At 41.8% G+C, this 57671-nt stretch carries 52 protein-coding genes (2 of these 52 running past the window's edge); 35 read left to right on the top strand and 17 right to left on the bottom strand.

What is annotated here, in order from left to right; genetic code table 11:
• A protein-coding gene (locus tag IYN84_RS10065) for a hypothetical protein (RefSeq protein WP_196139068.1) crosses the window boundary here: on the bottom strand, nt 1–794 show its 5' portion. It extends 139 nt beyond the left edge of the window; 794 of the gene's 933 nt are visible here — the first part of the coding sequence; it begins with the start codon at nt 792–794; its stop codon lies off the left edge, out of view.
• A 185-nt stretch (nt 795–979) separates the two neighbouring features.
• Between IYN84_RS10065 and IYN84_RS10060 the strand changes: the two genes are divergently transcribed.
• Complete coding sequence (locus IYN84_RS10060; protein WP_196139067.1) at nt 980–1546, top strand: DNA-3-methyladenine glycosylase I; 567 nt, start codon at nt 980–982, stop codon at nt 1544–1546.
• Nucleotides 1547–1605: 59 nt separating this feature from the next.
• Here the strand turns inward: IYN84_RS10060 and IYN84_RS10055 are convergent, their stop codons facing one another.
• A complete protein-coding gene (locus IYN84_RS10055) occupies nt 1606–2142 on the bottom strand; it encodes a thioredoxin family protein (protein WP_196139066.1) in 537 nt (178 codons plus the stop codon).
• Between the two features lie 114 nt (nt 2143–2256).
• Nucleotides 2257–3627: an SPFH domain-containing protein gene (locus IYN84_RS10050; RefSeq protein ID WP_196139065.1), complete on the bottom strand. Its 1371-nt coding sequence runs from the start codon at nt 3625–3627 to the stop codon at nt 2257–2259.
• A gap of 206 nt (nt 3628–3833) precedes the next feature.
• On the opposite strand from IYN84_RS10050, the gene fdhD reads away from it, so the two are divergent.
• The 5 genes from fdhD to IYN84_RS10025 all read left to right on the top strand — a co-directional run bounded on the left by fdhD (nt 3834) and on the right by IYN84_RS10025 (nt 10108).
• The gene (gene fdhD, locus IYN84_RS10045) at nt 3834–4715 is read left to right on the top strand and encodes a formate dehydrogenase accessory sulfurtransferase FdhD (RefSeq protein WP_196139064.1); all 882 of its coding nucleotides are present in this window, start codon (nt 3834–3836) and stop codon (nt 4713–4715) included.
• A 133-nt stretch (nt 4716–4848) separates the two neighbouring features.
• The gene (locus IYN84_RS10040) at nt 4849–6510 is read left to right on the top strand and encodes an NADH-ubiquinone oxidoreductase-F iron-sulfur binding region domain-containing protein (protein WP_196139063.1); all 1662 of its coding nucleotides are present in this window, start codon (nt 4849–4851) and stop codon (nt 6508–6510) included.
• Nucleotides 6511–6532: 22 nt separating this feature from the next.
• On the top strand, nt 6533–9244 hold the full coding sequence (fdhF, locus tag IYN84_RS10035; RefSeq protein ID WP_196139062.1) for a formate dehydrogenase subunit alpha: 2712 nt from the start codon (nt 6533–6535) through the stop codon (nt 9242–9244).
• An 83-nt stretch (nt 9245–9327) separates the two neighbouring features.
• Complete coding sequence (locus IYN84_RS10030) at nt 9328–9669, top strand: hypothetical protein (RefSeq protein ID WP_196139061.1); 342 nt, start codon at nt 9328–9330, stop codon at nt 9667–9669.
• A gap of 4 nt (nt 9670–9673) precedes the next feature.
• Nucleotides 9674–10108, top strand: a complete 435-nt coding sequence (locus tag IYN84_RS10025; RefSeq protein WP_196139060.1) for a DUF4440 domain-containing protein — start codon at nt 9674–9676, stop codon at nt 10106–10108.
• A 1-nt stretch (nt 10109) separates the two neighbouring features.
• Here IYN84_RS10025 and IYN84_RS21680 read toward each other — a convergent pair whose 3' ends face one another.
• Entirely contained in the window at nt 10110–12443 is a 2334-nt protein-coding gene (locus tag IYN84_RS21680) for a LemA family protein (protein ID WP_196139059.1), read from the bottom strand.
• Nucleotides 12444–12592: 149 nt separating this feature from the next.
• Here IYN84_RS21680 and IYN84_RS10015 point away from each other — a divergent pair, with 149 nt between their 5' ends.
• Both IYN84_RS10015 and IYN84_RS10010 read left to right on the top strand, forming a co-directional pair.
• Nucleotides 12593–13144, top strand: a complete 552-nt coding sequence (locus IYN84_RS10015) for a heme-binding beta-barrel domain-containing protein (protein WP_196139058.1) — start codon at nt 12593–12595, stop codon at nt 13142–13144.
• Nucleotides 13141–13653, top strand: coding sequence for a hypothetical protein (locus IYN84_RS10010; RefSeq protein WP_196139057.1), 513 nt, complete (start codon nt 13141–13143; stop codon nt 13651–13653). The genes IYN84_RS10015 and IYN84_RS10010 overlap by 4 nt, the downstream gene beginning before the upstream one ends.
• On the opposite strand, the gene IYN84_RS10005 is transcribed toward IYN84_RS10010, so the two are convergent.
• The gene (locus IYN84_RS10005; protein ID WP_196139056.1) at nt 13650–14426 is read right to left on the bottom strand and encodes a ferredoxin--NADP reductase; all 777 of its coding nucleotides are present in this window, start codon (nt 14424–14426) and stop codon (nt 13650–13652) included. The two genes, IYN84_RS10010 and IYN84_RS10005, sit on opposite strands and share 4 nt — an antisense overlap.
• A 281-nt stretch (nt 14427–14707) precedes the next feature.
• Between IYN84_RS10005 and IYN84_RS10000 the strand changes: the two genes are divergently transcribed.
• The gene (locus IYN84_RS10000) at nt 14708–17440 is read left to right on the top strand and encodes an EAL domain-containing protein (protein WP_196139055.1); all 2733 of its coding nucleotides are present in this window, start codon (nt 14708–14710) and stop codon (nt 17438–17440) included.
• Between the two features lie 110 nt (nt 17441–17550).
• Nucleotides 17551–18339 carry an ROK family protein gene (locus IYN84_RS09995; protein ID WP_196139054.1) on the top strand — a complete coding sequence of 263 codons (789 nt, stop codon included), beginning with the start codon at nt 17551–17553 and terminating at the stop codon, nt 18337–18339.
• A gap of 11 nt (nt 18340–18350) precedes the next feature.
• Here IYN84_RS09995 and IYN84_RS09990 read toward each other — a convergent pair whose 3' ends face one another.
• Nucleotides 18351–19082, bottom strand: a complete 732-nt coding sequence (locus IYN84_RS09990) for a helix-turn-helix transcriptional regulator (protein WP_196139053.1) — start codon at nt 19080–19082, stop codon at nt 18351–18353.
• 151 nt (nt 19083–19233) lie between these two features.
• Here IYN84_RS09990 and IYN84_RS09985 point away from each other — a divergent pair, with 151 nt between their 5' ends.
• The 3 genes from IYN84_RS09985 to pntB all read left to right on the top strand — a co-directional run bounded on the left by IYN84_RS09985 (nt 19234) and on the right by pntB (nt 23465).
• Nucleotides 19234–20148: a diacylglycerol kinase family protein gene (locus tag IYN84_RS09985; protein WP_196139052.1), complete on the top strand. Its 915-nt coding sequence runs from the start codon at nt 19234–19236 to the stop codon at nt 20146–20148.
• Between the two features lie 368 nt (nt 20149–20516).
• Nucleotides 20517–22052 (top strand): Re/Si-specific NAD(P)(+) transhydrogenase subunit alpha, encoded by a 1536-nt coding sequence (locus IYN84_RS09980; RefSeq protein WP_196139051.1) that lies wholly within the window; start codon nt 20517–20519, stop codon nt 22050–22052.
• Between the two features lie 3 nt (nt 22053–22055).
• On the top strand, nt 22056–23465 hold the full coding sequence (pntB, locus tag IYN84_RS09975; protein WP_210330372.1) for a Re/Si-specific NAD(P)(+) transhydrogenase subunit beta: 1410 nt from the start codon (nt 22056–22058) through the stop codon (nt 23463–23465).
• Between the two features lie 88 nt (nt 23466–23553).
• On the opposite strand, the gene IYN84_RS09970 is transcribed toward pntB, so the two are convergent.
• Entirely contained in the window at nt 23554–24972 is a 1419-nt protein-coding gene (locus tag IYN84_RS09970) for a hypothetical protein (RefSeq protein ID WP_196139050.1), read from the bottom strand.
• Nucleotides 24973–25292: 320 nt separating this feature from the next.
• Here IYN84_RS09970 and IYN84_RS09965 point away from each other — a divergent pair, with 320 nt between their 5' ends.
• Together IYN84_RS09965 and IYN84_RS09960 are read left to right on the top strand one after the other, a co-directional pair.
• Nucleotides 25293–27023 carry an OPT family oligopeptide transporter gene (locus IYN84_RS09965; RefSeq protein WP_196139049.1) on the top strand — a complete coding sequence of 577 codons (1731 nt, stop codon included), beginning with the start codon at nt 25293–25295 and terminating at the stop codon, nt 27021–27023.
• Nucleotides 27024–27034: 11 nt separating this feature from the next.
• The gene (locus IYN84_RS09960; protein WP_196139048.1) at nt 27035–27571 is read left to right on the top strand and encodes a hypothetical protein; all 537 of its coding nucleotides are present in this window, start codon (nt 27035–27037) and stop codon (nt 27569–27571) included.
• A gap of 16 nt (nt 27572–27587) precedes the next feature.
• On the opposite strand, the gene IYN84_RS09955 is transcribed toward IYN84_RS09960, so the two are convergent.
• Together IYN84_RS09955 and IYN84_RS09950 are read right to left on the bottom strand one after the other, a co-directional pair.
• On the bottom strand, nt 27588–28349 hold the full coding sequence (locus IYN84_RS09955) for an SDR family NAD(P)-dependent oxidoreductase (RefSeq protein ID WP_210330371.1): 762 nt from the start codon (nt 28347–28349) through the stop codon (nt 27588–27590).
• Nucleotides 28324–29049 carry a YafY family protein gene (locus IYN84_RS09950; protein ID WP_196139047.1) on the bottom strand — a complete coding sequence of 242 codons (726 nt, stop codon included), beginning with the start codon at nt 29047–29049 and terminating at the stop codon, nt 28324–28326. The genes IYN84_RS09955 and IYN84_RS09950 overlap by 26 nt, the downstream gene beginning before the upstream one ends.
• A 149-nt stretch (nt 29050–29198) precedes the next feature.
• On the opposite strand from IYN84_RS09950, the gene IYN84_RS09945 reads away from it, so the two are divergent.
• Both IYN84_RS09945 and IYN84_RS09940 read left to right on the top strand, forming a co-directional pair.
• Nucleotides 29199–29843, top strand: a complete 645-nt coding sequence (locus IYN84_RS09945; RefSeq protein ID WP_196139046.1) for a fused MFS/spermidine synthase — start codon at nt 29199–29201, stop codon at nt 29841–29843.
• Between the two features lie 3 nt (nt 29844–29846).
• Complete coding sequence (locus IYN84_RS09940) at nt 29847–30737, top strand: spermidine synthase (RefSeq protein ID WP_196139045.1); 891 nt, start codon at nt 29847–29849, stop codon at nt 30735–30737.
• A 14-nt stretch (nt 30738–30751) separates the two neighbouring features.
• Here IYN84_RS09940 and IYN84_RS09935 read toward each other — a convergent pair whose 3' ends face one another.
• The 3 genes from IYN84_RS09935 to IYN84_RS09925 form a co-directional block, all read right to left on the bottom strand.
• Entirely contained in the window at nt 30752–31360 is a 609-nt protein-coding gene (locus IYN84_RS09935; protein WP_246722769.1) for a GDSL-type esterase/lipase family protein, read from the bottom strand.
• A gap of 147 nt (nt 31361–31507) precedes the next feature.
• Complete coding sequence (locus IYN84_RS09930; protein ID WP_196139043.1) at nt 31508–31813, bottom strand: antibiotic biosynthesis monooxygenase; 306 nt, start codon at nt 31811–31813, stop codon at nt 31508–31510.
• Nucleotides 31814–31874: 61 nt separating this feature from the next.
• On the bottom strand, nt 31875–32246 hold the full coding sequence (locus IYN84_RS09925; RefSeq protein ID WP_196139042.1) for a VOC family protein: 372 nt from the start codon (nt 32244–32246) through the stop codon (nt 31875–31877).
• A 195-nt stretch (nt 32247–32441) separates the two neighbouring features.
• Between IYN84_RS09925 and IYN84_RS09920 the strand changes: the two genes are divergently transcribed.
• Together IYN84_RS09920 and IYN84_RS09915 are read left to right on the top strand one after the other, a co-directional pair.
• The gene (locus IYN84_RS09920) at nt 32442–32939 is read left to right on the top strand and encodes a hypothetical protein (protein WP_196139041.1); all 498 of its coding nucleotides are present in this window, start codon (nt 32442–32444) and stop codon (nt 32937–32939) included.
• A 158-nt stretch (nt 32940–33097) separates the two neighbouring features.
• Complete coding sequence (locus IYN84_RS09915; RefSeq protein ID WP_210330370.1) at nt 33098–35881, top strand: pitrilysin family protein; 2784 nt, start codon at nt 33098–33100, stop codon at nt 35879–35881.
• 318 nt (nt 35882–36199) lie between these two features.
• Here IYN84_RS09915 and IYN84_RS09910 read toward each other — a convergent pair whose 3' ends face one another.
• Nucleotides 36200–36418 carry a hypothetical protein gene (locus IYN84_RS09910; protein ID WP_196139040.1) on the bottom strand — a complete coding sequence of 73 codons (219 nt, stop codon included), beginning with the start codon at nt 36416–36418 and terminating at the stop codon, nt 36200–36202.
• 257 nt (nt 36419–36675) lie between these two features.
• Here IYN84_RS09910 and IYN84_RS09905 point away from each other — a divergent pair, with 257 nt between their 5' ends.
• Both IYN84_RS09905 and IYN84_RS09900 read left to right on the top strand, forming a co-directional pair.
• Nucleotides 36676–36903, top strand: coding sequence for a TIGR02647 family protein (locus tag IYN84_RS09905; RefSeq protein ID WP_196139039.1), 228 nt, complete (start codon nt 36676–36678; stop codon nt 36901–36903).
• A 76-nt stretch (nt 36904–36979) separates the two neighbouring features.
• The gene (locus IYN84_RS09900) at nt 36980–37717 is read left to right on the top strand and encodes a DUF4197 domain-containing protein (RefSeq protein ID WP_196139038.1); all 738 of its coding nucleotides are present in this window, start codon (nt 36980–36982) and stop codon (nt 37715–37717) included.
• 111 nt (nt 37718–37828) lie between these two features.
• Here the strand turns inward: IYN84_RS09900 and tesB are convergent, their stop codons facing one another.
• Complete coding sequence (gene tesB, locus IYN84_RS09895; protein ID WP_196139037.1) at nt 37829–38689, bottom strand: acyl-CoA thioesterase II; 861 nt, start codon at nt 38687–38689, stop codon at nt 37829–37831.
• Nucleotides 38690–38940: 251 nt separating this feature from the next.
• On the opposite strand from tesB, the gene IYN84_RS09890 reads away from it, so the two are divergent.
• The 6 genes from IYN84_RS09890 (at nt 38941) to IYN84_RS09865 (ending at nt 46757) form a co-directional block, all read left to right on the top strand.
• Nucleotides 38941–39489 (top strand): GNAT family N-acetyltransferase, encoded by a 549-nt coding sequence (locus IYN84_RS09890; RefSeq protein WP_196139036.1) that lies wholly within the window; start codon nt 38941–38943, stop codon nt 39487–39489.
• Between the two features lie 1111 nt (nt 39490–40600).
• Nucleotides 40601–42976 carry a DUF748 domain-containing protein gene (locus IYN84_RS09885; protein WP_196139035.1) on the top strand — a complete coding sequence of 792 codons (2376 nt, stop codon included), beginning with the start codon at nt 40601–40603 and terminating at the stop codon, nt 42974–42976.
• A gap of 70 nt (nt 42977–43046) precedes the next feature.
• Nucleotides 43047–43994, top strand: a complete 948-nt coding sequence (locus IYN84_RS09880) for an aldo/keto reductase (RefSeq protein WP_196139034.1) — start codon at nt 43047–43049, stop codon at nt 43992–43994.
• Nucleotides 43994–44623, top strand: coding sequence for an N-acetyltransferase (locus tag IYN84_RS09875; RefSeq protein WP_196139033.1), 630 nt, complete (start codon nt 43994–43996; stop codon nt 44621–44623). The genes IYN84_RS09880 and IYN84_RS09875 overlap by 1 nt, the downstream gene beginning before the upstream one ends.
• 343 nt (nt 44624–44966) lie before the next feature.
• On the top strand, nt 44967–46235 hold the full coding sequence (locus IYN84_RS09870; RefSeq protein WP_196139032.1) for a hypothetical protein: 1269 nt from the start codon (nt 44967–44969) through the stop codon (nt 46233–46235).
• Between the two features lie 27 nt (nt 46236–46262).
• Nucleotides 46263–46757 carry a hypothetical protein gene (locus IYN84_RS09865; protein ID WP_196139031.1) on the top strand — a complete coding sequence of 165 codons (495 nt, stop codon included), beginning with the start codon at nt 46263–46265 and terminating at the stop codon, nt 46755–46757.
• Between the two features lie 18 nt (nt 46758–46775).
• Here the strand turns inward: IYN84_RS09865 and IYN84_RS09860 are convergent, their stop codons facing one another.
• Together IYN84_RS09860 and fahA are read right to left on the bottom strand one after the other, a co-directional pair.
• Nucleotides 46776–48143, bottom strand: coding sequence for an NTP/NDP exchange transporter (locus IYN84_RS09860; protein WP_196139030.1), 1368 nt, complete (start codon nt 48141–48143; stop codon nt 46776–46778).
• Between the two features lie 162 nt (nt 48144–48305).
• Complete coding sequence (gene fahA, locus IYN84_RS09855; protein ID WP_196139029.1) at nt 48306–49631, bottom strand: fumarylacetoacetase; 1326 nt, start codon at nt 49629–49631, stop codon at nt 48306–48308.
• 305 nt (nt 49632–49936) lie between these two features.
• Between fahA and IYN84_RS09850 the strand changes: the two genes are divergently transcribed.
• The 6 genes from IYN84_RS09850 to IYN84_RS09825 all read left to right on the top strand — a co-directional run bounded on the left by IYN84_RS09850 (nt 49937) and on the right by IYN84_RS09825 (nt 53498).
• Nucleotides 49937–50485: a hypothetical protein gene (locus tag IYN84_RS09850; protein ID WP_210330369.1), complete on the top strand. Its 549-nt coding sequence runs from the start codon at nt 49937–49939 to the stop codon at nt 50483–50485.
• A gap of 80 nt (nt 50486–50565) precedes the next feature.
• Nucleotides 50566–50907, top strand: a complete 342-nt coding sequence (locus tag IYN84_RS09845; protein ID WP_196139027.1) for an antibiotic biosynthesis monooxygenase — start codon at nt 50566–50568, stop codon at nt 50905–50907.
• Between the two features lie 63 nt (nt 50908–50970).
• Nucleotides 50971–51150: a hypothetical protein gene (locus IYN84_RS09840; protein WP_196139026.1), complete on the top strand. Its 180-nt coding sequence runs from the start codon at nt 50971–50973 to the stop codon at nt 51148–51150.
• Nucleotides 51151–51245: 95 nt separating this feature from the next.
• A complete protein-coding gene (locus IYN84_RS09835) occupies nt 51246–52367 on the top strand; it encodes a serine hydrolase (protein ID WP_196139025.1) in 1122 nt (373 codons plus the stop codon).
• A gap of 1 nt (nt 52368) precedes the next feature.
• Complete coding sequence (locus IYN84_RS09830) at nt 52369–52866, top strand: hypothetical protein (protein ID WP_196139024.1); 498 nt, start codon at nt 52369–52371, stop codon at nt 52864–52866.
• Nucleotides 52867–52967: 101 nt separating this feature from the next.
• Nucleotides 52968–53498: a hypothetical protein gene (locus IYN84_RS09825; RefSeq protein ID WP_196139023.1), complete on the top strand. Its 531-nt coding sequence runs from the start codon at nt 52968–52970 to the stop codon at nt 53496–53498.
• Nucleotides 53499–53613: 115 nt separating this feature from the next.
• Here the strand turns inward: IYN84_RS09825 and IYN84_RS09820 are convergent, their stop codons facing one another.
• Entirely contained in the window at nt 53614–54834 is a 1221-nt protein-coding gene (locus IYN84_RS09820; protein WP_196139022.1) for a serine hydrolase, read from the bottom strand.
• Nucleotides 54835–55093: 259 nt separating this feature from the next.
• On the opposite strand from IYN84_RS09820, the gene IYN84_RS09815 reads away from it, so the two are divergent.
• Both IYN84_RS09815 and IYN84_RS09810 read left to right on the top strand, forming a co-directional pair.
• Nucleotides 55094–57256 carry a winged helix-turn-helix domain-containing protein gene (locus IYN84_RS09815; RefSeq protein ID WP_196139021.1) on the top strand — a complete coding sequence of 721 codons (2163 nt, stop codon included), beginning with the start codon at nt 55094–55096 and terminating at the stop codon, nt 57254–57256.
• Between the two features lie 238 nt (nt 57257–57494).
• On the top strand, nt 57495–57671 hold the 5' portion of the coding sequence (locus tag IYN84_RS09810) for a helix-turn-helix domain-containing protein (RefSeq protein WP_196139020.1). 804 nt of this gene lie beyond the right edge of the window; 177 of the gene's 981 nt are visible here — the first part of the coding sequence; the start codon lies at nt 57495–57497; its stop codon lies off the right edge, out of view.

Below are 57671 nucleotides of genomic sequence, written 5' to 3'. Positions count from 1 at the left end.
TGTAAGTCAAGATAGGCATCCTGAAGCTGAGCCTGCCTGCTCAGTTCTGCCTGCTTTGCTTGACTGTCCATTTCTTTTTCTTTGAGCTTTAGTTCAGCCTCGGCAGCTTCCTTTTCCGCCTGTCTTCTTTTCTTTTCCTCAATAATAGCCAGCCGCTTTTCTTTAATTTTCATATTTTCCAGCATGGCTTTTTTAGCAACTGCTTCGGCTTTTTTCGCTTCAAGCTCTGCGACTTTACGCTTTTCTTCCTGATGACTGGCTTCCAGACGTTCCTTTTCAAATTGCTTGAAATCACTAATTGATTGTTCCAGGAATTGATACAATTGGGTCACCTTTTGTCTGATCGGTTCAATTTGATATCTTTGATGAAATTCTTCAGCCTGACTGATGAATTTAAGCTCCTTAACCGAAGCCTTGAGGGATGACATATCCCACTGTTTATTCTCTTTGAGTCTGGACTCAAATTTTTCAAGTTGTTGATGGGCCGTGTTATACCATTCTGCCTGACCAATATCTTCTTCCGGAAGTATAAAACTACTGAAAGTGGTATAGACCTGAAGCAGTTTGAAGTCGGGCTCCTCACTGGCTTTAACCAGTTCAGCGACTGCTTCTTCAAATTCTTCTAATTGACTATGTGATTTAAACCAGAGTTGAACCCCTTCCATTCCAGAGCGAGAGATGGAGTGACCTAGATGATTAAGCTTTTTTTTCCAGGATGAACTGAACGCCGCGGTTTTATCTCTTAATTCCGCAGTTTTAGCTTTTAATTTATCGAGATCGACGGAGTTTGCCACGGTGAAAATCTTTTCTATTGTTGCTAATTATGGGCTACATTTTTTCAGCTTTGAAAGACTATATCCGGTGTCTCATAGCGGGAGGAATATAGTATCAAAGCTCTGCTTGAGTATATACCAACTGGGCCGCATAATACTAGCGATCAGAAACGCTTTAAATTGATAAAATTCAAGGAGATAAAAGATTGTCACAGACGAGTCGATGTCCCTGGGTAGGAAAGGAACCAATCTATATTGATTACCACGATAGAGAGTGGGGTATTCCAGTATATGATGACCTTAAGCTATTCGAGCAATTGTTACTCGAAGGTGCTCAAGCAGGTCTTAGCTGGATCACAGTATTGAAAAAGCGAGAAAATTACCGGCACAAGTTTCATCGTTTTGATCCGGTTAAAATTGCCAATATGACCGATAGCGAGTTAGAAGTCTTACTACAGGATCCTTCAATTATAAGGAATCGATTAAAAGTATACGGGTTTCGTAAAAATGCCCTGGCTTATTTGAGACTTTCTGAAGAAATGAAATTCAGTCAATTTTTATGGCAGTTTGTCGAAGGAGAGCCGATAAATAACCGCTGGACTGATTTATCTCAGCTACCGGCTACTACTGAGCAGTCAGACAATATGTCGAAAGCATTGAAAAAGCGCGGATTCACCTTTGTAGGAAGTACTATATGTTACGCTTTTATGCAGGCTGTCGGAATGGTAAATGATCATACTACTGACTGTTTCTGTTACGACAAGACAACTTAACTATAAAAATCGGTGAAGCCTCTGCTTCACTGAAAAAGTTAATGAGGGGTATACTCAGCCTATCTGAATACTTGCTCTAAAAGGTCTTTCGCTATGGAGACCTTGGGACGCTCTTCCATAGTTGCCACTATTTCACCTTTATTTACAACGAATATGGTCGGCGTTTTTTCAATTGAAAAGCGACTCTGGAATGCTTGGGGAATTTCCTTTTTAGTGTTAACGGCTATCAATCTAAGCTTGTCAAAACTGATACCATTTTTCTCGATAGTTTTTAACAGGCGCGGCACTTCTCGCTGGCTATCGTGGCACCATAAACCGAAAAATACCCAGATTTCCATATTCGAGAGACGTGCAAACTTAACTGAATCAAGAGGATCGACTTGATAGTTTTTGTATTGACGGGCAAATTTTGAATAACGGGTGATAAGTTCTTCTGCACTAATTTCGCCGGTTCTGGTCAGGTTATCTTTCGCCTGACCCTGATTAAGATATCCTGCATTCCCTTGTGCCTGATAAGTCGAATTCGAGCAGGCACTTATCCAGCAGACACTAATAGTGATAGAAACTAGTTTAAAAATGATACTACGCAAATTCATTTTGATTCTCAAATTTGATATCGACTGTTTTGGCCATCTTTAGAAGCAAAAGGTGTGGCCTGAAATAAAAAAGGGAGCATTATAGCTCCCTTTATAGCAAATTTCTGGACAAATTTACTTGCTCTTGTTCACGTCTCGGTCATAGTTTAGACGTTTTGCTGCATCCAGAGTCAGCATCTGCATAAATGCTTTGACTTCAGCATCGCTTCCCACAGGAGCTCCGCCAGCGCCGTTGCTGCCAAATACTGTCGACGGAACCTGTCTTTTGGAAAAAGCTTCAGCCCATAGTTGTTGAATCTTTATCTCAGCTTCCAATTTTTGAGCCAGTGCGTTATCTGCTTCCAAAATGACTTTCTTTTGATAAGCTTCGGCTTCCGCCAGAGTACGCTTGGTTTCCGCTTCGATCTTTGCTTTTTCAAAGTTGATTTCGGCAGTTTCTTTGGCGATAGCAGCTTGAGCTTTAAGCTTTTCAGCAGAAGTGATTGCTAACTGCTTTTCGGTTTCTGCTTCTGTCGTTTTTTGAATTTGTTCGACTTTGGCTTTAGCTTGTCTTTCCGCTACTTCACGCTCACCGCGAGCTATTGCCAATAATCGTTGTTCTTCTTCCTGAACGCGTTGTTCACGAGCGATTGCGCGGTCTGCAGAGGCTTTTTGTTTTAGCTGCATACGCTCTACGAATTTTTGGTTAGGACGCATATCGGTCACCAGCGCGGAAACAACCGTTATTCCATAGTTAATGAATCTCTGAGTTTTACGCTTCGGCAGACCATCCTCGCTAAGAACCTTTTTGACAACAAACATGGTTTTCGAGTCTTCGCCGTACTGCTCCTGCTCTGTTCCCAACGCGGCATTGGCTGAAGCTTTGGCTTGTTTACTGGAACGAATTTCAACTTCTTCACGCTTTACCAGATAGATACCGTTACTCATCTGGTTTTCAAACTCACTGTTAAACTCGGTACGACCACCCGAGTAATATTCTTCAGCACTCATTAATGATGCGTTAGCCTGTAATGTTTCTTTGAATGCCGGCATTAACGCAGTTCTGAGCAAGTTTTCTGGAGAGCGATACTCGTGGGCAAGCTTCAGGAATGACTCATGATCTGAAGGGATGGCAAAGCGGACAGTTGCTTCGGCGTGGGCGTCAACCTGATCGAGGAACATAATGCTCATCGGTGGCAGGCTGGCGGAGGTATTATCCGAATCTTTTTCCGCGCGAATGGCATTACCGCTTGCGCCTCTGGCTGCTTGTACTGTCATCGCACGTTTCCAGGCATTGTAGCGACCAAAAGGATAAAATTTATAACCAACTTCGGTTACAACTTCTTCGTTCCCCATGACTGTTCTGACATGATAGATATAGCCAGGCTCAGCATAGAAGAAGGAATTGGATAGTATTACTCCAGTAACTGCTAAAATTATTGCAAAGGCCGCAATCTTAATGATCGAACCGCGGTTATTTGCTGTTTTCGTCGTCAATTCCGACATAACAAGCTCCTTGTTTTACTTCAAATTATTAACTGGCAAAAGTGTAAGCGCTTTGATTTGGATAAGCCAGCTTACTTTGCACAATCAGTTAGAAACCAGGTTGAATTGTTGAAACTTAACGGTGCACTAGTCTTTCTATTCCACTTTTATCACTTATTTAGCGTATGATAGAAGCTAACTAGTTGAATCAATTGAAGTAACCAATAATGACTTTTGATGGAAAACTTGGCCAGCAAGCGGTGCTTAACCGATTTCGAGTGGATAATTCCGGGATCAATTTAAGCAGGGACAAGGTGGGGGTTGAAGAACCTTTGCAGATTAGCTTGTCTCATCAGGGTAATTCAGAGGTTTTCAGCCTGACCATGCGCACACCGGGACATGATACTGAGCTGGTTTACGGACTACTATTTTCGGAAGGCGTCATCCGGCACGCTGAAGATATCCTGAGATTGTCAACACCAGAACTGAAAGCTGAACTGGAAGTTGAGCAGAAAGGTAATCTGATTGAGGCGGCTATTGACGACAAAGTGACGCTCGATATACCCAAAATATCTCGACGTTTGACCAGTTATTCCGGCTGCGGTCTTTGTGGTAAAACAAGCTTGCAAGCGCTAGAATTAAAGCAATCAAGAGCAATGAAGCCTGTTGCGACATTGCTCAGTGTTGACCTGGTTAGAGAGCTAAAATCCCTGTTGGCCAGGCAACCACTTTTTTCTGATACTGGCGGGGTTCATGCCGCAGGTCTGGTTTATGAAAAGAATGGCTGCTTAGAGATTGATGACTCGCCGTTTTTTGAAGATGTTGGCAGACACAATGCGCTCGACAAGCTGATTGGTTTTGAATTGTTGCAAAACGATCTGCTGCAATCGGGTATCCTGGTATTGTCCGGTAGAATCGGCTTTGAACTGGTACAAAAAGCGGTGATGGCCGGGTTTTCAACCATAGTTGCATTGGGCGCGCCCAGCAATCTGGCAATACAGGCAGCTAATCAGTTTGATATGGTACTGGTTGGGTTTGCAAAGGATAAGCAGTTCAACCTCTATACTTCTCATCGACAAAAAGTAGAGGTCGGTATGAAGTCTGAGTAAAGGGAAGTAAAACAAGATTCGACAGATCTTGATAATCGATACTCGCTATTATCGATAGATTTAAAATTTGAATAACTAAAATAAAAGTTAAACACAGGGCAATGAAAATTTTGCCCAATCAGGACAAAACGAGATGTCAGAAAATCTATCCAAACTTTCTGCCCGTAAAGGGCTGGAAGACAACCTTTTCGAAGCTATTGTGCAGGCAAAAGGCGAGCCGGTGCGACTGAAGGAAATTGCTAAAAACTTTAAAGTCGGCGAGTCCAGCGTTTATGGTCCTTCAACGGCCTATGATTTTATTCAGGGAGAAAATGCCGGTAAAAAAGCTTACGTCTGTAATGGTTCTTCCTGCCTCTGTGCCGGATCTCAGGATAGTGTACGACAAGCTCTGGAAAATGAATTTGGCAGCAGCGAAGTTGGACACGTCACCTGTTTGGGGCGCTGCCATGAAAATGCTGCTTTTCAGCTCGATGGCATCAACTATTCAGGCGATGATATCCAATCTCTTTCAGGTATTCTCTCAGAACGAAAAAATTCGATGGAGAACTATCTTGTTGATTGCCTGTTGGATAAACCTTTGCTGACAGAATCGATAGCTAGTGTTGACGATTACTACCAGCTTCTGGTCAAGTTGAGTCAAGCGCACTCCAAAGAAAACTTGCTTCAACAAATTATCGACTCTGGACTACGAGGTAGAGGTGGCGCTGGATTTCCTACGGGGGTTAAGTGGCAGTCCTGCGCCAATGAAACATCCGCTGAAAAATATATTGTGTGTAATGCCGATGAAGGTGATCCTGGAGCATTCTCAGACCGATATCTGATGGAACAAAGACCCCATGCAGTTCTATTTGGTATGTTGACCGCGGGCTATCTTGCTGGAGCCCATTGGGGCGTCCTTTATATCCGTGATGAGTATCCGCAATCGGTTGAACAAATTCAGCAAGCGATTGAAGACTTCGAAAAGCTGGAATTGGATAAGGCATTAAATTTTGAGTTTCAATTTAAAATTATTCGTGGGGCCGGTGCTTATATTTGTGGTGAGGAAACCGCATTATTGCGCTCGATTGAAGGACAAAGGCCCATGGTTTCGGTGCGGCCGCCTTTTCCGACAGTCAAAGGACTTTTTGGAAAACCGACTATTTTAAATAATGTTGAAACATTCGCTGCCATTCACTGGATTCTGGAAAATTCAGCCGCTGCGTTTAATGCACTCGGCAATGGACGTTCGACCGGTTCCAAATTACTTTCACTGGACAGTAGTTTTAGCAAGCCTGGAATTTACGAAGTGGCCATGGGAGAGTCTCTTAGTGCTGTTATTGAAAAGGCTGGTGGCTTTGTTAAACCGGTAAAAGCGTTACATATTGGCGGGCCTTTAGGTGGACTGGTTCCGGCGAGCCACTTTGAAAAGCTGACACTCGATTTTGAATCTTTCAGTGAAAACGGTTTCCTGCTGGGACACGCCAGTATTATCGGAATTCCACAAACGCAAAACATTGCCGAATATATCTTGCATTTGTTTGATTTTACTGCCGCAGAATCTTGTGGAAAATGTTTCCCGTGCCGCCTGGGGGCTACCCGCGGTAAAGAAATGTTTAGAGATGCATTGAATGGCACTAACAAACTCGATCGAGTTTTACTTGATGATCTTTTGGAAACCATGGAAAAAGGTTCCTTATGCGCATTAGGTGGTGGCGTTCCGCTGCCGGTAAAAAATGCACTGGAATATTTTTTCGATGAAATGACTGAGCTATTTGAACCAGGTTCGATCACTCGTATACCTGTGGTGGAGGCGTAGCAATCGCTACTGAATTAGAACCATGACCAATAATCCGCAATTAAATAAAATCGCATTTATCGACGGCCACCCTTATCAAATAGAAGCGGGTGAAACCATATTACAGTTTGCCAATCGCAACCGGATCAGAATTCCAACATTATGTGATGATTCACGGCTGGACGCCTTCGGTGCTTGCCGAGTTTGTTCGGTCGATGTCGCATTGCAGGCCGATGGTCCAAGTAAAACTATGGCGTCGTGTCACACGCCAATCGCTGAAGGTATGCATATTCAAACCCAGTCGTCTTCGGTGCAAAAACTCAGAAAAAACATCGTCGAGCTGGTATTAACCGATCACCCGCTGGATTGCCTGACGTGCGAGTCGAATGGTAACTGTGAATTACAGGATGTTGCCGCAGAGGTGGGTATTCGTGAAGTACGCTATAAGAATGCGGCTGACCATAGTCACTATGAAAAAGATCTTTCTCACCCTTATATGCGTAGCGATTTGTCAAAGTGTATTAATTGCTATCGCTGCGTCAGAGCCTGCGATGAAATTCAGGGAGAGTTTGTGCTAGGTATTCAGGGGCGAGGGTTTGACAGCAAAATTATAAAAGGTGCAGATTTTTCATTCGATGACTCGGCTTGTGTTTCCTGCGGAGCTTGTGCGCAGACCTGTCCAACAGCCGCGATAAGTGATGTTTTCCAGAGTAAATCGAACCAGACAAGCGAGAAAGTTCGAACCATTTGCTCTTATTGTGGCGTAGGCTGTAATCTTGAAGTTGCCGTAAAGAACAATGAAATTTTGTCAATTACTGCTCCAAATAATGCCGAAGTTAATTCAGGGCACACTTGCCTGAAAGGTCGATACGCCTGGCGATTTTATAATCATCCTGATCGATTAACCCGCCCGCTTATTAAGAAGCAGGGAGAATTTGTTGAAGCTAGCTGGGACGAAGCTTATGATCTCATTGTGACTAAATTAACTCAGATCAAGAATGATTTCGGTCCTGATGCGATTGCCGGTATTTCATCTTCAAGATGTCCAAATGAAGAGAATTATTTGATGCAAAAATTAATGCGCGCGGTAATCGGTACCAATAATATTGATTGCTGTGCCCGTGTTTGTCACTCCCCAACTGCTCATGGAATGCAACAGAGTTTTGGTACTGGTGCAGCAACAAATTCAATCGCCGATCTTGATAAAACTGACTTCATTATGGTTATTGGTGCCAATCCGACATCCGCACACCCCGTTACTGGCGCCAAAATTAAACAAAAATTAATGAAAGGAATGCCATCAATTGTCATCGATCCGGTTAAAACAGAAGTCGCAAGATATGCGACCTATCATTTACAGTTAAGACCGGGAACTAATGTAGCTGTACTCAATATGATGGCCTATTACATTATTGAGGCTGGACTGGTCGATCAAACTTTTGTTGATACTCGCACTGAGAGCTGGAGTGACTATAAAAAATCCATTCTTTCCCTTGATATCGACCATATGGAAAGTATTTCTGGCGTCAAGCGTGAACTAGTTAGAGAAGCTGCTATAGCTTATGCGTCTGCTCGCGGAGCGATGAGCTTTCATGGGCTCGGTGTAACAGAACACTCACAAGGCTCAAGAACTGTCATGTGTATCGCTGATCTCGCAATGATGACTGGTAATATTGGACGAGAAGGGGTTGGGGTTAATCCATTACGCGGGCAAAATAATGTGCAGGGTGCTGCTGATATGGGATGTCAGCCTCATCAGGGAGCAGGTTATATGCCGGTAGATGATCCGAAATGGCAAAAGTATTACTCAGAAAAATATGGTGTGCCGGTTCCATCTGAAGCAGGATTGAAAATTCCCCAAATGTTTAATGCTGCTCAAGCAGGAACACTCAAAGCTATGTGGATTATGGGAGAAGATGTCGCTCAAACTGATCCTAATACAAAACATGTCGTACAAAGTCTTGAAAATCTAGACTTTCTGGTGGTTCAGGAAATATTTATGAGTGAGACTGCTAAGTTGGCCGATGTGGTATTGCCCGGCACTTCATTTTTGGAAAAATCCGGTACTTTCACTAATGGCGAGCGACGCGTCCAGGCAGTGAGAGCTGCTGTTAAACCGATTGCCGGTAGCAAGGTTGATGGTCAAATAATTGTCGATATGATGAATCGTCTGGGCTATTCACAAGCAGATTATGATCCAGAAACCATGCTTGAAGAAATTTCTCAGATCGTGCCATTTTTTGAAGGCATTCGCTGGCTTGAACTTGGAGAGCAGGGCAAGCAGTGGCCAGTACAGGCAGATGGTACCGACACTCAGATATTACATACCGAAACTTTTAAGCGCGGACTTGGGAAATTTTATTACTTTGATTTTGAAGAGTCAAAAGAGCTTGAGAATCATGCCGAAAGTTTTCCATTTATTTTAACGACATCCAGAATTCTTGAGCACTATAACTGTGGAACTATGACTCGGCGAACGGGTAATAAGGATATCGTTGGTGAAGATCTCTTACTAATTAATCCTCAAGATGCAATGAAGAAAAGCATCAGTGACCAATCCGTGGTCAGGTTATTTTCAACTCGAGGTGAAGTTAACTTAAAAGCTATGATCAGTGAAAAAGTTAAGCCCGGAGTATTATTTACTACATTTCATTTTCCAGAGCTCATGGTAAACAAAATTACTAGTGATGAGTGTGATCTTGAAACCCTATGTCCTGAATATAAGGTCGTAGCTGTTGATTTCGAGGCAGCTTAGGTAATTCTAAGTAGCTAATTGCTTCGAATAGCTGCTTTATATGGAAGGTATAGATTAACGAACAAAATATTGGTGTTGTTCATTTGAAAAATGTTAGTGAATTTAAAAATTTCAGGCTGATACCTCAAGATGGGTGGTCACTTTTTTCTTATCATATTAGATTAACCGACCAAATTTTTGACGCGTTAGCACCGTTTGTAAATTCCGGAGAATTTAGATACCTCGACCTGTTTGCTGGTTGTGGTGTTTTTGAGGATGATCAGGATAATTCGCTATTTTTACTGTTCGATGATTCTAAGAAGCGAGAAAAAATAATTGAAGTAAGATTATCCCAATCGGCAGATCCGGAGTCATCCTCACCGCTATTGCTATTAGCTGAAAAAATTATCCAGGAATACAAGTTAAATAAGCTTTCAATAGACTAAAAAAATGAAAATTTCAAAAATCTGTATTATCTTCCTCTTGTTGGTTTTTGTATTACCAAGTTGCTTTGCTGATGAATTGCAAGAATCCAAATTAATCCGTCAAATTATGTTAGATCAGGAAAGGGCATGGAATCATGGTGACCTGGTCGGATTTATGAAGGGATACTGGCAATCTGACAAACTTCAGTTTATTGGGAAGAATGGCATTAAAAAGGGATGGAAAACAACCCTTGAAAATTATCAAAAATCTTATCCGACTAAAGAGTTTATGGGGAAACTAAAGTTTACGATTCTCGATGTTGATGTCGAGAATACGACTGCTTTTGTTCTCGGTAAATGGATGCTGAAAAGAGAAAATGATAGCCCACAAGGTTTCTTTACTCTCTATTGGAAAAAAATCAATGGTCAATGGAAAATAGTCATTGACCATTCAAGTTAGCTTATTTGTCCGATTCTTTGTCAAATTTCAATTCAAATCGCTTAAGTTTTTGGGGCTCAAAACGTAAAAGAGATATCGGTAAAAACCGAAAAATCCTTGCCAGTATCACATCCGGAATCGAAGAAATTCTTGTATTGTAATAGGTTACCGCATCATTAAATGATTCTCGCGTTAAGGATATTTCATTTTCCAAATCGACAAGTTGATTCATTAGTTTTATATTGAGTTTATTCGCCTTAAGCTCTGGAGTATTTTCTGCAAGCGCTAAAATATTGGCAAACACTGGTTGTTCCTGAGAGACTCTCTGATCGATTTCCAATATCGATTCTGGGCGTTTTCTATCTTTTCTGAGCTTAACAATTTTCTCGAGTAAAGCTCTCTCATGACTCAAATATTTCTTAATTATTTTCTCAAGGTTTGGAATAAGGTGAGCACGTTTTTGAAGAGATACATCGATGTTGGAGCGATTACGAGTTACCCTTTGTTTCAAAAATACAAGGTCGTTGTAGTGGAGTGTCAGTATTATAAATGACATATAAATTGGTGCTATGGCGGCAGAGATAAAATAATCCAGTGGAGAAAAACTACCATTAATTCCCAAATAAAACAGACAACTGAACAACAGTGAGCTGAACGCGATCGTCAGGGTTCCCATTCCAAAATGAGCCTTGCGCATCATTATCGCCCTTTCCGTCAGGTTTGTTATCAAAAAAGGTGTGTTTTTATTATTTCCTCGAATCTCTAACTGGTCCCCTTTTTCATGATCAATTCTTGCTTCACCGAGCAGATAAATTTTATCTTCCAGACGAATGACTTTCTCTCTATATCTTAGTCTTCCATTTCTTCTTGAGGAATGATGCTTGCTAATCAGTTCGGCATCTTTCGGATTTACTTTAACTTCGCCCCAGGCGTCTTTACATTTGAAGGGTATAGCTTCCTCTCTATCTTCAATGGTCACCCACTTAGCATTTTTTCCGCTTCCACGTCGCTCTTCGACAATGTAGTGGAACCAGACGCAACGACTGGAGGTTAAGGGGCTGGTTAGGTGATTAGACTCAGAGATAGGTTTTACCCGTCCTTTCAATTCGGAAAGTCCTATCATCAAACCTGAAGATTTAGACGTTGGAATATTTTCGATATGACGTTTTAGTCTTATCAGCCGAAAAGCCAACCAGGTGAGAACAGCGCTTATTATCAAGCCTAAGATTCCTACGATATAAGGCATTATTCCAATGGTAGTCGTGCTTTTCGATGCCAAATATTTCGCTTCCAATAGGCGTCTTTGGTTATCGTTGAGATAAGGTTCGATTGGACTAATTTCGACAGAATAAAACCAGGCAATGATATTGCTAGGAAAGCTTTTCAACTGCTTAATAAAATGTCGTTGCTCATAGCCATGATTAACCAGCAGGTGATTAATCTGCTGCTCGACTTCTGATGAAACATCGAGCGGTGATCTTGATAGAAATGCTTGAATATCAGAGGGTAATAGTGTCGAACTTTGATAACCGAGAAGTTTACTGATGCGTATTATTGTTGCTTCCTGTTTTTTCTCCAGCTGTTGCCCCGCATTGACAATGTCTTCATATAAAGTCGTGACGCCAAAATGTGTGATTGGTATTAGTACTGCAAAGGTCAAGATCACTAAAAATGCAATGATTCGATGATTTGATAATGCTACATTGATAAAAAAAGCAGCTAATGCAATTAAGGTAATGCCGCCACAAATTTGCAAAATTAGTGCGATTCCTATGTCAGATCTTTCTTCTTCTTCAGTAAATTTTGATATCAGTGGAATGTATTGTCCTTGCTCAGGAAAATTTAGATAGTGATTTTCATTGGTTTTATTTAAATAGCCAAGAATAAATAGTGTATCACCAGGCTCAATCCTCCATTCTGAATAGCGCTCATTTCCATAGGTTTGGCGATTACTTAACGGCAGGGAAAATTTGAGCTTTTGATCCGCCTGACTGTTAGCCTTTATCATAATGGAACCGCTAGTATCCTTTGCTAGAAAGTCTATCGACTTTTCATGAATGTACTGGGTATCCCAATATCGTTTTCCTTCTGAGTCGGTTTTTTGAATTTCATATTCAACACGATAATAAACACTCGGCACTCTGAAATGCTCACTGGAAATGGTATTCTGACTTTTTGAAACTTCTACTTCGAGTTTGGCTTCACCCGGTAAAGTTGTGGTAATCAAAGTTTTTGGCAGACGCTCTACTTGTTGCAGGTGTTTTATCTGTGCAAAGCCATTTCCGCTAAGGTACCAGCCTGCGATAGCCATAGCGACAGCAATAATACCGGATGCAAGACGTTTAATAATTTCCACTAGCTAGTCCATTTACCTTTGTAAAATCTTAAGTTAACCTGTGTTATAGTTAAATATTCTAGCTTGAAGTACAAGTTTGAATATAATTTATTGTTTACTTCCTTAGCACTATCATCCACAACACTACAAAATATCGATGGCGGAGTAAAATGACTAGTCTAGAGCAGATTGATTATGGTCCATTAGCCTGTCTTGTTGGCGAGTGGCAAGGTTGCAGCGGGATTGATGTTTCTCCAGAAGAAGATGGTAAGGAGATCAACAACTACCGTGAAATTTTGACTTTTCGCCGTGCAGGAGACCTAGATAATGCTGAGACACAAGAGTTGGTTGTTGTTGAATATAGGCAAACAGTGCATCGAATAGATGATGAAAAATTGATTCACCAGGAAAGTGGTTATTATTCCTGGGACAGTGAAAACAGGCAGTTGATAAAGTCTTTTAGCATTCCTCGCGGAATTGCCATTGTCGCTTCAGGAGAGCTGAATTTTTCATCGGAAAAGATGATTTGCTCTCTCAAAGCGGATCACGAAACAGGTATATCTGAGTCTATGTTTATGCAGGAAAACGCGAAGACGCGTTCTTACCTTTTTGAGATGTCGGTGGAAGGAGATAGCCTAACTTACCGTCAATCAATGACTTTAGATATATACGATAGAGAATTTGAGCATACCGATAAACACACACTAAAGAAAATAATGTGAAGACAATAAATATAGTTTCAGTTCTATTCCTGCTTGTGCATTGTTCTTTAGCAAATGCTAATGAAAAAAGTAATCTAAAACCCTTTACCAGTGATGGCTGTTCTTCGTTTCCTGACGGAACAATCAAACATAGAAAGCTCTGGCTTGAGTGCTGCGTTGCCCATGATAAAGCCTACTGGCTTGGAGGTAGTTATCAGCAGCGAAAAAAAGCGGATGAGGAACTAAAACAATGTGTTGAACAAGTAGGTGAAAAGCAGATTGCAAAACTGATGTTAGCAGGAGTCAGAGTCGGTGGCTCTCCTTTTTGGCCAACGAGTTTTCGTTGGGGATATGGTTGGGATTATCCAAGAGGTTACAAAATTCCAACCGAAGCAGAAAAAACGAGAGCAAAAAATTTACTAGAGGCCTATGAAGTTGCTCAGCATAAACTTGACGCGAATGATTCTGTAGACAAAGATCTGATATTGAAACCGGTTAATTCTAATTCAGGTAAGAAGCCTTCATTTTAGCATTCAGCGAAAGCTCGCTCTATCACATAGTCTCCTTGAACACCCATATGTGGACTAATCTCAAAGCCCATTTGGTTGAGGAGTTTACGAGTATCTTCCAGCATGCCTGGACTACCACAAATCATTACGCGATCTGTTTGTGGATTGAGTTGGGGGAGGCCTATATCGCTAGCTAATTGTCCAGAAGTAATTAAGTCAGTGATTCTTCCCTGATTGATAAATTTTTCTCTGGTGACAGATGGGTAGTAGATTAGCTTGTCCTTGGCTAATTCACCAAGATAAGGGTGAGCTGACAATTGATTTTCCAGGAGATTGCGATAAGCAAGATCATCGATATTGCGTACGCCATGGAAAAGTACAATCTTATCGAAGCGAGAATAGACTTCAGGATCGTAGATAATGCTTAAAAACGGCGCTAGTCCGGTGCCTGTAGCGAGCAAATATAAATGTTTACCGGGTCGCAGGTCATCGGTTACCAGCGTACCTGTGGGTTTGCGGCTTACAAATATTTCATCTCCGGGTTTTATAAACTGAAGCCTTGAAGTTAGTTTTCCATTGGGTACTTTGATACTAAAAAATTCAAGGTATTCTTCGTGATTGGCGCTAGCAATGCTATAGGCTCTTAAAACAGGTTTGCTGTCTCCAGGAAGACCAACCATCACGAACTCTCCATTGCGGAAGCGTAAGCTTTGATCTCGCGTAGTTTTAAAACTAAAAAGCTTTTCATTCCAGTGGTGAACGCTAATTACATTCTCGATCGCGATTTTGGCCATAGTTTTTCATTTGCAACATCAATTGAGAAATATTCTTATTTAAATATTACTAAAAGTCAATTAATATTGCATTAGCATTATTAATTGTAAGGTTATTGACTTAAATCTATAAAGCGCTTTGAGAGCCATGTTGTCATCTCGCCAAACCCTTGTCTATTGGTCTATAGTTACACTTAGCCCAGAGTAATACCGTTATAAGTACTTAATTCTAATATGCTAATTCTGCTTGCGAGCTGCAGGTAATGGTTTTCGACAGTAAAGGTTTAAAGTAGAATCGTAATATGCAGCAAGCAAATACCTCAGAATCCTTCCAAAACATTCAGCACCAAAAGTTTGAGCAAGTGCTGAAAAAGTTATTGGCTGCATTGAGCGGACGCCTTGGAGAAAAATTTTTACATGCTTTGGTTGAGAACTTTTGTGAGATTCTGAAGCTGGATTATTCCAGTATTGGTATCTTTGAAAGTGAAGACAAGCTTAACATTAAAACCCTGGCGGTTTTTGCAGGCAAGAAAGCGCAAAACAACTTTTCCTACTCTCTCGCAGGAACACCGTGTGATGCGTCGATAAAAAGTGGTGTGTGTTGTATTACCAATAGTGTTCAAGAGAACTTTCCAGAGGACAAGGACCTGTCCAAAATGGAGGCTGAATCCTATATAGGAGTCGTGCTTAGAGACTCAAAAGGAAAGCCTATCGGTGTTTTGAACGGAATATCCACCCAGGAAATTAATAATGCCACTTTGTTGACCAGTATCTTTCAAGTATTTGCCTTTAGAGTTGCTGCTGAGTTAGAGCGTCAGTCAATTACCCGACATTTGGAAGATGAAGTACTGATCAATCAGGCGCAGCTGGACTCTGTCCCTGCATTAATGTTTATGATTGACCGGGAAGGTCAATTTCTACGTTGGAATCGTTATTTTAGTTCAAAATTTGGTTATAGCACTGACAAAATGAAGAACAAGGATATATTTGGTGCTGTACATGAAAGTGACAGGAAAAGGTTAAAACTTGAACTTGAAAATGTGTTTAACGATGGAGAAGGAACTGTTTATCTTAATGGAATTACTCACGCGGGAGAAGTTGTACCTTTGCTAGCTACCGTCCAGATTGCTGAATACGAGGGAAAATCTGTTATTGTCGGAGTTGGGCTGGACATGACCGAGCAACAAAGTGTCGAAAGAAACTTGCTGCGCTCGCAAGGACGTCTGGCCAGAAAAAACTCCCAGCTTAGTCTAATTAATACACTGGTTGAGAAGTTACACGAAGGGCACAGCGTGAGGCATATTGCACAGGAAATTGTTTCACTATTACGTGTTATTAACGACGGTGCGCTGGTTTTCTTTTCTGTTGTAAGAGGGCAGGAGTTAGAGATTATTGCATCTTCAGGTGCGGATCAAAGAACGGTTAACGCCAGACGAATTTTTCCTTTAGGACAAGTAGATTCGCCGACATCGACCGCAGTTCGCAATCGAAAACTGGAAGTGTTCAGACAGGCGGAGCACGACACTCGCATTAATGAGGATATACGCAAACTCATTGTTCATGAAGGAGTCAAAAGCGGAATAGTAATTCCGTTAATTTATGCCGATAAGGCCTTGGGCGGAGTAACAATAGGGTTTCGCTACGAGTCCGATTTTAGACAGGATGAATTGGAGTTTTATCAAACTATCGGAACCAGTATTTCGCTTGCGCTGAGTAATGCCAGACAGTTTGAATTAATGGAAACTCTCGCGACCTATGATAACTTAACTCGCTTGCCTAATCGAAATGCACTCAATGATGATTGTGCAACTATGATTTCAGCAAGTCGAAAGTCAGAACATTTCTGGGGGCTGGTTTTAGTAGATCTGGATCGATTTAAGGAAATTAATGATACCCTGGATCATCAGATCGGCGATAAGTTGTTACAGTTAATCGGACCGAGAATTAAAGCTGCGATTAACGATGAGCAAGCAAAAATATACAGATTAGGTGGTGACGAGTTCTGTGTTCTCGCTGGATATAAAGTACATCCAGAAGAAATTGGAGCTATTGGTGAGATGATCGATATTGCAATTGCCGAGCCATTTGTTGTCGATGGATTAAATTTGGAGATTAGTTCCAGTATCGGAGTAGTTACCAGTTTGGGCGATCAAAGAACGCCTGCGGAAATGTTACGCTGCGCAGAGCTGGCAATGTATCATGCCAAAAACTCAGGAGGAGGAATTACAGAGTATACCCATGAGCTTGATGCCGATACTGATCAGCGCTTTGTTATCATGGCAGAAATGGCTGAAGCAATTCGAAATGATGATCTGGTTTTACACTACCAGCCTAAATTTGATTTGGCAACCAGAAGAATTATCGGTTGCGAAGCTTTAGTCAGGTGGCAGCATCAAAAGTATGGTTTAATTCCTCCTGCACGATTTATTCCGCTGGTTGAACTAACACAACTTATCCATCCGTTGACATTCTGGGTTATGAAAAATGCAATGGCTCAGATACAACGCTGGAAGAAAGAAGGAATAGAAATTAATGTAGCGATAAATCTTTCAACTCGTAATCTAGCCGATACCAATTTCATCTTTCAATTAGATTCTCTGCTTGGAGAGTACGATGTATCTCCTGGCGAATTTGAATTTGAGTTTACTGAAACTGCATTGATGAGTAATGCCGATGAAGCTCAGGCGCAACTAAAAGCTTTTAAAGCGAGAGGGATTAAGTGTTCGCTGGATGATTATGGAACAGGTTACTCTTCGCTGACCTATATTAAAAAACTACCTTTAGACATTTTAAAAATCGATCGTTCCTTTATTTCGAGGTTGACTGAAGACAGTGCGGATAGAATTATCGCTCAATCAACAATTAATTTGGCTCACAGTCTTGGAATGCAAGTGGTGGCTGAAGGAGTTGAGAATGAAAATACTATGCACGAGCTTGCACGTCAGGGATGTGATTTTATTCAAGGCTACTATATCAGTGAACCGCTGGATGCAGAGAGCTTTGCCAAGCTTTATTGGGAGCACGAGACAAATTGACAAATTAGCAAGAAAGGATTGTTTTTGTCTGACTATTAAAATTTAAGAACCAGGGAAAGTTCGAATGAAAATTGATAAGCAAAACGAGTGAACTTTATTCTGGTAATGATATGAACAATGACCTTTCAAACCTGATTACCTGTGACCTTGGAGGAACTAAACTTCTGGTACGCGTTTGCATTGACGAGCAGTGTATTGATATGAAGTTTGAAACTGGAATTGATTTTTCTCCCCATAATTTATCGTCCATTTTGAAGCAGGTTGAAAAGGAATATCATCTGCATAACTATCCAATTGCGGTCGCTTTTCCCGGTTTACTTGACGGTAAACGCTGCCTACTGAGTAACGTACTGCCTAAATTTAATGATTTTGATTTGAGTAATTTGTCAGACAATGGTCGTCTTTTATTAGCTCTCAACGATGTTGAGGCGGGCACTCATGGAATTATTCAGCAGGAACGAGGAGTTGAAATTTTGATTATGGCTGGTACAGGGATTGGAATGGGTATAGCGATTGATGGTCAGGTTTTTCGTGGCCAGAACGGATTTAGTGGTGAACTGGGTAGTTGTCAGAGTTATATTGATAACTCCCTGACCAGATTGACTGATGTCGCTAGCGGCAAAGGATTAAGAAGTAATCGCGATCTTGATTTGAAACAGGCGGGGGAAAATCTTGGGATGGCTGTTTCCTGGGTAATTAACTGTTTTAATCCTGGACGAATCGTTTTTGCTGGCGGCTTGTTCAACGAGAGTGAATATCAACAAGCATGTTTTACTGCGGCAAAGAAAATGACGCTTGGTCCATCATATGAAAGTTGCCGTCTCGAGCTGGAGCCGGAAATGCACTCCATTGTTGTCCGAGGGCTCGTTAGCGCTATTTCTGTAGAAGACAAGCGTTAAATATATGACACCTATTTTCTAAATTGAGCAAAAAGGCTGAACTCCCAGGGACGAATTGCACCGACAAGACTAACACCCATTCGTTCATTGTGGGGGAGATTGGAATCTTTTTTGGCGAGCTCATTAAAGTCGGCAATCAATTTCTCGATTTTCTGATGCATCATCAATATACTGGAGCGTGATAGCATACCTGAACCAAATTTCATACACTCATCACTTTTTGAGAAGCGAGATTGGAAAAATTCTTTTCGGATGGTTTTATTAAATAACTTTTCAATAGCGCCATTTTTTCGCCAGCGAAAATTTCTGGAAGTTAACAGTTTGACCCGATTTCCTGGCAATAGATCGATAAACTTAATTCGGTCGAGATGGGCAAGCAGCTGTACACCCTCGTGTTCATCGATATTGTAGTAAGTCTTGATCGTATTAAAGTCAAAATCATTAAGTAGCATATAAGCCATAAAAAGCAACTTGGGTTGCTTGACAAACTCGGCTTCTTGCTCTTCGGTGAGTTCCTGGATCTGGTTTTGTTGTTGTTCTGCAATTTTGGCCAGATCACAAAGTTCCATATTCATCATTTGACAAACTTGATCAAGTCGTTGCAGTGAAATATTTTCTTCAGAAAATATTCGTTTAACGCTAGCCTCACTTAGGTCCAGGTGCTTCGCAACGTCAGCATAGGTAAGCCCTTTATTTTTAAGGCAGGTTTTAAGCGTTTGCAAAAACAGTGTAGTCTGTTCCATTTTGAATTGCTCCGGCAGTATTTGAAAGCGTCCACTTTTGCAGAATACCACTAGCAGAGGGTTGTCGCCACAAACAACTTTGACTTATGAGGCGATGCTGATTAGAGTGACAGGTTGCAAATAAATGAGCGGAATGATTGGCTAACAATTAATGAAAATTTTATTGGTATATAATCCTCAAGCAGGTAATGGCCGGGCTAAAGCATTGCTCCCCGAGGTAGAGTCCTATCTTGCTGGCAGTGGCCTGATAACCGAAATACTGTTAACCGAAAGGGCAGGGCATGCAACAGAGCTGGTAGCCACAACCGATTTATCACAATACGATGCACTTATTGCTTCCGGTGGAGATGGAACCTTGTTCGAAGTCATTAATGGATATTATCGTAATGAAAGAAACCGTAAACCGCCAATTGGGTTGATACCGAACGGTACGGGTAATGCTTTTATGAAAGATTTGGGGCTTCACAAGTCCGACTGGAAAAAAGCAATAGACACAATTGTAAGGGCTAAAACGCGGGCATTGGATGTAGGACGCTTCGAGACGCAAGGAGAAGTTCATTATTTTCTCAATATAGTTGGGATGGGATTTGTGACAGATGTAGCTGAAGCTGCAACACCATTAAAGTGGATGGGAAATGGAGCCTATACCGCTGCAACCTTAAAGAAATTGATCGGATTAAAAAGCCAGCGTTACGAAATTGAAGTGGATGGCAAGACTTTAAAGCGTGATGGTGTTTTTGTTGAGGTGGCTAATTCTCGCTTTACCGGAACGACTTTTCTGATGGCTCCGAAAGCGAAGCTAGATGATGGACTTCTAGATCTGGTCTTACTAAACAATATTTCAAGACTTAAATTACTCAGGTTGTTTACCAGTATTTATGACGGTTCCCACATTAACTACCCGGAAATTGAATACATTCAGGGAAAAAAGATAAGGGTAACTGAAGAGAGGCCTGGTAAATTAATTCCCGATGGCGAAGTAATGGGAAGTACGCCAGTCAGTTTTGAATGTCTCCATCGAGATATCGAGTTTTTATGGCCGGATGATGAGTATCAATCCAATTGAGATTAATTAGTCAATGAACTAAAGTCGATTTGATTTTTAGCATTATAAGTCGTACATTGAAAATAGAACAACCAATCCAGTAGTACGGTCTTTCTAACCGTCTTTGTAGGGAATCCTTAGGTACTCTGTTCTCTACTAGTACGGTTGGCAATTAAAAAAAATAAAGGCCGTTGGTGCCGTCCATTACTTTTGAATCAAGTCGGTAAGTAAGGCGGCGTAAACTTCTGGACCTATTATTTTTTGGGGAATTCATCAGCACTATTTTTATGCCCCGAACTGTGGTTCTTAGGTCCTCAGGATCAATATCTGCTTTCCAGGCTTTCGAGCTTAAACAGAATGTTGACTCATAACCATGTAGGGCTATCAATATGCAAATAGGTGTTGTCAAAGAAAGCGTTGCCAACGAGTCGAGAGTTGCAGCGTCACCATCCAGTATCAGTCAACTGATAAAACTCAATTTTTCTGTCACCGTTGAATCTGGTGCCGGAGACAAGGCAAGTTTTTCCGATTCAATGTATGAAGAAGCCGGGGCGATAGTTTCTAGTGCAGAATCTGCCTGGCAATCAGATATCTTGTTAAAGGTTAATCCGCCAAGTGACGGCGAAGTTGAAAAAATGAAAGAAGGAGCCACTCTGATTGGCTTTTTCTGGCCGGCGCAAAATGAGGAGTTAATGAAGAAGCTGGCGAATAGAAAAATTAATGTGTTGGCGATGGATTCAGTACCACGTATTTCCAGAGCACAATCAATGGATGCTCTCAGCTCTATGGCAAACATTGCAGGATATCGAGCGGTCGTGGAAGCATCCCATTGTTTCGGTAGTTTCTTTACCGGTCAGATTACTGCCGCGGGGAAAGTACCACCAGCCAAAGTACTTATCATAGGGGCTGGAGTCGCAGGGTTAGCCGCCATTGGTACAGCTGGAAGTTTGGGGGCGATTGTGCGCGCGTTTGATACTCGACCCGAAGTTAAAGAGCAGATTGAAAGCATGGGAGCTGAGTTTCTGGAGCTTGACTTTGAAGAGGAAGCTGGCAGTGGTGATGGTTACGCCAAAGTCATGAGCAAAGAATTTATTGAAGCGGAAATGGCACTTTTTGCGGAGCAAGCGAAAGATGTCGATATTATTATTACTACTGCCATGATTCCGGGTAAACCAGCTCCTAAGCTGATCACTGAAGATATGGTTCGTTCAATGAAGCGAGGGAGTGTGATTGTTGATTTGGCAGCGCTCGGCGGAGGTAATTGTGAGCTCACTGAAGAAGGAAAGGCGGTGGAAGTCGATGGCGTCACTATCATCGGCTATTCCGACATGCCGGCGCGCTTGCCGACCCAGTCATCACAACTTTATGCCAATAATTTGCTGAATCTTCTCAAGTTGCTAACACCACAAAAAAATGGGCAAATCGAACTTAATTTTGATGATGAAGTGATTCGTAATGTGACGGTTACCAAACAAGGAGAGATTACCTGGCCACCGCCTCCTGTAAAAGTGAGTGCTGCTCCAGCTCCCAAGAAAGAGGCTCCTACACCGGTAGCAAAAAAAGAAGAGAAATCTGCTTCTGGTATGGGAAAGAGCATAACAATGCTGATAGGAGCAAGTTTCTACGTTTGGCTAGCTTCGGTTGCACCACCAGATTTTATGCAGCACTTTACCGTGTTTATCCTGGCCTGCATTATTGGATACTATGTGGTTTGGAATGTGACTCACGCATTACATACCCCATTGATGAGTGTAACAAATGCCATTAGCGGCATTATTGTCGTCGGTGCCATACTACAAATTTCAAGTACGACACCTCTGGTCATGTGGATCGCAGTGTTCGCGGTATTGATAGCCTTTATCAATGTGGTTGGTGGCTTTGTTGTTACCAAGCGGATGCTAAAGATGTTCCGGAAGGAGGACTAGGCCATGGAAAATTTACTCAATGATGTTTTGGGGCAAGGTAATAACATGGCTCTTTTTAATGCAGCTTATTTTGTTGCTGCGATTCTTTTCATTTTTAGTCTCGCCGGGCTAAGTAAACAGGAGTCAGCCGAACACGGTGTCTGGTACGGAATTATCGGAATGCTGATTGCTCTGACAGCTACCATATTAAGTCCACAAGTGACTAACTTGCAGTACCTGATCATAGCCATGGCAATAGGAGGTGCTATAGGTGTTCGTTTTGCGGTAAAAGTGGAAATGACCCAGATGCCCGAGCTGGTTGCTATGTTGCACAGTTTCGTTGGTCTGGCTGCGGTTGCAGTTGGCTACAACAGCTTTTTGGAACATGGCGAATTAGCTGGCATGATGAAAAGTATTCATCTGGTCGAAGTTTTTCTTGGGGTATTTATCGGTGCGGTTACTTTTACCGGCTCTGTAGTTGCTTTTGGGAAGCTGCGCGGCATGATTTCCAGTTCTCCTCTGATGTTGCCACATCGGCACAAAATGAATTTGCTAGCTGGCATTGTCAGCTTCGCTTTGATGGTTTACTTCGTGCAGCAGGAAGGTCATATGACCTCTCTCATTGTGATGACGGTGATTGCGTTGATATTTGGCTGGCATTTGGTCGCATCTATCGGTGGTGCCGATATGCCGGTGGTGGTTTCCATGCTCAACTCTTATTCGGGATGGGCGGCCGCTGCTGCAGGCTTTATGCTTGGGAATGATCTGTTGATTGTTACCGGCGCTCTGGTTGGCTCATCGGGTGCCATTTTGAGTTATATCATGTGTCGTGCGATGAATCGTTCGTTTATCAGCGTTATTGCAGGCGGCTTTGGCCAGGAAGTAACTATCAGTAGCGATCAGGATTATGGCGACTATGTGGAAACTTCCGCTGAAGAAGTTGCTGAAATGCTGAAAAATGCCAAGTCTGTGATTATCACTCCTGGTTATGGTATGGCGGTAGCTCAAGCTCAGTATCCGGTTTATGACATTACTAAGAAACTCAGAGATAAAGGCGTTAATGTTCGTTTCGGCATTCATCCTGTTGCTGGAAGATTGCCCGGTCATATGAATGTATTATTGGCTGAAGCCAAAGTTCCTTATGATATAGTTCTCGAGATGGATGAAATCAATGATGACTTTGATGATACTGACGTAGTGTTGGTGATTGGCGCGAATGATACGGTCAATCCTTCAGCCGCCGAAGATCCCAACTCTCCGATTGCAGGGATGCCGGTATTGGAAGTATGGAATGCAAGACATGTGGTTTGCTTTAAACGTTCGATGAATCCAGGTTATGCTGGCGTACAGAATCCACTCTTCTTTAAAGATAACTCGAGTATGTTATTTGGAGATGCCAAGGATAGTGTTGAGGCGATTGCTAGAGCAATATAATGCGCTGGCAACTGACTTATTGAGAAATCAGGCTAAAACAAAAACGGTAAAGGACATTCCTTTACCGTTTTTTTTTCGCATGACTGGATTAGAGATCAACTTCCTGGCGAATCATGTCTCTAATTTGAGCTTTGTTGTCAGTACTTTTTTGGTTATTGAGTTGAGTAATCGGTGAATAGTAACTATAGATAGACTTCTCACTAACCCTTCCGAAGGAATTTCCATTGGTATCTACAAATCGTCTTGCGTTGATATAACTGCTGAAGTCAGAGTTTACATCATTAACTAATAAAGCCAGATAGCTTAAACGAAGTTCTCCGTCAGCCATCATTGATTCGATATCAGCGGTATTCGGTGGTATCTGTACACTTGTTCCAACAGACGTGTAGATATAATGCCTGATGGTTTGAGAGCCGCTAACATATATTCGACTAACCAAAGCCATATTAAATGGCGTTGTACTATCCGTTTGCCAAGTTACCAGGCCTGTATCATCAGCTACATTAACGTCGATATAGCTTCCTGTTGCCATGTCTCCCATTGATTCAGCATTGCTGGATTGCTGTCGTGAAGCTCTTTGTCGAGTCGCGTAGATTTCAGCAATTGTACCGTTATTGAAGGTTCCTTGAATTTCGACATATTTCTGAAAGAAGTGGTAGTCGGGCATCAAGTCAGAAAATGGAAAATAAGTATTCTCGCTCGCACTATGGCTACCATATAGATAGCTTTGTTCATTAAAGTACAACGAATGAGTCAAAGTATATGCTGTTCCGATATCTGGCTTGCTTGCAGACAAACTGACTTGATCGAGAAGAATCGAATTCGGACCTGCTGTATCAATCGATGGCTGAGAATCTACGCCATAAATTACTCTGTCGTCATAACCTTCAAGCTCTGCTGTCGCTATAAGTGGCTGGGCAGAAAAGTCATCATTGCAAAGCTGGGAATCGGTGAAATCAATCGTATTTCCAGATGTTGAGTAATAGCCACCGTTGATATTCAGGCCGGCTTCTAGCCCGGCACTCCTTATTTCTGCGATATAGTTATCGCCAGAAACTGTTCCTTCTAACTCGAAAGAATCACAAGTGCAAGAGTCGTTAGTGAAAGCATCTCCCGAAGACAAAACAATCATGTTGTAATCATCAGCTTTAAGCTCAGTAAAGCTATAACTTCGAATATTATTGTTCGCATCGGTAGCATTAAGAGTAAAAGAAACCAGGCTGGACTCTTCGACGTCTAGCTCAATTTTTCCCTCTGCGTCAGATGTTAAACGAGTGTAACCAGTAGAAGGATTACTATTTGGCGATTCGTTATAAATAAGAAATTCAACGCCTTCTAAAGGAGATACCTGACCGCAATTGTTCTCTTGCAAAGCTTTAAAGCTAAATGCCGGCGGAGGCGGTGGTGTTGTATTGTCATCTTCCGGTTCCGGAGAGGATGAGCCTCCTCCGCAAGCAATTGTTAACCCCAGAAAGAGGCTGGAAAGTCCAGTCGCTATATATTTCATTATTTCAATCCCTATAAATAGACTAAATAAATATGTCAGATATTTGCTGTTTTATTAGACGCAAGGATACTAAAACCTTTATTCTCCCTTTGCAATATTTCTTCTTGGTAGTATTTACTTGTTTATATAACGTGTTTAATTAGGTATTTTTCTGGTACTTATCATAAGTCCACAGATATGAATTGCTTTCCTGAATTGGCAAAGATAGAGAGGTTCTGTTTTCTCTGTTATGCTTACCGAATAAGTTTGAAATAAGACCTTCAAACCCAATTTCTCTAGCCTGTATCCATACAATAATTCGAAAAAATCAGGAGTTCCCTTTGTCTGATACTCAATCATCCCATGGCATACTTCGGCACGGCCCTTATCCGGAGCTTTCATATCCAGCTGTATTTGTCGGTTATCTGTTGGGCTCAATTTTGGCGTTAAGTATTGGTTACGCCTCATTAAAACTGGGTTTTTCCATTGAAGGTTCTGAGCTGGCCGCCATTTTGGGTTTTGGAATTTTACGCGGTCTGATGCGTAGAAATTCCATTATTGAAAATAACGTCACGCAAACAATCGCTAGTGCGGTCAATGGCGCATCCAGCGGTATGATGTTTTCCGTGCCAGCTTTGTTTATCCTCGGTCAACCTAACTTTGATCCTTATCTGATGGTATTTGGCTGTATCGCCGGAGCTTTTCTCGGGATTGCATTTATTATTCCTTTGCGTAAACAAATGATTGACTACGAACGACTCACCTATCCAGGTGGCGTTGCGGTTGCGACAATTTTGAAATCTCCCGGTGCCGGAATTCGCAAAGCCCAATTACTGATTGGAGCTGCGGTTTTTAGTGGGTTAATTCATTTTGTTGTTAAAGCCTACATGGGAGATGATAACTATAATTTTGGTGCAGCGCTTAATATGCCAGAGTATATGAATGGGATTATCTACGTATCATTACTCACTATCGGGGTTGGCTATATTGCCGGTAAAGGCGGCGTTGCTTTTATCATTGGCGGTTTTGTTTGTTACTGGTTTTTGGCGCCAATGCTTTCTGGTTTTGATTTGCTACCCACCACTTCTGATGGTTCAGTAGTGACTGATCCCAACGCTCTTAGAGTTAGTCTTTTCCGTCCGACAGGGATAGGTATGCTTATCGGCGGCGCGGTTACCGGGATAATCATGGCGTTGCCACTAATCATCAGTGCGATTCGTTCAATGCAAAGTGCGGCTAAATCAGGAGCATCTCTGTCACGCGATGAAATGCCAATTAAGCTGCTTTATGCAGCGGTTATCGGTGCAGTGATTTTGTTAATCATTATGGCTATTCAATCCACTGAACAAATGGGGTGGATGCGCGGGCTGACTATGGCGATTGTCGGAACTCTCTGGATCTGGATCGCCGGTGTCATTTTATCTGAATGTATTGGGCGAACTAACTGGTCGCCTTTAAGCGGTATGACACTAATCGCTGTGACAATATTGATATTTATCGCAAGTGGACTGGGGAGAGCTGACGCAATTGTAGCTGCTGTAATGGTTGGGGCTGCCTGTTGTGTGGCCATGTCGCAGGCAACGGATCTGATGCTGGATTTAAAAACAGGCTATCTGGTTGGAGCTACCCCTAAGCAGCAACAAATGGGGCAGTTTTTGGGGGCGTGGCTGGGGCCGATTCTAATCATGGTGCTTATTTTTATTCTACATGAAGCCTACGGACTGGGAAGTGATGAGCTTCCTGCACCACAAGGTCAGGCGCTAGCTTCAATGGTTGAAGGTATTCTAGGCGGCGATGTTCCAATTGAGAAGTATCTGGCAGGTGCGGGTCTGGGGGCTTTACTAAGTGCCACTTCCGGTGGTCTGGGAATTACTGTTGGACTGGGTTTTTATTTGCCTTTTAGTATTGTTGTTGCTTACGCCATTGGTACCTTGATTCGGGTGGTAAGTGACTGGAAAATGCCTGAGTCTTTTTCGCATGATATTGGTATTCCTGTTGCGGCGGGATTAATTGTCGGTGAAGCATTAGTCGGTGTCGGTTTTGCCGTGGTAAAAATTATTGAAGGCTTATAGGAGTAAATGGCATGAAACTAGTAGGATACATTCTCATTACTGCAAGCTTTCTGTGTGGTGCATTTTTATCATCACTTGATCCTGTTGAAGTGAATTGGACCTATTTTCTTCCAGGGCTAATTGTTGGTGCTGTTGGACTGGCGATGGTAAAGAGCGAACACAAAAAAGCCGCCAAAGCAGATCATAAGTTAGGCGATGATTTAAAAATTATGGATAAGAGCTTGCACAATATTGTCGCAAATCTGAAAGACCTCTTTGAACAGAAAGAGTCCTTGCCAACTTATGAAGCAAGATTTGAAATCGATATACGGTTTCGCGAAGATCTGGATAATTTTGCTGAGGTGAGAGAGTCAATGCGACACCTGTTCGGTTTACAAAATTATGCAGATATAATGTCCGCATTTGCCGCCGGTGAGCGATATGTTAATCGTGTTTGGTCCGCTTCAACAGATGGTTATGTGGATGAGGTCAAAGCCTACCTGGAGAAAGCTTACGCACAGTTTGTAGAAGCGCAGGAAATATTTGACCAGATAAAAAACAAGGGCTGAAAAACGTTACTTCTTTTCAAATTCGATGATAAATTGATTCTGGAAGAAATTTTAACAACCAGGCGATTAGCCTCCATCGTCTGGTCACATAGCAATTGCTTTTTTTTCTGTCGATAGCTGTTTTAATCTGCTTGGCTGCTTTGCCGACAGGTGCTACCCAAAACAAACCATTCCCTTGCGCCATGTCAGTCTCGACAAAACCTGGTTTAATATCGGTTACATAGATGTTATTGGATGAACGAGAAAATCTTTTCCTCAGGCCTTGCAAATAGCTGGAAATGTAGGCTTTCGAAGCTGCATAAGCTGGTGCGACATTGCTACCCCTTAAAGCATTAATAGAGGAAATACCAACTAAATGACCATGTCCCTGTTTTAAAAAATAGTTTGCAGCAAAGTCGGCCAGAGCGGTAAAACCAGTGACGTTAACCTCGATAGTTTGAGCTTCTATAGCAAAGTCTAATTTTCGATTTATTCGACCGGTACCTGCATTAAGAATAATAATGTCTACACCATTCATTTGTCCGATCAAATGCTCTAACTGGATCATTGCTTGTTGCGGATGGGTGAGATCCATCTGGTTAATAAAAGCTCTACCGAGGTGCAAGTGTTGAAAAGCAGTGAGTCTGTCCAGACGTCGTCCGGTAACACCAACCATATAGCCACTCTTAGCGTAAAGGTGGGCTAAGGCTTCTCCTATTCCTGAAGTGGCGCCGATAATAATGACTTTGCGCCTATCGCCTGATGAACTGTGACTATTGTCCATAATTTTGATTTTCATCCCATTCTTTATGCTGTTGATAGAGCGCTTTCTGGATTGCAATATAATCATCTAGCGAACGGCCATCAATTTCTTGATAGTTGTTTCCGGTTTCCTGCAATGATTCAATGCGATCAACGCGGAATGCTCTAAATGCTTCCCTGAGTTCGCACCAGGCTACCATCGTCCAGACTTTTCCCCAGTAGTACATTCCCAGTGGCCATAGTTTTCTTTGTGAAACTTGATCGTCTAGCTTGCGATAAGTGATAAGTACAATACATTTCTTGTTAATTGCCTGACGCAGTTTTTCAAAGTTATCTTTGTGTGAGTTGGGTATTGCAAAGGTCGGAACAAATAATTTGCTCGATTCTATATTAGACTGGAGCTCCCGAGGGACGACTGCTTCAATTTTTTCCAACGCCGACTTCGCCGCCTTGTCCAGCTTGTTGCCGCTCCAGGCTGTAATCATCTTTACTCCCAAAACAATCGCTTCCAGTTCGTCTGGGTTAAACATTATGGGAGGAATATCCAGTGAGTGTCTGAGCATATAGCCGACACCAGCCTCACTTTCTATGGGGACTCCTGACAAACTTAAGTCCTGGATATCGCGGTAGATGGTTCTTTCAGAGACTTCCAGGCGTTCAGCCAGCTGTGCCGCAGTAACAAGGCGTTTATTTCGCAGAATCTGAGTTATCTGGAATAGTCGGTCAGCGCGTCGCATAGGCTTTTTAATTACAGTAATGAAAGTAGAACATTCTAGCCGGTGTTGTGGATGAACAAAAGCTTGAATATAGGATACTAGTTCGATAGCTATTGCTCTGAATGAATATCATGGGTATCTTTAGAGCTGGTTAAAAGAAAGAGTATTCAATGAGAAAATTAATAATTATCATGCTTGCCTTTTGTGCTGGCTTCTCGATCATGTGTTTCGAGCTATTGGGTGGGCGAATGTTAGCCCCTTTTTTTGGTAGTAGCGTTTATGTTTGGGGCAGTATCATAACGGTATTTATGTTAGCCCTTTCGCTTGGCTATTTGAGTGGCGGAAAGTTTTCTCTATATCGACCCAGTCTTAAGAAATTTGGTGGAATTTTCTTAGTTGCAAGTTTGGCGCTTCTACCTTCGATTTTTTTCTCAGAAAACCTGTTTGAGTTTGTTTTTGAGCGTATTGAAGACCCAAGATATGGTTCTCTTGTTGCGGCGACTTTTGTGTTTTTGGTACCCAGCATTATTTTGGGAATGATTGCTCCTTACTCAGTTAGAATTCTCACCGTTTCAGCAGATTCCTCCGGCCATACCGCTGGCTTTTTGTATTTTGTCTCGACTCTGGGAAGTGCAATAGGAACTATCTTAACTTCTTTCTATCTGGTTTTATGGCTCGAAGTTAATCAGATATTGTGGCTAACATTTTCAATTCTTTTTTTGTGTGGATGTCTGGCACTAGTTGTTTCAGCCCTAGAGGTAAAGCGCGAGCAAGCTATTGAGCCAGCTTTCGAAAACCAACAATCGGAATCTTAAATTATGACAAATCGATGGATAGCAGTTTTAAGTCTTGTTACTGCTTTTTATGCTAATGGCCTTTGTGCTAAACAAATTCATAAAGAAAGATCAATCTATCGAAATGTAGTGATCGTTGAGGAAGAAGGGCTTCGCTGCATGCGTTTTGAAACAAGGCGGAAAAAGATTACAAATCAAGCCTGTATTGATCTGGAAAAACCTGAGCGACTGGTATTTGAGTATGCACATGGTACTCTTGCAGCTCTTGCGCATAATCCTAAACCTGAGCGTGTACTTATTCTAGGTCTTGGTGGCGGTGTTTTATCAAAAGTGATTCATGAACTATCGCCAGAATCAGAAATAGTCTCAGTGGATATCGATCCGGTTGTTGTTAAGTTGGCTAAAAAGTATTTTGATTATCAGGAAAACAACAAAATAAAAACAGAGATTAGGGATGGTCGGGTCTATGTAAAACGATCATTACTGAAGAAAGAGAAGTTTGACTGGATTATCCTTGATGCATTTAATGGCGACTACATTCCCGAACATTTGATGACCAGAGAGTTCTTACAGGAAGTTAAAGGATTATTAAGTGATAATGGAATTGTGAGTGCCAACACCTTCAGTAATAGCAAGCTTTACGATTATGAGTCTGTAACTTATCAAAATGTGTTTGGAAAGTTATTCATCTTCCAGGCTCCTACTAAAGGAAATCGAGTGATATTTGGATGTAATTGTGACGGTTTTTCTCTTCCTCGAGCAGTTCTGGAAAATCCGGTTGAAAAAATCGAGAATTTTAACGTTAATATGAATTCTGTGCTGGAAAGTCTAAACGATACTATCGACTGGAATACCGATAGCGATATATTGACAGATCAGTATTCGCCGGCAAATCTGCTCAAGCAGGCTGATTAAAATTTGTTTATCCGTTATAGCTCGATCGCACCACTAGCTTCCAAAACATCAGCAATTTTTTCTGCCAGTTTCCGATAGCCTTTTGCGTTCAAATGGATGGGATCTGATTTATATTGTCTGGATCTTAACAAACTGGCCAGTATTTCATCGAGAAAGACAATCTGGTGCTCATCAGCGAGCTCGTAATAAAATGAAGCGCTATCGGAGAAAAGATTTTTCTCCGGGACACCAATCATGACCACTTGGCTGTCGAAACTCTTTGCCAGATGAATCATTTCGGATAAATTTTTTTTGGTGGTGGCAAGATTGTGATTTCTCAATATATCATTTCCACCCTCCATCAATATAACCAGTTCAGGTTGATGTTTGTCCAATAATGACTGGAAACGTTTTAAGCCTTGAGTAGTTGTCTCACCAGAAACGCCTGCGTTAACCACCTGTAATCCGGTTATTTGGGACAAAAAGTCAGGATAACTTTTTTGTGCGCCGGCTCCGACTCCAAAGGTTAAGCTATCTCCAAACGCGAGAATAATGCCATCCCGTGTTAAAGGTGAGAGCTTATTGTCCGAACAGGAAAGCATTAGAAAGCAGGCAATAAATAGACTGATTAATTTCTTCTTCATTGAACTCATATCTGAGATTGGAACATTTCTAAATTATACAATGATAAAGTCGAAAGTGATGGTAATTGTGGCGAAACTAATTCGTGAAGCCGTGCTTAGTGAGATACGCGTAACTTCTAGTGTACTATTGAACAGGGAGCCTGCCGACTAAAGGGGTTTAAAGTGATGAAACATTTTAACTTTATCGAAGGCTTCAAGATAGCCCTGATACTCTTTAGATTTTTGTATTTGTTGAATCGAATTTGCGGCAGAAACAGCATGCTCCAGACTCTTCCACTCTACCAGATCAAGGTAAAGGTTATGCTGATTACAATTACCTAATGTGCGAAACGAGATAAAACCGGGAAGATTTTTTACCAGCTCCTGAAACCTTGGGAGATGATGTAAACGATAGCCTTTGGCAAAATCGGGCTTGATCTCGTATATCACAACTTCCAGAATAGGAGTAAGCATATACTGTCCTCTTAATAACTTGTACTAGAAGGCTTCGTCTCCGAAGCCTTCCTTATCGTTGCTACTTAAGTGAATAAAGTCCGACTCGATTTCCTTCACTGTCAATAAATTGTGCGAAATAACCACATTCTCCGTCATTTATTGCAGTTTTCGGTACCAAAACCTGGTTGCCCAGTCGATTAATTATCTCAAGAGGGCCGTTTAAATCATCGCCGCCATTAAGATAAACGACACTGCCTTCTGTTGAAGGTGTGTATCCGTCTCCATGGATCAATGCGCCTGTGATATTTTCCTCACCCGCTTCGAACATAGCGAAATCAAATCCGTCCATTTCGTCGCGTTTGAAATTAACGTTGAGTATTTCTCGATAGAAATTCATCGCTCGTTCCATGTTATTTACTGGAATTTCTGCCCAGGTGACAATGTGTTTCATTTGTTGATTCTCCTTGTTGAGAGCTAATAAAAAGTGGTATTAACCAGGGGCGTGATGAATACTTTAAATCAAGCCTACTGACAACATAGTGTCAGGAGAGTTAAGGTTCTGGATAAATAATTGTCGGTGTGCCTGTAGAGAGCATTATCTGTACAATATCACCAAATATAAAAACACCACCTGTGGAGTCAGATAATGTTAGATAAACCTCGGGAAAGGCATTACCTGTTGGGGCACGAAGCTTTTCGTCAATTTGCCGAGAGTGATCCCCACCAGTTTTTTGAGCTGATGGCATCGGATCGACAGTTCGACTTTGTCAAGGAACTGATCGCGCGGGTAGAAGCAGCCTGTCCCACGGATGAAACTCGAATTCTTGCCAATCAGATAAAAGTTTCACTTTCCAGAATTGAAAACTATCCTTTGATCCTGATTGAAATGCCCGAAGTCCGGGCTTATGTCGAGTGCATCTATATTGGTATTGTGGCATTGATGGATTTAGAAAAACCGGATAAAAACCCTTGTCCTGAAATTGGCTATTTTACTCTCGAGGCTGGAGAGGGGAGTAGTGGCGAGACTCGCTTTTTTTGTCAGTGGGATGGTGATACCCATTATAATCTTGCCGAGCTGGCAGGGGAGGTCTCCCTTAGTGAGTTTGCGTTGTTAATTAAGCAGCGGTTGGATAAGCATTCCTAGTAGAAAACTATACACGGAATTGTAAAATTTTGTGTCCGTGTAACTTTTTACCGCGAAATATAACGCCATTTCCCTTAAATTATCGTTCAACTACCATTCCTGAGTTGATTTAAATTAATAACTCGGGAGCTGGTTTTGATATCAAAAAGGAGAAATGGATGTTAGGTCTAAGCAAAGCGATGCGAGTTGTCGCGATCAGTGCTGCAATTAGTTGTACTGCCGCTTCTATGCCTGCCATGGCAAAAAAAGTAGAGGCAAAACCGGTTACCCAGGTTGAGGGTATTACTGAGTATCAGTTTGATAATGGTTTGAGAGTGTTGTTATTTCCCGACCAAACCAAAGAAACTGTAACGGTTAATATTACTTACCATGTTGGTTCAAAGCATGAAAATTATGGTGAGACAGGAATGGCTCATCTGCTTGAGCATCTGGTGTTCAAAGGGTCACCTAAGCACAAGGATATTCCAAAAGAACTAAGCTCTCACGGAGCTAGACCTAATGGCACAACCTGGACGGATCGTACCAATTATTTCGAGACTTTTACCGCTACCGAAGAAAATATCAATTGGGCATTGGATATGGAAGCTGACCGCATGGTCAACTCATTTATCGCCAAAGAAGACCTGGACAGTGAAATGACGGTAGTGCGCAATGAATTTGAAATGGGTGAAAATAGTCCTTTCATGGTAACTCTGAAAAGAGCAATGGGTGCAGCATTCTCCTGGCATAATTATGGAAAGTCGACAATTGGTGCGCGCGCTGATCTGGAAAATGTGCCAATAGACCGGCTTAAAGCTTTCTATAAAAAATACTACCAGCCTGACAATGCTACCCTGATAGTCGCAGGCAAGTTTGAGCAGGACAAAATGCTTAAAAAGGTGAAGAAATATTTTGGTTCGATCCCTAAGCCTGATCGCAAGCTTCGCCCGCTTTACACGGTGGAACCGGCGCAGGATGGAGAAAAGAGCGTTACAGTTCGACGGGTAGGTGATGTGCAGATGTTTAGCGCGTTGTATCATATCCCTGCGGGGTCTCATCCAGATTACGCTGCAATCGATGTCTTAACCCAGATCCTTGGCGATACTCCTAGTGGTCGTCTACATAAGTCTCTTGTTGAAGGCAAGTTGGCGAGCCGAGCGTTTGGTTTTAACTTCCAATGGCAAGAGCCTGGGGTGGCACTTTATGCTTCTGAGGTCGACAAAAGTTTCGATCTGGATAAAACGGCAAATCAGATGCTAGATGTTCTGGAGGGTTTGAAAACCAACCCCGTGACCAAAGAAGAAGTGGAAAGAGCGAAACGCAATATTCTTAAAAACATTGAGCTTTCTTTCAATTCATCTGAAGGGATTGCCAGAAATCTTAGCGAATGGCTCGGAATGGGGGACTGGAGACTGTACTTCCTGCATCGTGATCGCATTGAGAAAGTAACCGTCGATGACGTTCAACGAGTTGCTGAGACTTACTTGCAGCGTAATAACAGAACTGCGGCTCGCTTTATACCGGCTGAAAAGCCTGAGCGTGTTGAAATTCCACAAGTTGCCAGTGTTGCTGATATGTTGGAGGGTTATAAAGGTCGAGCACAGATTGCACAAGGCGAAAACTTCGATCCATCGCATGACAATATTGACTCCAGAACTCGTCTATCCAAGTTAAGCAACGGTACCAAGATAACTTTACTCCCAAAGAAAACTCGAGGAGAGTCCGTAGTAGTCAATATCTCCCTGGATATGGGTAACGAAAGCAGTCTTACCGGCATGCAAATGGTAGGTTCTGCGGTAGGCAATATGTTGATGCGAGGAAATGACAAGTATAGTCGTCAGGAACTGCAAGATGAATTCGATAAGTTGAAAGCCAATGTTCGTATTGGTGGCAGTGCCAGAGGTGCCTACGCAAGTATTACAACGACCAAGGAAAATTTGGTTGAAGTATTACGTTTAGCCACCAGTGTCTTAAAGAAGCCAGCTTTTGATCAAAAAGAGTTTGAACAGTATCTTTCAACTACCAAAGTCGATATTGAGCAACAACTTCAAAATCCGCAGAGTCTTGCGTTTAATGAATATAGCCGTCAACAAAACCCTTATCCCAAGGGACACCCTCGCTATGTTGCCACTTTTGAAGAGAGTCTGGCGGAGTTAAACAAACTGAAAATAGAAGATCTTAAGAAGTTCCATCAGCGCTTCTATGGTGCAGGTCATGCACAAATTGGTGTGGTTGGTGATTTTGAGCCGGAGCAGATTGAAACTGAACTGGAAAAACTTTATGGACAATGGAACACGGAAGAAAACTACAAGCGTGTTGCTCGAGACTATTTTGCACCTCAAAAGCAAAACAAAACTTTCGATACACCAGACAAGGAAAATGCAACCTTTGTTGCTTTGACCAGATTACCTGTCGGTGACAATGCGGAAGAAGCTGCTGCGCTGGAGTTAGGAAACTACATCTTCGGTGGCGGATTTTTGAATAGTCGTTTGGCCACTCGTTTGCGACAACAAGATGGCTTGAGTTACAGCGCCGGCTCTTTCATGCAACAAAGTGCATATGACGAAAGATCTGATTTGGGAGTCTACGCAATTTGTGCGCCACAGAATCTTGACAAAGTCGAAATCGGGTTCAAAGAAGAACTAATTAGAATGCTAAAAGATGGATTTTCCGAAGAGGAAATTGAATCAGCCAAGTCTGGCCTGTTACAAGGACGACGGGTTAGTCGTTCACAAGACAGGGAGTTAGTTGGAACTCTGGTTTCTAATCTGGATCTAGATCGGAATATGCAGTGGGGTGAAGACTACGAAGAAAAGTTGAAAAACCTGACTGCTAAGGATGTTCATCGTGCGATGAAAAAGTATATCAAGTTTGAAGATTTTTCGATTATTAAAGCAGGTGATTTAACTAAGTTGGCGGCAGCAAATGAGTCTGCCGATGCAAGCAAGGTTAAAGCAAAATAAACCTCCCTGCATATTATGCTACTGAAGAAAAGCTCAACCACCGGTTGAGCTTTTTTTATTGATATTCATCTATATCAGATTTGAAGAAAATTCATTCGATATCTATTTGTACACATATCAAACCGGAAAGAGATAAAAAAGCCCGGACGAGAGCACCGGGCTATAAAAATTACAGTCATCTGAGAATATGATGGGGTCGATAATGACTGCAATATTCACAAATCCTCAACACAGGGGTATCGAGAATATTCACACAACATGAGAGCTATCTCTTAGTCACAACAGAATTAACCATAAAGCCAACGGAGAAGGATACGGCTAACTGTCAAGTTTGGGGGTGAGATTAAACACTCTCACATTGTGTAAATCCTGTTTGCAGGTCAACAAGAGTAATTGCCGAAAAAGCTTGTGAATCTCGCTGTTATTTTCGGCCTCACCCTGATAAACCCACGAAAGACAAAGGGAGTGCTGATTAATATCGTAGATTCTCAAGGCTGGTCTTCCCTGATCCAGAAAAGCTTCGATTTTATAACCCACTGCGACTCTCCTTATATGTCTTCTTCATTTGAAAGTTATTTTAAATGTGAATTGCTTTTATTGCAAATGATAATCGTTATTATTTGGGTGTTTATCTCAAATATCAGAAATGCAAGTCCGGGTAAGCCTGGAACTGGTAGTGACCGGAATCAATTTGTTTTACTTATGGTTGCCGGTTTGATTATCAGAACTACCCTGGAACGATTAAAAGTGCTATTTTGGAGAAAGCCATTGTTAACACAAATAAGAGGAAATTGATGGATAATCAACTGATTACTGAAATTGAGCTGCTGGGGTTATTTAATCTTGATAGTGTGCAAGAAGGTTTAAAAGTTCATCATGATGCAGAGCCGGAAAAGGTTGCAGCCATGTCTCGACTGTTTGAAAAAGGTTTTGTTTCCCAGGTTGATGGCGGCTATCTGACTGACCGCGGAATAGAGGCTGCTGAGCATGTGGGCCGAGTGGTTAGCTTGCTTAAGTCTTAGTTTTTCACATAGTCATGACAGGCAATAAGATAGATTCTAAGTTGGATAGGATGATTCTAGGCTAGGGGATTTTGGAATGAAATTAAAACGATTTAAGGGCTTCTGGATTATTTGTCAGAGCCTTATCGCTTTTTCTCTTACTTTTACTCTGGGGTGTAAGGACGTTGATTTAAGCCAGGTCGCCGATACTCTGGGTCAGTATCAAAGACCACTTGATACCCAGACTGTTGTAGCAGGGCTTAAACAGGCGCTGGAAGTGGGAACTAAAAACAGCGTTAGCGCAACTAGCAAAGTGGGAGGCTTTAGCGATAATCCGCTGATAAGAATTGCTACTCCGCAAAAATTGGAGAAGGTTACCAGTACGTTAAAAAATATTGGCCTTGGGCGCTATGTTGATAAGTTTGAGTTGCAGATGAATCGTTCAGCCGAAGCTGCAACTAAAAGCGCGGGTGAAGTATTAATGGCAAGTATCCGCCAAATGTCGATTAAGGATGCATGGAATATTCTAAACGGACCAGATAATGCTGCTACCGAGTATTTTAAAAAGACCAGTAGTGCAACACTTAGAAAGAAGTTTCGCCCAATTATTAGCCGATCGATGAATCAGGTCGGATTTTACAGTGACTACAAGAAGCTATTATCTTCCTACGAAGCGCTTCCCTTGACTGAGAAACCGAATCTGGATATTGAAGCCCACATTACTAATAAGACTATGAGCGGACTTTTCACGCTAATTCAGGATGAGGAAAAAAAGATCCGTCAAAATCCTTCTGCACGCGTTACCGAGCTTTTACGAAGAGTTTTCGGTAATTAGTCGCCAACCGATTCTTCCTGTTGAGAGTAGGTTCAGCAGAAAAGGAAAAAGGCAGTTTTTTCATTGAGCTGCCTTTTCATTAAACTATCAAAAAAACTAAACAATTCGCTGTTAACGACGCTGTCGCATCACTCCTTCCTGTGCGGTACTGGCTACCAGTCGACCCTGTCTATCAAAGAATTGTCCACGTACAAACCCTCTGTCGCTACTGGCGCTTGGACTTTCAATAACGTGTAATAACCAGTCGTCAAAACGAAAGTCTCTGTGGAACCACATGCTGTGATCGATAGTCGCCATTTGAAATTGCGGTAACATAAAGGAAACTTTATGGGGTTGGCCTGCAACCGGTAAAAACGCAAAGTCAGAAGCGTAAGCCAAAAGGTATTTGTGAACACGCAGGTCATCCGGCAATTCGCCACTGGCTTTCATCCACACATGACGTTTAGGGGGCGCCTCATCTGGTGCCAGCGGATTGAAAAACTCCACCGGTCTTATTTCAATGGGCTTTTCGCAGGTAACAAGATGACGGATTCGTTCTGGAATTTTATCAGCGAACTTGCGCGCGATTTCAAGTTCGGACATCAGCTTTTCAGGTCCTTCTACCTCTGGCATTTTTGTCTGATGATCGAAGCCGCCGCTGGAATCATGAAATGATGCGGTTAAGAAGAAGATGCGTTTGCCGTTTTGGATCGCCTTGACCCTTCGAGTCGATATACTGCCGCCGTCTCTGATATTTTCGACATCATAGACAATGGGTTTGGTTGCGTCACCTGGCCTTAAAAAGTAGCTGTGAAAAGAGTGGCATGCTCTCGCTGGATCGATAGTTTGTTTGGCAGCAGAAAGTGCCTGACCAATAACCTGTCCACCAAAAACATGGCCCAGAGCAATATCCTGGCTATTGCCGCGGAACAGTCCCTGTTCAATTTTTTCCAATCCCAGCAGGTCGAGTAGCTCGGTCAATACTTTGGACATAAATCGCTTCCCAATATTGTGGATACACATTCATTGTAAACGATTTTACATAGCGCGTACAAAATACAGAACAAATAACAACTGGGTGACATAATGCGCCGCCTTTTGGTGCAAGTTTTTCAGATCTTGCCGTATTTTGGTGAATACCTTTTTCAGAAGGGCGACGAAGCATACAAATTTACACAATTGATAGCTGGCATTTGTTTTGCTTTTGCTGAGCTGAGTCAAAATTTTTTACCTGGAATCTATCTATGAAATCAATCAAATTTATTGAAGTTGCGCCTATAGAGTTTGAGCTGCATTTGCACGGTTTGTCTGAGTTGCTCATAGCCTGTGTCGATCAAGGCGCTTCCATTGGCTTCTTGCCACCACTTAGTCAAACTGATGCAAATGAATATTGGACCTCGCTAGAGTCATCGTTAGTCAATAGAACTCGTCGGCTGATGATTGTCTTAATTGAAGAAGAAATTATTGGCAGTATTCAGCTGAATCTGTGTCAAAAAGAGAATGGACTGCATCGTGCAGATTTAGAAAAATTGATTGTATTGCCGAGTCATAGAGGCGCGGGCGTGGGCAAAATGTTGCTTAAAGAAGCAGAGTCGCTAGCGCTTTCTTTGGGACGACACATGCTTATCCTGGACACGCGTAAAGGGGATGTTGCCTCAAATATGTATGAGAAGTATGGCTATATCAAAGTTGGAGAGATCCCTGATTTTGTGGTTGAAACCAACGGGCAATGGAGTGCGACGGTTTATTACTATAAATCACTTAAGGAGGAACTGCTTAAGGAGGCTTGTTAGTAATTTATAAATTTATAAGCTGTTGTAACATGTTGATTTTAAGATAAACTCAATCTTGAGAGACGTTGGACCTCGTTTTTGGTGTGTTTTTTTGCAATCAATGTACTGTGCTAACCTGTAAATGGAGTTGGTCTTATAATGAGAATTGCATTGATTCTTTGTTAGTCTTGCTATGTTACTCCCCTCATTGAGTTATAGTACAATTCTTCTTTCCAGAGTAATTGAAGCCGGAAGCACCAGACTAGCTAGTGATACAATTTTTCTGGTATACCTAACATCTAGTTTGGCTATTATTTCGGAATTGCTATTATTTAGGATGTTTAGAGAAAGTGACAATGTTCTCTTAAGGTACGGTGTTTTATGTCTCGGAATAACTTCAGTAGCTTTTTTGTATGAATTACATTTGTCAGGATTTTTTTTCTCAAGCTAGTGCACTTGATTATTAATAGGTGAATATTATTGGATAATAGAGAGGCCTTTGATTTCTATATTGTCTTTGGAGTGATCATTGTGATTTTACTCATATTCAATCCTGGGACTAATGGAAATAACTTGCCCGCATTTTCGATTTTTGGTCTGATAAGTTTTGCCTTTGTAATAATTTTGAGTCTAGCTGTGCTTTTTGCTCCGTTGTTCTGTGAGTTTTGGAGCAAAGTAACTAATAAATACTATTTGTTTCTATTTATAGTATTTATTCCAGTAAACTCTATGTACCTATATAAAACGATCGACTTATTACTTCGCTAAAATTTAAGTTAGCAAATGTAAGAAGGTCCTGAAAAACGAAGAATAATTCACATGGATTATTCATCGTTATTCACTAAGAAAGTCACGGATAAATACTTTGAAGTTAAAGATGGAAATGCTAATAAGGACAATCTTTAATTCATTGACGAGGTGGAAAACTATATTTTATAGCAAAAGAAAATTGAAAAGGTCGTTACTTACTGCGTAAGTAGCCAAACATTGTAAAATGGCACGCCAAGAATGCTCATCTTGATAGGTAGCATGCAGGAGGCAAGGACATATATTCGACTATTGCTCTTATCGAAACCCCCAATGCCGGATATAATAGAAATAACTCCGCTCAAATAATCCAAAGGATTGCATCATGCTTCGCTGGATCAAAAGCCATAAAATCCTCTCTATTCTGTTATTGCTACTGATAACCACCAGTACGCTGGTTGCTTCAAGCTCTTTAATTGCCATCTGGGGAATTAAAAGTTTCCTATCAGACCATGCCAGCGAGGTTGAAATTGAACGTCTCGAGCTGAGCTTGTGGAACTCGGACATCAGGATTGAGGGGCTAAGTGCAAAAGATGAGCAAGGCCGCAGGATTGGATTCGACAGCTTTTATGTCGACTGGAATATGGCTGACTTATGGGATGAGCAGCTAACTATTAACGAGTTTTCACTGGGTGGTTTTAAACTGGATATCGAACTCGATGATTTACAACTACTTCAAATTGGTCCACTTGCGCTATCAAAGTTCGCAAAGCCAGATAAGATGGATGATTCTGAAACAAAACTAGTAACCTCAAAGGAATCGATAAGTGCAGAGCCGACAGAAAAGAAAAAGATGCCGGCAAAGCCCTGGGCCGTTTCATTGTCAGGAGTGCAACTTAGCGACCTGGAAATCTGCGTTGTTGATAAGACTAAAGATTTTAAATCACTCGGCTTTCCTTTGCAGAATAACGATAACTTCTCTGCATGTCTGACGTTTGGCGAACTATTACTTGAGCAGTCATTTACTGTGGATAAAAGTGCCAGGCCAAACTATCAGGGGAATATTCATTTAGCAAGGCTTACATTAACTTCTCGCGATAAGCATAAGTTAGCCGAGTTGAAAGATCTCCTATTTACCGATTTGAAATTTAATCAAGAAAACTTCTCAATCGAAAAGATCACTTTGTCGAACATTGGTTACCTGGTGCAAGAGCCAACCGATAGCTATGCAGATATGGGGCTGGTTCTGGAATCGTTTGAGTTGGAAAGTCTGCTTTTCAGTCAACAAAATATAGCCGCTTCCCTGGTTGAGCTTAACCTTTCTGGATTAAAGCTTTATCAGCGAGCCAGTGACAATGAGCTACATGCTCTGCTCAAACTGCCGAGACTCAATATCACTAATTTTAGTTTTGCAGAGAGTATCGCTGCTATTGAGTCTGTAGAGTTGAATGATTTGGAAATGATGGAGCGACTAGCTGCACATGTTGAGCCTGATAACTCTGGTCTATCTGGTTCGCTTATCAGGTTGACAGGTTTGAAGCTCAATGACGCACAACTGCAAAAACAAGTTATTAGTTTAGGTAAATTGGCAACAAATGGCGTATTTGTGGATGCTATTTTACAAAACGGTGAACTCAATCTGGCTCAATGGCTTGCCGTTACAGATAAAGTTAGTCAGTCAGACGAAAGCGCAGCAGATAGCTCTGAGAGCTCAGAGCCCCTGAAAATTAAGCTTGGTCAATTTGATCTTGCGAATTCTGAGATCAACATTGCCGAAGACTCAACCGGAGAATTGGTTGAACAGAAAATTGTCGATATCAAGCTAAATTTGGGAGAGGTGATGTTTGGTTATTCTGATGCGAAAGATACGCCTGTCGCCTACAGCATGAGTTTTGCCGAAGGTGGGGCTATATCGGGTGAAGGGATGATTAATCTTGGCAAGAAGGATCTGTCAACCGATATAAAGGGAAAGATAGAGAATATGAACCTTGTGAGTGTAACTCGATATGCGGCACGTTTTATCGGTTATAGAATCGAGCAGGGACATCTGAATTTAAATTATGCAGTGAAAATTGCTGATAAAAAAATTGATGCCATTTTTGAATCAAAACTGGAAAAATTTGAGCTCGGAGAACTACAAGAACATGAAGCCAACGAGATGAATGAAGAGCTGGGCGTGCCCTTGCCAATGGCATTGAACTTGCTCAGAGACAGTGATGATAATATTGAACTTGAAATACCGCTTAAAGGCGATATGAATTCGCCAGATTTTTCGATTGCCAGCATTGTCGCAACCGTTACTGTTAAGGCAATCAAGAATGCGGTCATTTACCAGTATTCACCACTGGGTATGCTCTCCCTCGCTTCTGGTGTTTTCGATTTGGCGACAGCCCTTCGCTTTGAGCCCATTGAATTTACTGCAAGAAATACCAAATTGAGTGATGCAGGCAAAGCGCAACTGGAAAAGGTTATTTCAATAATGAATGATAAACCCAAAATTAAGATGGTAATCTGTGGCGTAGCCACCCGGGCAGATATGACAGAATCTGCGCAAGCTAGCGCAAGAAAAGCGGGTGATGATTCAAATAAAAAAGCCAAGGTCGATCCTAAGCCTTTGATTGAACTGGCTAAAATTCGACAAAATAATGTAATTGACTATATCGTCAGCAATGGCAAGGTCGCGAAAGAAAGGCTGCTCGGGTGTAATGTGAAGTTAAGTGGTGATATGCAGATGAAACCTTTGGTTAATATTTCCATCTAAAATCCACAACCTTGATTAACACTTTATGATAAAGCTATAGTAGCTGCTTGAAAACCAGGTGAATTTGCGTATGAAACAACGCCGTGAAATATTAAAAACATTATGTGCTTCGCCTCTGTTAATGGCAATGCCATCGCTATCTTTTGCTGCGGAAACTGGTAGTGGCCCCGAGCAAAGTGTCAAGCGCCCGTTAATTTACAGTCGTATTCCTTCCAGTGGAGAAAAAATTCCAGCAATAGGAATGGGGTCCTACCAGACGTTTAATGTTGCCCCTGATGAAGTCGCGAATAAAGAAAATCTTTCGCAGGTTCTTGCGACCTTTTTTAACATGCATGGTTGCTTGATAGATTCTTCACCTATGTATGGTCGCTCAGAATCGGTGATTGGTGAGCTGGTTGGTCAACTGGAAGAAAGACAGAAGTTTTTTGCTGCCAGTAAGGTATGGACCTATGGTAAAGAAGCAGGAATCAAAGCGGTAGAAACCTCTCGTCAACGAATGCAAGTTGAGCAGATGGACTTGATGCAGGTCCATAACTTACGTGACTGGCAGGTTCACCTGCCCACATTACAGTCCCTCAAATCTGAAAAAAAAATTCGTTATACAGGAATCACAACGTCCTTTTTGGGTCAATACGCCGATTTTGAAGCGGTCATGAAGTCTCAGCCACTGGATTTCGTGCAGCTTAATTACAACATTAAAATTCGAGAAGCAGAAAGGCGGTTATTACCACTTGCAATGGATAAGGGGATGGCGGTAATAGTCAATATGCCCTATGAAAAAGGTCGACTATTTAAACTGGTGAAAGGCAAGGCATTGCCTGAGTGGGCTAAAGAATTCGACTGTGATTCCTGGGGACAATATTTTCTCAAGTTTATTTTATCTCATCCTGCGGTTACCTGTGCAATTCCTGCAACCTCTAAAGTGAAGCATATGCAAGATAATATGATGGCTATGACTGGACGATTGCCCGACGCAAAAATGCGTCAACAAATGTTAGCCTATATTGAGGACATTTAATGAGTCAGCCTGACTATCTTTTTGAGTATACAATCAATAAACCGAAATTAGCAGAAGCTTTATACCACTCGCTGCATCTGGATCCATTTTATCGCACAATGGAAAACTCTGTTGAAGGTGGAGCAGACGAAAAAAAACAGGCGATGTATGCTTATTACGACTACTCACTCTGGGAAGGAAAAAACTATGGGCGATATTATTGGCCTGAGCAAACGCTCTACGGCGCCTCTATCTGGTCAATACCTTTGAGTGAGGCTGAGCAAAATGAGAAATCCAGAAGAAAGCTCGAATTCATTCAAAAAGTGATGGGGTCACAAAGTAGTAAAACCTATCAGGCAATCGGTCGTTTTATGTCGGAAAAATCCGCTCAAGTTGTACCTGAAAATGCCTGGTATTTATCTATACTTGCGATATCTCCGGAATACCAGGGACAGGGACTAGGTCCTGGTCTTCTTGAAACAACACTAAGTGAAATCGACGCGCAAAATCTACCTTGTTATCTCGAAACCTTTAATCCCAGAAACCTGTCCTTTTATCAGCGACTCGGGTTTGAGTTAGTCGATAGCTTTGCTGAGCCAATAACCCAGTCAAACTATGCACTACTACTAAGACGAGCCTCTGAACAATAATAATTTCAGAAAACAGCGATGAACCTGCCAGTTTTTTGTGTAGGAAATTGTCCTTTATTTTTGACAGCTTTATCTGATTTTTTTGAAAGCCTCTTTCAGGCCAATCGTTAGATGAAGAGAATATCCTCTCCAATGGATCAGAAATATCTTTAATAAATTGAGTTGCTTATCATTTCAATTCTACCCTGTGTCTGAATATTGACAGTTTTTCCGATGTGACCATCAAAAATTTTGCGAAATAGTGCGTCGATAAAGTGTGAACTGCATATAGCGAAACCGGGAGAAGTTTCTATACTCATTGCCACTGGTTTGTTCGTTGATTAATAGTCAGAGAGAGAAAGGTATGAGTCTAGTTTCATCAAAAGTATATTTAAAAGGATTCGATAGTCGAAGTGAGCAGGCTTTCGAAAAGCTCTTTAAGGAGCATATGGAGAGTGAGTTTGAGCTGACTAAATACGAGCAAGAAGCACAGATTCTTATTGTCGACCTTGATGTATGTATTGGACAGTTCGACATTCAAACACTTCGAGATGAAAACCCTTTAAGAGGTATTGTTGGGTTAAGTCTATTAGAGAATTCCAGTCATGACAGTTTAGTCCAATATCTCGCCAAGCCGGTTGATTTGAAACTAATGGAGCAACAGCTACTAAGGATGAAGAAAATTTTGCTCAGGCTGCAAATTGAACAGGAAAGGAAGAAAATTGTTGCTGAAAGACAAATTGAGAATAGGACTATCAATGAAAACAGTCACTTGAGAGTTGCAGTTAATAATAGTTCCAGGCGGAATACTCGAGACTCCATAAACAAATCTGCACCGGCACGACAGCCATCTCAATCTGTAATTGGTCAGAATGTGGCAAAAGCTCCTGCTATTGATGCTGCAAAATATGTTGGCAAAAATTCTGATGTTAATCTGAGTAATCCGCAAGCTATTATCAGAGTGCTTTACTCCCCTCAAAATCTTTTTCAGGGGGCTGTCGAAAAGGCGATAAAACGCGCTAAGAAGCACCAGAAACCAGTTGAACTAATTTGTCTCAATACCGGAGTAATTATTGATCTGAAAGAGAATGCTGCCTTCACCGCGGTTGGTGATAGTGTACTAAAGCCGCTTTGTTTAATGAAAGTTGAAAAAATTGATTCGCTGCGAAAAATTAAACCTGACTATACTGGTATTCGTTTATTTGAATTGGCACACAAGCCACAAGGAAAGCTCAAACGCTGGGATCTACAGGCTTTTATGTGGAAAATTTCACTTTGGTCATCTCGCGGAAAATTACCAAGAGAAATCGATTTGGAGCGAGCTTTCTATCTTACTGAGTGGCCGAATTTTTCGAAGCTGGTCTGCTTTCCTTACGCAATGAACATTGCATCTTTGATGATGAAAAGACCAATGAAGCTAGCTGAAATATCTCGTACTCTCAATATTCCTCAAAGATTTGTTTTTGGTTTCTTTAGTGCCGCTCAATCGCTGGGGATAATTGAAAGCAGTAGCCAGAAATTGCCCGATATCAATGACTGGACTAAAGCCAAGTCATTGGAAAGAAATTATGCTGAACAGCTTCTATCATACTTGATCTATTCGGAAGACAGTATTCACCAAAAGCTGGCGTAAGCTAGCAACTAATTTGAGGACATTTCAATGAGCCTAAATAGAGTCGTTTTTTTTGGAAAGAGTGGCTGCGGAAAGTCGACCGCTATTAGTACCCTGTGCCACTCGAATATAAATTGTGAAAAAAATTTCGATTATGGTTTGATTGATATCGGTCCTGATGATCAACTTCAGGTAATCGAAGCAAAAACGACCAAAGCTATTGAGCTGATTGAACAAAGAGAGCACGACTCAACCATTGGTTATATTATGTTGATAGATAATCAGGACCCTGATTATTTACAGTCACTCCAGGAACAATTGAAAATACTCTTTCCAATACTGCAAAATACCGCATTAGTTGTTGGCGTGTGCCAAAAGAAAGCTTCAATTTATGGTGAGCTGGAGCGGGTTAATCTCCAGCTAAGAGGTTGTGGGCTCAGAGCGCCTGCATTTGAAATTGATCCGAACAATGAATCTGATATTTCTTTACTATTGCAAGCTCTATTGATATCGCTAGATGAAAAACTAACACAGGTGCACTGAAGACATCAAAAAATATTATTATTTTTCAACTTTATTCTGCTCTGCGCGGGATGCTTCTCTTCCAAGAAAAATTGCCAGAAAAGTCCACAGAGCAGCAATCGGAACTACAAGCAACGCCAAACTGGTAATTCCTAATGCGAGAGAGGTCAGTCCCTTCTGTGATAGAGCCCCGATGGCATCTCCCCCGCGATAGACAAAAGTATCGATAAAGCTCTTCGCTTTATATTTTTGGTCGGTGGGTAATATGGTAAATAGAATTTCTCTTGCCGGTTTAAATAATCCATAATTAAGTGACCGTCTTAACGCTTGAAATATTATCAGTACCGTTAGAGTCGGGGCGAGTGCGAGAGCTGCAAAACCAGATAAGGTGAGCAGAGGAAGACCAATCAGAATCGGACCGATACCAAAATGCATGAGTAGCTTTCTGGACAAAAATAACTGGAATAGGAGTGTCAGTGAATTTGACCAGATATCGATATTGGAAAATATCTGGGTCCGCTCATGGCTATTTCCGGTCTCCATAGCAACAAGTTGACCTTGTTGAAAATACAGAAAAGTCGAAGTAAGACCGTAGCAGAAGATATAGCCTGCAATTGCCATCATATAAGGAGATGAAATGGCAAAACGAATTCCCGAAGTTAGCCTGGCTGCGAGCGAATCGCTTTCTTGCCTTTCCCATTTGTTTGACTTAGAAAATAAAGTTTCTAATGACTTTGTGTCTTTTTGAACTGTCTTTTCTGTTGTTGTGTTTGACTGCAAGGTTTGTTCAGCTATCGAAAAGTCCTGAAAAGCGCTATCTGTTTTTCGCATCAAGATGATAGCAATTTGCAAAATGATTGCCGAAATTAATAACAGGGGAGCCTGTCCGCTTAATTCAACCAGAATCTGGGTAATACTACTGCCGCTAATTGCACCAATAGTTCCGCCGATTGCGATGCTGGGAAACAGTTTTTTGCTTTCACCCAAAGAAATTCCGTCTGACATGAATCCCCAGAAAAGAGAGATCAGCAGCATGTTTACGACACTCAGAAAAATATAGAAAGCGATTCCCACAGCAAATATCATTTTTTGCGGGAGTAGCGTTAATGCAATAAAAAAGCCGAGCAACAGTAAACTGATTGCGTGATAGCAGAACGGAATAAATTGCGCTCTTTGATAACGATTAACCAAGGCTGCAATTACAGGTGCAAGCAACAGTGTTACGGTCATGGTGCCAAGAAAAATCAGAGGTAAATCGTCTGCGCTGCGCGCAATCCCCATGGTTTCTCTAACCGGGCGCAAAATATAGTAAGCACAGAGCAATAGAAAAAAATAGCTGGCAGAAAGTAAAACTATCCGTCGTTCTTGCGGACTAAATTTTAGCAGTTGCTCTATCGGATGATTCATTGAAGCTTAATGTTTTAATGCATTGGGCTTAGAGACTAACAGGCGAGTGTTAAAGCGACAAGTCAAAATCTTTGCCAAATGTTACTTCGGGTTTGTCAGTCAAAGTGAAATAAAAAAGGGTTCAAACGAACCCTTTAATAAGCATAGATGAAAAATCCTATTCTATTGATCAGCCGGCAATACGGTTGATGTAACTTCACCGAAGCCTATGCGTTTGAAGCCCTCTTTAGCACACCAGCCACGCATGATAACGGTATCTCCATCTTCAAGGAATTTTCTAACTTCTCCATTATCCAGCTTGATTTCTTCCTTACCGCCACGTGATAACTCTAATAATGAGCCTGCTTCTTCGTGTTCTGGACCTGATTGTGTTCCGCTACCGAACATATCTCCCGGTCTGAGATTGCAGCCGTTCACGGTATGATGAGCAACCATTTGAGCTACAGTCCAATAAGAGTGGCGGAAGTTGGAAAGTGACAGGTGAGAGGCAGGTTCGCCAGCTTCGCGCATTTTTTCTGTTTCCAGTTGAACTTCCAGGCTGACATCAAAGCCACCTTTAGTGCGATTCGCTTCTGACTCCAGATAGTCCAATGGCTGTGGATCGGCTTCATCTCTGGTCCACTCAGTTCTAAAAGGAGCAAGGGCTTCGTTGGTTACAATCCATGGTGAAACGGTCGAAGCGAAGTTCTTAGCGAGGAATGGACCCAGAGGTTGATATTCCCAGCCTTGGATATCGCGTGCAGACCAGTCATTGAATAAGCAAAGCCCAAACACATGTTCATCGGCATTGTCCAGCTTGATTGATTCGCCGAGCTCATTGCCCTTTCCAATATAGATACCAATTTCCAGCTCATAATCCAGCCGCTTACAGGCCCCAAATGTTGGTGCCGCAGCATCAGGTGCTTTAAGCTGACCTTTAGGGCGCCTAAAAGTCTGACCTGAAACATCGATAGAGGAAGAACGACCATGGTAGCCGATTGGTACCCATTTGTAGTTAGGTAGCAATGGGTTGTCTGGACGGAAAAGGCGGCCGACTGCTGTTGCATGATAGATAGAGGTGTAGAAGTCGGTATAGTCGCCTATCTGACAAGGAAGTGAGTACTCAACGTCATCTTGTGAGACCAGGCAGGCTTCAAGTTTTGATTGTGCATCTGAACCATTTCGCAGTGCACGTGACAGGGCTAGTCGCAATGCACTCCAGGCTTCGCTACCCATTGCCATTAATCCGTTGAGTTGTGGAGCGTCACAGGCTGAAGCTGCAGCCTGGGCTACACCCTCAAATATACCGCAACCTTTGGCGGCAGCCATGTCAACAATCATATCGCCAATAGCGACACCACCACGAAAAGCTTCACTGGTACCTGCGCGGCGAAAGATTGCAAATGGTAGATTCTGAATAGGAAAGTCACAGTTTTCCTGATTTGCCGATTCAACCCAGCTGGTTAACTCCGGATCATGAGTTTCATTAATTGTAGTTGCGTAGGACATTAGTTGGCCGACTCCTGATAGTTCGTCGATTCATTTGGTGAGACTCAGTCTTTTTCAGCCTGAGCTGATAAAGGTTATCACCATTCCATCGAATTATTTGAATGTTTGTGTTGTCGCCTATTATAACAGCGGCGTCAAGAAAGGCTATTTAAGCCAATGATAAGTTGATAGAGGATTTGAATCAGGTTATTTCAAAATTCTGGGTGATCTTTAATCGTAACAGTTGGTTAACCTGACCACTCATGGTTTGACAAAGCGGCAAAATATCGCGAGAGTATCGTCCTCAACTTAATCTAGTTCTGAATATGGTTAGAATATTAGTAATGAAGCAGTCGCTGGTTAGTCAAATAGTCAAAACTATTAGTGTGGTCGTATTAGTTGCTTTGAGCAGTCTTTCATTTGCTGGAGCCATAGCAGCAGATGGAGAGGCAGGCAAGTCGGATGGTGTCAATGCGCATCCGGCTTTCGAACCGGTTAAAGGGCTTTTCCTTGCTATCTCGAACTTTGATGAAAAGGCCATGAAAGCTGTGGCAACCCAGGATTTTCAATTACTGGAGCATGGCGAAGTCTGGACTATGGATAAGTTATCTGCTGCCATCATGCCCAAGAATGGTCCTTATCAACGTACCAATTACTTTGATTTGATTCGAGTTCAGGAATTGGCTGATGCTGTCTGGATCAGTTATTGGAATAAGGCTCATTTTGAGTCCGAGCGGGGGGCTGGAGATGTTGTCTGGCTGGAAAGTGCGATAATGGTGAAATCCGAAGGTGTCTGGAAAATTCAAATGCTCCATTCTACTCGACTGCGCCATGAGCACGTCCCGGATGATATTAACTGGATTGAAGTTAAATAGTCGACAAGTACCTTATTGGGCCTTGCCAAAAAATGATATCTTCTTTTCTATCGTTCACGTCTACATATAAGAGCTAAACAATGTCGATTGCCAAAACACCCAGGCCACCATACTACGCTGTCATTTTTTCCAATTATCTGTCCTCTGATGTCGATGGCTATACCGAAACGGCTGAACGCATGCTTGAGCTTGCTGCCGAGCAACCGGGTTTTTTAGGTTTTGAGTCGGTGCGTGACGGAATGGGCATTACGGTTTCCTATTGGCGTGATCTGGAAGCGATCAAGCTCTGGAAAGCTAATAGTGAGCATCAGGTTGCACAAAAGACGGGAAAGGAAAAGTGGTATTCCCAATTTGTAACCCGAATAGCGAAAGTTGAACGTGATTACTCTTTAGGGCTAGACGAGCAAGCTGATTTTAAATAAGTTTGTGAATAATTAGTTTAGTGAATCGTTAACTCCTTGATATTAATAATCAGGAGAATGCTAATGATTCAGGTAATAGAAGACTCCAGCGAACAACCGATTTGTCCATACTGCGAAAAAGATATTAACCGAGTAAATGCTTCAAAAGTAAAGAGCCTGTTTGGTGTCCGCTATCTATACAGTTGCGGACATTGCCGCAAGGTACTGGGGGTTTCCCATCGCAAAGGTTTCTGGATGGGATAGCTATCGAAGTTTTATTATTTAAACCATTCTAGAGGTGCCTGCGTCCAATAAAGCTTTCGACTAGATTGTTATAACAGGAAGTAAAGGAATTAAGGGTGAAAACAGCAATAATCGGAATGATCGGACTTGGCTTCTGGATAGCCGGCGTAACTAGTGAAGCAATTGCTTCAGCTAAAGAAGTTGAGGTAGGAATTGATCAGTTTGAACGAATTACGCCGGAAGAAGCCGGTTATTCGTCAGAAAAGCTGGGAGAGCTTGCTGCTTATCTGAAAAATAAAAACTCCAGCTCAATGATGTTGCTGTATGACGGTAAGGTCTTTTTTGAGTGGGGTGATATCTATAAAAAACACACCATTCATTCGATGCGTAAACCACTGATGAGTGCTTTGCTTGGACAACTGTATGATCAGGGAAAGCTCGACCTCAGCCTAACTTTAAAAGCACTGGATGCTCAGGATGAACCATCTCCGCTAACAGAAGAAGAGCAAAGCGCTACGTTGGATATGATCTTGAAGTCGCGTTCCGGGATTTATCATGATGCAGTAGCTGAGTCGGAGTGGATGAAAAAGACCAAACCGAAACGGGGAAGTCATAAGCCGGGTGAGGCCTATTATTATAATAACTGGAATTTCAATTATGCCGGGTATCTGTATGAACAGATCAGTGGTAAAAAAATTTATGACGCCTTTTATGAACAAATAGCCAGGCCAATCGGTATGCAGCATTTTAAAGGCTCATTTACTACTGTTGATAGCAACGCAAATGAATCAATTCCGCAAACTGATGGTTTTTACGATTATGACAGAAAGTCTTCTCAATATCCGGCCTATCATTTCAGGCTGTCATCACATGATCTGGCGCTATTTTGCCAGCTTTTTTTGAATCGTGGTAAGTGGAAAGGCAAGCAGCTTATTTCCGAAGAATGGATAGATAAGTCTACCCGACCCTATTCAATCACTAACGAAAAGTATGGATTGGCATATGGAATTTTCTGGGCTGTGCTAACCAAAGATAAAGATGATCCTTACCCTCACTCTTTTTATCATACTGGGACCGGAGTGCATATGATAGGTGTGTATCCTAAACATAAGTTGGTGATGGTGCATCGTGTCGACACTGAAAAGCACGATTATACTTTTAAAAATAATGATCTTTATCCGGTGATCCGGATGATGCATGGCGCTAGAATTAATTACCTGAATATAAAGGCATTATAAATTGGCTCCGCAACTTATTGGGTTGGGCAATTCACACGCGAATATTGTTGTTTGCATCGGTAACCGTCCGCCGCTGGATGAATACCAACAGCTTGACTCTCTTCGTCCTATGCGTAACGGTGAAATAAAATCCATCGCTGATCGCACCGGAAACCATTGGCGAAAAATATTCAACTGTTTCGCCAAGTTCGCGTTTGATCTGGAGCCTGAAAACTTTGCCTGTTGGCAGGACTTAAGAGATGAATCTCTACTTCAGAAGGACTCAAATTATGCTCTGCTTTTTAGTCAGCCTGACTGGAACACGGATTCTCAAATCAGAGTAATTTGCGGCAAGCAGTATTTCTTTGATTCTATTGGTGGCAATATCGAGTGGGTTGATGAGTTTTTTGCTGTTGATAAAAAACGCAAATTAATCGTTTCGCCGTATTTTGATTATCGGCAGCTATCGAATGTTAAGATAGAAGCTTTGAAGCGCTTGATCACTGGGGTAAATTGCTAGTTGCTGTTATTTGAAATGGAGTCCAGCACGTTGATTAAGTCATATTAGCGAGTTGGTATCGATAAAGTATTGGAAATGAAAGCTAGTCATTTTGGAGTAATATGTTTAGGAAAATAATAATTACCACACTGAGCCTTTGTTCTTTTCAGATTAGTGCAAAGGATTCCTCAACAAACTTTTTTCAATCGATGTTGAAACACTGCGGAAATACCTATGTTGGTAAAACCATTTACCCTGATGACCCAAATCATGACTTTGCCGGTAAAAGGCTGACTATGACAGTTGCACACTGTAGTGATTCTGAAATCAGAATTCCTTTTCAAGTGGGCCAAGATAAATCCAGAACCTGGATATTAAAGCAAACGGAAAATGGACTACTGTTCAAACATGATCACCGGCATGAAGATGGTACGCCTGATAGGGTGACTATGTATGGCGGTTATGCCTCAAAACAAAGCTCTGTAACAGCTTCGTTTCCAGCTGATGAATACACGGCCAAATTAATTCCTGCAGCCAAAAGTAATGTGTGGATTTTGAGCTTTGAACCGGAGCAAAAGATTTTTACTTATTACCTGGAAAGAAGTAGCCAAGCTAGATATAAGGCAATATTTGATACTAGGGTATTAAAATAGGATAGACTTAGTTTTCCATCAAGACCAAGACACTCATACTTTAGTTTGTCTGAGTGTCCAGTTAAGTTCTATCCAGTTAATGTCTAGTTCAATGTTTAGTTCCAAGCTTCTCAATCTATTTGGTAAAAGCGGGTATAACGGAATTAGAAATCTGAGTCATAATTTGATCTTCCCTGTCATGGCCAGTGATCACAATACTTAAGTCCAGATCTGCAATCACTATGACTCGCTGCCCACCACCACCCCAGGCGAATGTAGCGTCATAGTTTTTATTACCAACGGCAATCGGCGCGTAATACCAAAAATAGCCATAACGATAGGATGCGGGCATCCAGTCTTGAGTCGGTTTAACCAGTCCACTGGTGGCCTTTGTCAGATACTCAGTTGAAATAAGTTGTTCGCCGTTCCATTTGCCTTTATTGAGGACCAGACTCCCCAATTTGAGCATGTCCCGCGATGTCATTTTTACCCGCCAGCCGGCTTCAGGTAGCCCGCTAACGTGTGATTGCCAGCTGTAATTGGTGATGCCTAATTTATCGAGAAGTTCGTTTTTGATGAAGTCTTCGGCGGTGCCTGGCACGATGGCATCTATGACCGCCATCACTAGCATGGGGTTATGGTTACCATATTTGTAAATCTGTGACGCTTCGGTAATTGGTCCGCTATTTTCAAGAAGTGCCTGAACAAATTTTTGTCCTTTTAAAACCGCAGGATTTTTCTGGAGATTTTCCCATTTTTCATCGCTGACGCTGAGGCCCCCGTGCATTGTCAGGGCTTTATGGAGGGTGATTTTTTCTGCACCTGTTACCAGATTTTTTCGGTCCAGTTCTTTTAGAAAATTAATCAGTGGTTTATCCAGATCACTCATGCTCAGATAGCCGAGCTGGATTGCGCGGCCTAGCGCCAGACTGGTATAGGCTTTTACCGCCGACGCCTGACCGTGGGCCAGATTAATGCGCCCCCTGAGGAAGTAAGATTCAAATACAAGTTTGTCTTTGTGGGTAATTAGCAGGCTATCGTATTCTCCATATTTTTTGTCGGCGATCTCTTGTACCAGCTGAACAATTCTGGCTCTATCATTTTTATCGATGTTCAACTTCGCAACGGCGATTCCATCTTTTCTTTTGGCTGGTGCCGTGTCGATAAATGCTTTTTCAAGGTAGGGAAGATCCCAGAATGATATTTTGGCTTCATCCAAAGAGGCTTCTGCCGCATGGCGATTGTATTGTTTAGTGTTTTTTGTGACGCTTGCTTTAGTTTTGTCTGCCACAAAGAAGCTTGTACAGATGAGTAGCGCTATAGAAAGCAGGCTTGTGATTTTGAAGTTGTAAGTCATTGGTATCCTCTCGGTTTTGATCAACACGACATGTTTTAACAAGGGAAACTTTGATACTGAAACTTACGGCAACTGAAATTGAAATACCTGAAGTTCCAATGACTTTTCGCTGATTTCTCTCTGATTCTATAAAAATTCATAACTATCAATTGGTTACGAATTTAGACGCCGCCAGAGTTTGTGTTAAGATAAATGCTTCGTCAGGGCGCAATAACGGACGCAACTTTCGTTTAATTGAAGGGAAAGGGATAGAGGCTAGATGTCAGTACAGTATTGGTTAGATAGTTTTTTTATCGATTTATCCAGAAACCAGATAACTCTAAATGAACAGTCGCAAACTCTTGCCCCTAAAGCTTTAGCAGTTCTTACCTGTTTGGCAGAAAATCAGCGGAACGTTGTAAGTCAGGATGAGTTGCTTGCGAAAGTCTGGCAGGACACTACAGTCTCACCAAATACCCTGCAGAAAAGTATCGCTCAATTACGGAAAGCTCTGGGAGATGATGGCAGCACCTATATTAAGACCCATGCCAAGAAAGGTTACAGTCTGGAGTGTGACGTTCGATGGCATGATGTTGATTCTGAGGCCAAAACAGAAATTGGAGCAACGACAAACCTTGGCTCACTTAATAATTCGGATATCACGTCAAACCAAACTGTTACTGATAAAAGGAGAGCGTCTGCGCGATTGATAGGGCTGTTCTCTATTTTCTCTGTGCTCATTGTCTTTGGCATTTTCGGTTTTACTACCTTCTCCCACCAACAAACACCAACGCTATCTTTTAGCAAATTTCGCGCGCTCACCTCTACTGACAATGGAGAATACGCGAGTATCTATTCACCTGATGGTGAATACATGGTTTTCCATCGTTACTCAGCGGAAGATTGTATCAATAACATCTGGGCGAAAAATACGCGGACTCAAAAAGAAACTCAGCTAACAAAAAATTTCGACGCCTATGGCAGGCATAGCTTTTCTAAAGATGGTAAACAGTTGGTGTTCATCAAAACGGTCAACTGCGATGAGCCCGTGAATCAGAAAAAATGTTACCAGCTGGTGAGTCTCGATTTCCAAAAGGCACTCAAAGAACCTCAGCCCATGAAAGTGCTGCTGGAATGTAAGAATTCAGAGATAAAAGCTCCACATTGGTTAAACAATAACAATATTGCTCTGTTGCAGAAACAGAGTGATCGCTGGCGGTTAATCAGTTATTCAATCAGCGAAAATAAAAGTGAAATAATTCATTCTCTTAATGACGGTAATGTCATCGATTACGACTATTCAGTGGAAAAGGATGAGATTGCACTGACCAGTGTTCATAGCGATGGCAATTACTATATTGAAATGCTCAAGCCAGATGGGACGCTCATATCGAGTCATCCAATAAAATACCCACCAGAAATTGCAAGTTATCGATTTATTTATCCCAATTTCTCATCAATCGACAATCAACTGATTTTTAGTACCGGTAGACAACTCTTTACTTTGTCGACAGAAGGCGAGATCAGTGATATTAGCTTGCCTGTTGATCAGCCCATGGGGACTCCGGTATTTCATCCCAACGGCCAGCAGATGCTTGTTATCAAGGGGTATTTCGATAGTGATATTGCGTCGTTCCGCTTACCGCTGAGCCCGCAAAGCCAGAGCACACAAAGTCAAAACAGGAAAAATGAACTCAATAAAGGGCACACAATATTAGAGCGATCAATACTCGCCGAAGATGACGCCATGTTCCAGCCTCAGGGCGAGTTGCTCGCCTTTAAGTCAGAACGATCAGGTGATGAGCAAGTCTGGATTGCGGATGAGCAGGGAGCGCGACAACTTACTCACTTTCCTATGGATACTAATTTATACGGAATGGATTGGGCCGGTGACGGCAAAAGCCTTTTAGTTAATGTTTATCACGAGTTAAAACAGGTCTTTCTCGATGGCAGAGTCGTCAATATAGATTTGGGATACCCGGTTGATACCTTGTTTCAATGGGATAGCAGCAATCATACCACCCTGGCGAATATACGAATAAAAGGCGTATTAAGGTTCGCAGAGATTGATTTAATCAATTCCAAAGCTCGCATTATCAGTGACAGGCCGGCTAAATGGGCGCTAAAAAGTAAAAATGGCCGGCTCGTTTATACCGATAAAATGGACCGTTTTTGGCTGTCAGGTGGTATTGAAGATCAGTTAATTGAAGTCCTCAAAGATCAAGGAAGCGATTTGAGGTTCATTACCAAAGACGATGTTATTTACGGTGTTAATGAGAATTTTCAATTGTGGTCATACCAACTTGACCCGGGGCGGTTTACTATTCTCGGTAGTTTGCCTCGCAATATTGATTATATAGCAGATATCAGCGATAAGCAGTTGCTGGCTTCGCTACGAGTATCCTCAAGAAAGGAAGTCGCAGAGCTCTATTTAAGCGAATAATCTTTTCCTGTATCGATAATTGGACGCCATGGATAGCCAAGATCGACGCCTGATGGAGGTATTGAGCAATAAATATCAATCGAGCTTTAGAGCAGGCTAAACAGGCATTTTTATTGTGTATTTCAAGCATTTACTCTAAATTGCAACCGCTGGTTGACAAAATATAAAGCCCGATTGGTAGTTTGCAACCGACCAATTTCCTATTCTGCCTGAAAACACAGACAAAGGAATCTATCGAATGATACTCGCAGATAAAATAATCAAACTTAGAAAGCAGTTTGGATGGTCTCAGGAAGAACTTGCTGAGAAGATGGGCGTTTCAAGGCAGTCCGTTTCTAAATGGGAAAGTACCAACAGCATCCCTGACTTGAATAAAATCATTATGATGGCAGAGATTTTCGGGGTCACTACCGAT

The organism is Aliikangiella sp. G2MR2-5 (genome assembly GCF_015687155.1).
Lineage (GTDB): Bacteria > Pseudomonadota > Gammaproteobacteria > Enterobacterales > Kangiellaceae > Aliikangiella.
This window is presented reverse-complemented; position numbering and strand designations above follow the sequence as displayed.

Bases quoted from the DNA above. Each gene is read 5' to 3' on its own strand.
- IYN84_RS10055 (WP_196139066.1), bottom strand. From the start codon at position 2,142: ATGAATTTGCGTAGTATCATTTTTAAACTAGTTTCTATCACTATTAGT.
- IYN84_RS10050 (WP_196139065.1), bottom strand. From the start codon at position 3,627: ATGTCGGAATTGACGACGAAAACAGCAAATAACCGCGGTTCGATCATT.
- fdhD (WP_196139064.1), top strand. From the start codon at position 3,834: ATGACTTTTGATGGAAAACTTGGCCAGCAAGCGGTGCTTAACCGATTT.
- IYN84_RS10040 (WP_196139063.1), top strand. From the start codon at position 4,849: ATGTCAGAAAATCTATCCAAACTTTCTGCCCGTAAAGGGCTGGAAGAC.
- fdhF (WP_196139062.1), top strand. From the start codon at position 6,533: ATGACCAATAATCCGCAATTAAATAAAATCGCATTTATCGACGGCCAC.
- IYN84_RS10025 (WP_196139060.1), top strand. From the start codon at position 9,674: ATGAAAATTTCAAAAATCTGTATTATCTTCCTCTTGTTGGTTTTTGTA.
- IYN84_RS10015 (WP_196139058.1), top strand. From the start codon at position 12,593: ATGACTAGTCTAGAGCAGATTGATTATGGTCCATTAGCCTGTCTTGTT.
- IYN84_RS10005 (WP_196139056.1), bottom strand. From the start codon at position 14,426: ATGGCCAAAATCGCGATCGAGAATGTAATTAGCGTTCACCACTGGAAT.
- IYN84_RS10000 (WP_196139055.1), top strand. From the start codon at position 14,708: ATGCAGCAAGCAAATACCTCAGAATCCTTCCAAAACATTCAGCACCAA.
- IYN84_RS09995 (WP_196139054.1), top strand. From the start codon at position 17,551: ATGAACAATGACCTTTCAAACCTGATTACCTGTGACCTTGGAGGAACT.
- IYN84_RS09990 (WP_196139053.1), bottom strand. From the start codon at position 19,082: ATGGAACAGACTACACTGTTTTTGCAAACGCTTAAAACCTGCCTTAAA.
- IYN84_RS09985 (WP_196139052.1), top strand. From the start codon at position 19,234: ATGAAAATTTTATTGGTATATAATCCTCAAGCAGGTAATGGCCGGGCT.
- IYN84_RS09980 (WP_196139051.1), top strand. From the start codon at position 20,517: ATGCAAATAGGTGTTGTCAAAGAAAGCGTTGCCAACGAGTCGAGAGTT.
- pntB (WP_210330372.1), top strand. From the start codon at position 22,056: ATGGAAAATTTACTCAATGATGTTTTGGGGCAAGGTAATAACATGGCT.
- IYN84_RS09970 (WP_196139050.1), bottom strand. From the start codon at position 24,972: ATGAAATATATAGCGACTGGACTTTCCAGCCTCTTTCTGGGGTTAACA.
- IYN84_RS09960 (WP_196139048.1), top strand. From the start codon at position 27,035: ATGAAACTAGTAGGATACATTCTCATTACTGCAAGCTTTCTGTGTGGT.
- IYN84_RS09955 (WP_210330371.1), bottom strand. From the start codon at position 28,349: ATGAAAATCAAAATTATGGACAATAGTCACAGTTCATCAGGCGATAGG.
- IYN84_RS09950 (WP_196139047.1), bottom strand. From the start codon at position 29,049: ATGCGACGCGCTGACCGACTATTCCAGATAACTCAGATTCTGCGAAAT.
- IYN84_RS09945 (WP_196139046.1), top strand. From the start codon at position 29,199: ATGAGAAAATTAATAATTATCATGCTTGCCTTTTGTGCTGGCTTCTCG.
- IYN84_RS09940 (WP_196139045.1), top strand. From the start codon at position 29,847: ATGACAAATCGATGGATAGCAGTTTTAAGTCTTGTTACTGCTTTTTAT.
- IYN84_RS09935 (WP_246722769.1), bottom strand. From the start codon at position 31,360: ATGAAGAAGAAATTAATCAGTCTATTTATTGCCTGCTTTCTAATGCTT.
- IYN84_RS09930 (WP_196139043.1), bottom strand. From the start codon at position 31,813: ATGCTTACTCCTATTCTGGAAGTTGTGATATACGAGATCAAGCCCGAT.
- IYN84_RS09925 (WP_196139042.1), bottom strand. From the start codon at position 32,246: ATGAAACACATTGTCACCTGGGCAGAAATTCCAGTAAATAACATGGAA.
- IYN84_RS09920 (WP_196139041.1), top strand. From the start codon at position 32,442: ATGTTAGATAAACCTCGGGAAAGGCATTACCTGTTGGGGCACGAAGCT.
- IYN84_RS09915 (WP_210330370.1), top strand. From the start codon at position 33,098: ATGTTAGGTCTAAGCAAAGCGATGCGAGTTGTCGCGATCAGTGCTGCA.
- IYN84_RS09905 (WP_196139039.1), top strand. From the start codon at position 36,676: ATGGATAATCAACTGATTACTGAAATTGAGCTGCTGGGGTTATTTAAT.
- IYN84_RS09900 (WP_196139038.1), top strand. From the start codon at position 36,980: ATGAAATTAAAACGATTTAAGGGCTTCTGGATTATTTGTCAGAGCCTT.
- tesB (WP_196139037.1), bottom strand. From the start codon at position 38,689: ATGTCCAAAGTATTGACCGAGCTACTCGACCTGCTGGGATTGGAAAAA.
- IYN84_RS09890 (WP_196139036.1), top strand. From the start codon at position 38,941: ATGAAATCAATCAAATTTATTGAAGTTGCGCCTATAGAGTTTGAGCTG.
- IYN84_RS09885 (WP_196139035.1), top strand. From the start codon at position 40,601: ATGCTTCGCTGGATCAAAAGCCATAAAATCCTCTCTATTCTGTTATTG.
- IYN84_RS09880 (WP_196139034.1), top strand. From the start codon at position 43,047: ATGAAACAACGCCGTGAAATATTAAAAACATTATGTGCTTCGCCTCTG.
- IYN84_RS09875 (WP_196139033.1), top strand. From the start codon at position 43,994: ATGAGTCAGCCTGACTATCTTTTTGAGTATACAATCAATAAACCGAAA.
- IYN84_RS09870 (WP_196139032.1), top strand. From the start codon at position 44,967: ATGAGTCTAGTTTCATCAAAAGTATATTTAAAAGGATTCGATAGTCGA.
- IYN84_RS09865 (WP_196139031.1), top strand. From the start codon at position 46,263: ATGAGCCTAAATAGAGTCGTTTTTTTTGGAAAGAGTGGCTGCGGAAAG.
- IYN84_RS09860 (WP_196139030.1), bottom strand. From the start codon at position 48,143: ATGAATCATCCGATAGAGCAACTGCTAAAATTTAGTCCGCAAGAACGA.
- fahA (WP_196139029.1), bottom strand. From the start codon at position 49,631: ATGTCCTACGCAACTACAATTAATGAAACTCATGATCCGGAGTTAACC.
- IYN84_RS09850 (WP_210330369.1), top strand. From the start codon at position 49,937: ATGGTTAGAATATTAGTAATGAAGCAGTCGCTGGTTAGTCAAATAGTC.
- IYN84_RS09845 (WP_196139027.1), top strand. From the start codon at position 50,566: ATGTCGATTGCCAAAACACCCAGGCCACCATACTACGCTGTCATTTTT.
- IYN84_RS09840 (WP_196139026.1), top strand. From the start codon at position 50,971: ATGATTCAGGTAATAGAAGACTCCAGCGAACAACCGATTTGTCCATAC.
- IYN84_RS09825 (WP_196139023.1), top strand. From the start codon at position 52,968: ATGTTTAGGAAAATAATAATTACCACACTGAGCCTTTGTTCTTTTCAG.
- IYN84_RS09820 (WP_196139022.1), bottom strand. From the start codon at position 54,834: ATGACTTACAACTTCAAAATCACAAGCCTGCTTTCTATAGCGCTACTC.
- IYN84_RS09815 (WP_196139021.1), top strand. From the start codon at position 55,094: ATGTCAGTACAGTATTGGTTAGATAGTTTTTTTATCGATTTATCCAGA.